Below are 55,062 nucleotides of genomic sequence, written 5' to 3' on the forward strand. Positions count from 1 at the left end.
ACGGGTGCTTACGCTGGGCTGGGGGTGTGGACATTGGTGCTTGCGCCGATCGTGCTGTTTGGAACGCGCGCGATCGGCATGACCTGGGCCGCCGGGTCCCTGATGTGGCCCAGCTTCGATTTTCGCGGCGCCGGCGACATGGCGCGATTCGGCGGGCTGATCGCGACGGGCCAATTCTTCTGGTTCGTGCAGAGCCAGTCGGACGTGTTCATCGCGGGGCGGAGTTTCGACCCGCACTGGCTGGGCATCTATACTACCAGCCTGTTCCTCACCCAGATCCTGGTCCAGAAGTTCATCCCGGCGCTGAACGAGGTCGCCTTCTCCGCCTATGCGCGGATGCAGGATGATGCAGCGGGCAGCGCGACCGCCTTTGCGCGGTCGGTGCGACTCATCATGGTCGTCGCCATGCCCTTCTATCTCGGACTCGCCGTCACCGCCGATCCGCTGGTCCATGTCGCACTCGGCGAGAAATGGATCGAGGCCGCGCCGATCGTCCAGCTGCTCGCGCTCGCCATGCCGCTGATGACACTGCAGGTGTTGTTCGCCCCGGCGACCGATGCGCGCGGCCGCCCCGGCCTGGGCGCACAGATCGCCGCGATCGGCGCGCTGCTGCTCCCGGTCGCATTTCTGATCGGGGTCAAATGGGGGGTGACCGGCCTCGCCTGGTCATGGATCGCGGTGTGGCCGGTGTTCCTGCTGTTCACCGCATCGCGCAGTTTGCCCGCCATCGGCTTGGGGTGGGGCGCGTGGTTCGGCGCGATCCTCCCGCCGATCTCGGCTGCGGTCGGAATGGCACTGGTTGTCGCGCTGATCGACCGGCTGCTCCCGCCGCTCGCACCCCTGCCCCATCTGCTGCTGCTCACCGGAGCCGGGGCAGTGATCTATGGCGCATGGCTATGGCTCTTCGCGCGCGCGACGGTCGAGGATGCGATCGCGATGATTCGCAGATAGCTTGGACAGCTACGCTGACACGGTGCCGGCACCGCAATCCCAAACGGCATCACGCCGTCTGGATATAGGCCCGCATCTGCTCTGCCTCGGCCTCGATCTTCTCGATCCGGTATTTGACCAGATCGCCGATCGATACGAAGCCGAGCAGCGCACCGCCCTCCACCACCGGAAGATGCCGGATTCGCCGGGCAGTCATCAGCGAGAGGGCACCCAGCACCGATTCGTCGCGCGTCACTGTGATCGCCGGGGCCGTCATCACCATCCGCACCGACGTATCCAGCGCCGCCGGCCCATCGCGCTTCAGACAGTGAATCACATCGCGTTCGGAAAAGATGCCGGCCACCACACCGCCTTCGACAACCGGCACCGCGCCGATGCGCTTTTCGGCGAGCAGGGCAACCGCCTCACGCACGGTCGCGTCGCCGCCGATGGTTGTGACATCCCGCCCCTTGGTGCCGAGGATTGCTGCGATAGTCATCGCCAGTCTCCTTCATCTCGTTAGGCGGTTGAGACTCCCACGTTTCGTCCCCAAATGAAAGGGTATGGAACCGAACCTCGACAATCCCGATTATGCCCGCCTCGCCTGGCACCGCTACCGCCGCATTTTCGGCTTTGTCGCGGTGCTGTCGCTGACCTCCGCGATCGTCGCGGTGGTCGCACTCTATATCGCCATTGGGGAGTTCCAGCTGCACGCGTCGATCGCGATGGCGATCGGGGTGGGGCTGTCGATCCTGCTCGGCGGGGCGCTGATGGGGCTGGTGTTCCTCAGCTCCGGCACCGGCCATGACGAACGCTCGCGCGACGCGACGGAGCGTAAGCGGGACTAACGCCGCTGCGGCGGGGGCAGCTGGACCTTATAGGTGAGGGTCCGCGATCCATTCGCGGGCACTGTCACCGCCCACAGATTGCGGCCATCCTTCTTGCCCAGCTTCACGCTCGACCCGCGCATCAATGGCGGGTCGATGTCGAATTCGCCTTCGAACTGCACCGGGAAAGGGTTGGCGTTGCGCACGATCAGCTCGAACGCATAAAGCCGCGGCTTGGGCTGTTGCTGCTTTAGCTCAAGCGTAACACTGGCGGTCGCGGGGAATTTGACCTCGACCTCCTCACCCACCGCTTTGTCGTCGGTGCTCGATTCGTCGATCAACAGCGACCGCTCGCCCTGCCGCTCGAACAGCGCGACCGGCCCCGCGGGAAGCGGCAGGCCCAGCCCGTCGCTCTCCTTGTTCTGCGCCCGCAGCATGATTTGCGGCTGCTCGGCACCGCCGAATCCGATGTCGGACGCGTAGACGATGCGCACCGGCACCGCGTCCTTGGCCAGCATCGCCACCTGCTTCTGCGCCTTGCCCGCGACGGTCGTGCGGTCGGGGATGCGATAGGCCTTGAGGTCCCCCAGATTTTCCTGAACCGCCATTCGCACCCGCGCGCCCGTCACGACGATTTCCTCACGCGCCATCGGCGCGGCCATCGCCACGGGCGGCGGTGGTGGCGCAGGGGGTGGGGGCGGTGGGGGCGGCGGGATTCCGCCTCCTCCTTCAGGCAGATAGCATTGGAACTCGAAGCTCTCGACCGTCTCGAACGGATTGCGCGTGCGCCCGGTCGTGCGGTTGATCTTGCCCGCCACGACCATCGTCTCGGCATCGACAAAGCTGGTCATGTCGGTACTTGCCAGCGTCACCCAGGCGAAGAGGTCCGCCGTGCGCAACCCGGCGGCCGTGCCCCCACCGTCGCGCAACGTCGCAACATAGTTGGCCTGCCAGTCAAACCCCCAAGCGAGGTAGGACAACGTGATTGTCGCGGTCCCACCCTGCGGCGAGTCGGTCTCGACCGACAACGTCGGCTTGGCCGACAACCCCTCGGGCACGCCGTCATAGGCGATGGCATCCTCGGTCGGTCCGCAGTTCAGCACCTCGATCCCGCGCTCGGTCTCGACGATCGCCGCGCCGGCCGGGCCGGAGCGGATGATCGCCCGCTCCTGGACGGTCTTGCCATCGCGGGTCCGGCGCAGCATCACCGGCCGGGCAAAGCCGCGGCGATAGAGGCTGGCGGCCGAGAGCAGATCGCCGTCGAGATTTTTCTCACGCACCCCGGCGGGCAGGCCGGTGACGATCGCGCTTTCGGGCAAGATGCCGGACGCCACTCCCTCAAACCGGATTACCGCGCGCCCGGCAGGGATCGTCACGGTCCGCGTCTCGGTAATCAGCGCATAGCCGCCAAGCCAGCCCAGATCGATCTTCACATCAGCGCCGCGATTCGGCGCGCGATAGATGGTGACGCCGACCGCATCGGGTCCGGCGGAAGTCTGCACGCTCTGCGCCCACGCCCCGCCTGTCCCGGCAAGCGCGGTCGCGATCAACAGCAGAGCGGGCAGCCGCACCGGCCGCGACTCAATAACGCGTTTCGAAGGTCGCGGTCAGCGTCGCCTCGCCATTGGCGGGCACGCTCACCTTCCACAGCGCCTCATCGGCGTTGATCCGTTCGCTCACCTGCGTCTCGTTCAGGATTTTCGTATCTTTCCACCAGCTGTCGAGTCCGCCCTGCGACAGTTCGACAACGACCGCATCAGGCCGCGCGTTGGTCAGCGTATAGACCATCGTCGTGCGCCACTTGTTCGACCCGGCACGCTCGCGCGTCTGGACCACCGACTTGACCTTCACGTCGAACGCCTCGCCGGTCTTGATCGCCAGCCGTGATCCCATCGGGGTGTGCGGGATCGCATTCTCGCCGATGAACTGCGGCGCACCGCGCGCGTCGCGCATATAGATGCGCACCGTTCCGGCGGGCAGCGCGTCGCCCAGCCCGCCTTCCTTCGAGGACGAGAAGCGCAGCACCGTGTCGACGCTGCGCGCCTGATCCTGCCGCCCGAGCCAAGGGTTGCGATAGGCATAGGCCTTTGCCGCCGGCGCACCCGCGACATCGAGGAAGCTGACCTGCTTTTGCTGGCGCTGGGCGATCGTGGTGCGGCCCGGGATCGGATAGACATAGAAGTCGCCGATCCGCTCACGGCCCGCAGTCTCGGTGCCCGGCACCATCACCGACCCCATGCCGCGCCCGCCGCCGCCGACTGCACCGGCGACCAGCAGCGTGTTGGCATTGCTATAGGTGACGCCGCTATTGTTGGTCAGCGTCAGCCAGCCCTGAACGTCGATCTTGCCCGCCTTTTCATCGAACAGCGCGACATAGTCGGACTTCCAGCCCATCCCATAGGTCAGGTAGCTGAGCGTCACTGGCCGCGCGCCCGCCGCATCGGCGTCGAGTGTCACCGACAGCGTCGGCCGCGCGCGCAAGCTGGGGGGCAGCGACGGGAAGATCACCCGGTCGTCCTTGCCCAGCACCTCGATCCGCCCGCCGATCTCGACCACGGTGCCGTCATTATAGGCGAGCACCTTGGCCGGCAGGCTCTGCCCGCCGCGCACCACGGTGACGGTCTGGCCGACCGCCTTTTCCATCAGCGCTTCGGGGGTCAGCAGGTCGAAGTCGAAATTCTGCTCGACGATCGTCGCGCCGGGCGCACCGATCGTCACCGTCTCCGGTCGGATCTGCGCCGACACATCGGGGAAATCCTGCTTCGACTTGCCCGCAGGCAGGCGCAGCTCGCGCTTGTCCTGCACCAGCGCCAGATTGTTGTTGTAGATGGTGACCGCGACGTCACCTTGCGCGGTTTGCGCAAAGGCGGGCATCGCCAGCATCGTTCCGGAAAGTGCGGCTCCGGCCGCAAGCGCCAACGTGATCCGCCGCATCGCATCCCCTTTCGATCTGGTTGCGGCACCATCGTCAACGGGCGCGGGATGTCAACGGTCAAGGCCGGTGAAAACGAAAAGGCCGATCCGTAAGTCACGGACCGGCCTTTGTTTTTCGTCGAAGCGAACCGCGCTTATTCGGCTGCGGCCGGTTCGCCCTCGTCCTTCTTCACGCGGCGGCGGCGCGGCTTGACCTCGACCACCTCGCCCTCGACGCCCAGCGCGGGGGGAAGCACTGCGGCGATTTCGGCACCATGGCCCGAATCGCTGCTCGCTTCGTCACGGCGCGGACGCCCACGGCGCGCGCGGCGACCATCCTCGGCCGGTGCTTCGTCCTCGTTCGCAGCGACCGGCGCCGCTTCGCCCTCAACGCCACGCGGCTGACGCTCACGGCGCGCATCGCGGTCACGGTTGCGGCCGTCGCGGTCGCGTCCGTCACGATCACGCGGTGCGTTATCGCGGGGGGCCTGATCGCGGGGCGCATGCTCACGCGGAGCCTGATCGCGGTCGCGGCTGGGGCGGCGGTCGTTCCGCTCCCCGCGCTCGGCACGCTCATTGCGGGCCGGACGATCGGACTGCTCGTCGCCCTCGTCGGCAAAGTCGCCGTCCTGGCCGCGATTGCCGTCCTCGCCGTCGAACTCGTCCTCGTCGCCGTCGAACTCGTCGCGCTGGCGGCGCTGTTGCGGATTCTGATCCTCGAAGCGCGAGCGCGTCTCGGCCAGTACGCGGAAATAATGATCGGCAAACTGAAGGTAATATTCGGTATTCACCCGGTCGCCCGCCATTTGCGCGTCGCGAGCCAGGTTCTTGTATTTCTCAAGCAGCTGCGCGGCATTGCCGCGTGCGCGATTGTCGATGCGGTTGCCCGAATTGGGGTTGTTGCCGCCGCCCTGCTGGCGCTGGCCACCACGGCCGCGACGGCGACCGTTGTTCGCCTGACGATTGTTGATCAACGTCTGTGTGTCCTGTCCTTACTCAATCCGCCATCGGTCAAACAGCGATCCCGGATGCGTGTTACACCGCACGCCGTCACGGTCCATCGGACCGAAACGGCTCCCGCATGGCTGCCGGACAATCAGCAGCGCGCATGCCTTGATTTGGGTCGGCTAACCTTTTCAACGATTTAGGTTGCTGGTGCCTGCCCCGGGCTCATCCTTAGCCCGCGCGGCAATAATCTCCAAGCCTTATATTGGTGCGACGCACCGATAGTTCAACTTCGCGGCATTTTTGCCGCGATCGCGCGCGGGCGCCCACCCAGATCGTGGTGAAGCACCGGATCGAGCCCCGCACCACGCATCAGCGCCGACACGGCTTCGCCCTGCGTCCAGCCGATCTCCAGCACCGCGATGCCGCCCGGCGCGAGCAACCGGGGCAGGTCGGGAATGATGCGGCGGTAATCGTCGAGGCCGTCGGCTCCGGCGTACAGCGCAGCGGGCGGCTCATGGTCGCGCACCTCCGGACCGAGCTCCTCGGCGATGCCGATATAGGGCGGGTTACACAGGATCAGGTCGAACTGGCCGGCGAGGCCGGTCGCCCAGTCGCCAGGTTTGAATACCGCCCTGTCGGCCATCTCCAGCGTCGCGGCATTGCGCCGGGCATAGGCCAGCGCTGCTTCTGAGGCATCCACGCCAAGGCCATGCGCTTGCGGCCACTCCGCCAGCGCCGCCAGCAACAACGTCCCCGGCCCGGTCCCCAGGTCCAGCACACGAAGCGGCGTATCGCGATCCGGGAAATGCGCCACCGCCGCCTCGATCAGCGTCTCGCTGTCGGCACGCGGCACCAGCACGCCGGGACCGACGCCGATCTCGACGCTCCAGAACCCCCGCGATCCCATGATGTACGCGACCGGCTCGTGGTTCGTGCGGCGCGCGACCAACGCGTCGAAGCTGGCCGGAGCGGGGTCGCCCAGATGCTTCAGCAGCAAATCCTGATGCGAAACCCCCAGGGCATGCGCCATCAGCAACTCGGCATCGAGCCGCGGGGTCGCCGATGCAATGCGCGCAGCCGCATCGGCAATCGCCACGCGGACAGTCTCCGCGCTCACCTCACCACCCTCGTCACCCCGGACTTGTTCCAGGGTCCACCGAACGTCGAGGCGCGAAGCAAGGGGCTCGAACGTCGGAAGCGCGGCACCGTGGACCCCGGCACAAGGCCGGGGTGACGGGTTTTGAAAAGCCGCTCATTTATAGCCATGGCCATAGGCCCAAAACAGCACCTTCCCGGCACGCTCATCGACATCAGCATATCGCGCTCTGATCGCGCGCGTTGCCGCCTCCGATGCCTGATCCAGCGAATGCCGCCGCCAATCGGGCTTTATCGCATCTAGCTCGGCCAACACACAAAGCATCGGCACTTCGATCTCCTGCGCCCGCACCAGCCCAAGCGCCGCGACGACCGCATCCCAGTGATTTCCGGGCCAGGGATGCACGCGATACCCAAGATACGCCTCAAGCGCGACGCTCAGGTCGGGCCGTGCCTCATTCACGAATCCAGCGCCGCCAGCCGCTCCGCCTCATCCTCGGACACCAGCGCGCCGATCAGTTCGTCCATCTCGCCCTCGAGAATCTCGGGCAGGCGGTGCAGCGTCAAATTGATCCGATGGTCGGTCACCCGCCCCTGCGGGAAGTTGTACGTGCGAATCCGCTCCGACCGGTCGCCCGATCCGACCATCGACTTGCGCGCGCCCGATCGCTCGCTCGCCAGCCGCTCGCGCTCCAGCTCGTACAGCCGCGTGCGCAGCACCTGCATCGCCTTGTCGCGGTTCTTGTGCTGGCTGCGCTGGTCCTGCTGGATGACGACAAGGCCCGTCGGAACATGCGTCAACCGCACCGCCGAATCGGTCGTGTTGACGTGCTGCCCGCCCGCGCCGCTCGCGCGATAGATATCGATGCGCAGATCCTCGTTGCGGATTTCGACATCGACCTCTTCGGCTTCGGGCAGCACCGCGACGGTCGCGGCGCTGGTGTGGATGCGCCCGCCGCTCTCGGTCACCGGCACGCGCTGGACGCGGTGCACGCCGCTTTCGAACTTCAGCTTGGCGAACACGCCCTTGCCCGCGACGCTGGCGACGACTTCCTTGTAACCCCCGGCTTCGGACGTGCTGGCGGAGATCAGCTCGACCTTCCACCCCTGCCGCTCGGCATAGCGGGTGTACATGCGCAGCAGGTCGCCAGCGAACAGCCCCGCTTCGTCCCCGCCGGTCCCGGCGCGGATTTCCAGCATCGCCGCGCGCTCGTCCGCCGCGTCGCGCGGCAACAGCGCCAGCGCGAGGGCGTGGTCGGCCTGCGCCAGCGCCGCCTCGTTCGCGCGCAATTCCTCGCCCGCCATCGCGCGCAGCTCGGCATCGGCGTCGCGCGTCATCGCCGCCAGGCTCACCGCCTCGGCGCGCAGCCGCCGCACCTCACCCGCCGCCGCCGCGACCGGCTCCAGCTCGGCATATTCCTTGGACACCGCGACGAATCGGTCCGACGGCAGGTCGCCGGTCGCCATCATCGCCGACAGCTCATCCCGCCGCGCCTCGATCTGCGCGATCCGCTCGGGGGAGATGCGGGTCATGGGGTGCGACCGATGCCGTCAAGACCGCCTGCCAAAACGCGCAGATAATCCCACCCCGTCTTACCCTCGGCGGCTTTGAGGTCACTCAGCTTACGTTTCACCTGTGTCCCGGTGCGAAGGCTGCGCACGACGAGTTCTTCAGCGGCCAGTTCATCCTCACCCACGATGACGGCGAAACGCGTTCCAGCCGCGTCAGCGCGCTGCATCCGCTTCTTGAGATTGCCCCGAAACGCCATGTCGCAAATCTGGCCGCCACGCCGGAAGCGCGCCACCAACGCGGTGCAAAGCTGTTCGGCGTCGGCTCCGACGGGAATGACCGTGATGAGTGGAGTCTGAACTCCCGGCTCCGCCAGCAACATCCCCAACCGCTCGATCCCGGCGGCCCAGCCCACGCCCGGCGTCTCCGGCCCGCCCAGATTACCGATCAGTCCGTCATAGCGCCCGCCGGCCAGCACCGTGCCCTGCGCACCCAGTCGGTCGGTGACAAACTCGAACGCGGTGTGCCGGTAATAGTCGAGCCCGCGCACCAGCCGCGCATTGCGCGTCCACGCGACGCCCGCCGCGTCCAGCCCGCTGGTCACCGCGTCGAAAAACGCCCGCGCTTCATCGGTCAGATAGGCATCGATATCCGGCGCCGAATCCGCAATCGGCCGGTCGCGCGGGTCTTTCGAATCGAGAATCCGCATCGGATTCTTCTCGAGCCGAGTCAGGCTGTCCTCGCTCAACTCGCCACGATGCGCCTCGAAATGCGCGACCAGCGCCGCGCGCCACGCCTCACGCGTTTCCGCATCGCCTAGCGTGTTGAGCTGCAGCGTCACGCCCTCGGCGATTCCCAGCTCCTTGAGCAGCTGGTCGGCCATCGTCAGCAGCTCGACATCGGCCTGCGGTTCCGCAGCGCCGATGATCTCGGCGTCGATCTGGTGGAACTGGCGATACCGCCCCTTTTGCGGGCGTTCGTAGCGGAACACCGGGCCATGCGTGGTCAGCTTGAGCGGCGCATATTGCTGCCACCCCTCGGTAATGTACGCGCGGCAGATTCCCGCAGTGAACTCCGGCCGCAGCGTCAGCAGCTCGTCGCCACGATCGGGGAAGGTGTACATTTCCTTCGACACCACATCCGACGTCTCGCCCATCGAGCGCGCGAACACCGCGGTGGATTCGAACACCGGCACCTGCACCTGTTGGAAGCAATAGAGCCGCCGCACATGTTCGAACGCCTCGACCACACGGGCGAAGCGGCGCTGTTCGTCGCCAAAGATGTCCTGCGTGCCACGCACGCGGCGGGGGGTTTCGATCCGTGCCATTTGGGGCGGCTATCTATTGGCAGCGCGGGCGGAACGCCAGAGGCGGTTTCGCGGCCCCCGCCAATCCACTATAGGCCCGCGCCATGACCTCCACCCCCAAGACCTATCACGTCAAATCCTTCGGCTGTCAGATGAACGTCTATGACGGCGAGCGCATGGCCGAGCTGATGGCGGCGCAAGGCATGACCGCCGCTGCGGATGCCGACAGCGCCGATCTGGTCGTCCTCAACACCTGTCACATCCGCGAAAAGGCGACCGAGAAAGTCTATTCGGACATCGGCCGGTTGCGGAAAAACGCCCGCCTTGCCGACCGCGCCAATCCGATGATCGCCGTCGCCGGCTGCGTCGCGCAGGCCGAGGGGGAGGAGATTGCGAACCGCGCCAAGGTCGACATCGTCGTCGGGCCACAGGCTTACCACAACCTGCCCGACCTCGTCGCCCAGGCATCGGCGCAGGGCCGCGCGATCGACACCGACATGCCCGCCATCGCCAAGTTCGGCGCGCTCCCCGCCCGCCGCAAGACCGGCCCGACCGCGTTCCTGACAGTGCAGGAAGGGTGCGACAAATTCTGCACCTATTGCGTCGTCCCCTACACGCGCGGTGCCGAGGTCAGCCGGCCGTTCGCCGCGATCGTCGACGAAGCCAAATCGCTGGTCGACGCTGGCGCGCGCGAGATCACCCTGCTCGGCCAGAACGTCAATGCGTGGGACGATGCCGAGGGCACCGGCCTGCACGGCCTGCACGGCCTGATCGCCGCGCTCGACAAGATCGATGGGCTGGCGCGCATCCGCTATACCACCAGCCATCCCAACGACATGAAGGAAGGCCTGATCCGCGCGCATGCGGAGGTCGAAAAGCTGATGCCCTTCCTCCATTTGCCGGTGCAGGCAGGCAATGACCGCATTCTGAAAGCGATGAACCGCAGCCACAGCCGCGATTCGTACTTGGCGATCCTCGACCGCGTCCGCGCCGCCCGGCCGGACATCGCGCTGTCGGGCGACTTCATCGTCGGCTTCCCCGGCGAGACCGAACAGGAGTTCCGCGATACGCTCAGCCTCGTCGACGCGGTCGGCTATGCCCAGTGTTTCAGCTTCAAATATAGCCCCCGCCCCGGCACCCCGGCGGCGGATATGGACGGCGCGATTCCCGAAGACGTGATGGACGACCGCCTCCAGCGCCTGCAGGCCGCGCTCAACCGCGATCAGGCCGCGTTCAACGCCGCCAGCGTCGGCAAGACCTGCGACGTCCTCATCGAACGCGCCGGCCGCCACCCCGGCCAGCTGCTCGGCAAATCACCCTGGCTGCAATCGGTCCATTTGATGACCGACGCGGCGATCGGCGACCTGGTGCAGGTGCGGATCGACAGCGCCGGCCCGAACTCGCTGGCGGGGGTGGCGGTCTGACCCTTATCGTCACCCCGGCCTTGTGCCGGGGTCCACCGGGAGGTGAGGCGCGGAGCAAGAGGCTCGATCGCCGGAAGCGCGGCACCGTGGACCCCGGCACAAGGCCGGGGTGACAAGCTCTTAGCCGCCCCATCTGGACAGCCCCGGCCCACTCCGCCACGTTCCGCCGATGAACCTGACCTCGACCGCGCGCCTGTTCGCGCTCGCCACCCCGTTCCTCCTCGCCACCACCGCACTGGCACAGCAGGCCAAGGACCCCGGCCCGAACGCGCCGGTCTCCTATGAGCTCAGCTTCGACAATGCCGCGCAGCGCGAGGCGCGGATCGCGGTCACCTATCGCGATCTCAAGCCCGGCGCGGTCGAGTTCCGCATGGCCCGCTCCTCCCCCGGCCGCTACGCAATCCATGAATTCGCCAAGAACGTCTATTCGGTCTCGGCCAAGGACAGCGCGGGCCGCGACCTCAGGATCGACCGCAGCGACCCGTACAGCTGGCGCGTCAGCGGGCATGACGGCACCGTCACCTTTGCCTACACGCTGTACGGCGACCGCGGCGACGGCACCTATAGCCAGATCGACCAGACCCACGCGCACCTCAACATGCCCGCAACGCTGATCTGGGCGGCGGGCTATGACGAACGGTCGATCCGCGTCACCTTCCGCCCCGCCGACCCCAAATGGAAGATCGCGACCCAGCTCGCGCCGGTCAGCGGCAGCGCCACGACCTTCTGGGCGCCGCATCTTCAATATCTGCTCGACAGCCCGACCGAGCTGTCCGACCATCATTTGCGCGAATGGACGATCACTTCGGGCGGCAAGACCCAGACGATCCGCCTCGCCGTGCACAGCGCCGACACGCCGGAAACGGTCGACGCCTATGCGGAAAAGGCCAAGAAGGTGGTGGCCGAACAGATTCGCATCTTCGGCAACGCGCCCGACTTCGATTTCGGCACCTACACTTTCATCGCCGATTATGTGCCGCAGATCAGCGGCGACGGGATGGAGCATCGCAACTCGACGATCATCAGCCAGCCGCGCACGCTGGCCGCAGGCAAGTTCGCCCAGCTCGGCACGCTGAGCCACGAATTCATCCACGCCTGGAATGTCGAGCGGCTGCGTCCGGCCGAGTTGGAACCGTTCGACTTCACCCAGGCCGATCCGACACCGTCCTTGTGGTTCGCCGAGGGCTTCACGCAATATTACGGCCCGCTGGCGATCCGCCGCGCGGGTGAAATGCCGCTCGACGCCTATCTCGCCAGCCTAGGCGGGACGCTCGACTTCATCGTCAACAACTCGGCGCGCCGCTACGGCTCGCCACAGGAGATGAGCCTGCGCGCGCCGTTCGTCGATGCCGCCGCGTCGATCGACCCGGTGAATGAGCGGATTTTCGCGTCTTATTATCCCTATGGAGCAGTCGTCGCGCTCGCACTCGACCTGACGCTGCGCCAGCGCTTCGGCAGCGATCTCGACGCCTATATGCGCCATCTCTGGAAACGGCATGGTCAGGCGCAGCAGGGCTTCGCGCCGGTCAAACCCTATACCCCCGCCGATCTGGAGGCGGGCCTTGCCGAACTGACCCGCGATCCGGCCTTCGCGAAGCAGTTCTTCGACGCTTATGTCCGCGGCAGCGACCTGCCCGATTTCGCGCCGTTGCTGGCCCAGGCCGGGCTGGTGCTGCGCCCGGCGGATGCGAGCCGCGCATGGATCGGGGCGACCAATGTCAACGGCGGCGGCGACACGCCCGTCAGCCTCGGCGAAATCCCGGTCCCCGGCAGTCCACTTTACGCCGCCGGCCTGACGCGCGGCGACACCATCACCGCGCTCGACGGCAAGGGAATCGCCACCCCCGCCGACTTCCGCACCGCGCTCGCCGCGCTCAAACCGGGCCAGCCCGCCGCGATCACCTTTGCCACCCGCGCCGGTCCGGCCAGCGCGACGATCACGCCGGTCGCCGACCCGAAGCTGGCGATCGTCACGCTGGAAAAGGCCGGCGGGGAGCCGACAGAGGCGCAGCGGGCCTTTCGCCGCGCCTGGCTCGGCACGGACTGAACGCGCCACTGTTGCCCGGCTGCGTCACCCCCTGCCAATCGGCATCGGGGACGGATTTCCGCTGTCCTACGCGGCTCGGCTCTGCCATCCTCGCTCCACGATATGCGAAACGGAACCTCCGCGCTGCACACCGGTTCGGCCCATCATGGCCCGCTGTCGTCCTTACACGCGCATTTTCGTCAGCTTTGTCGGACCAGAACTGCGCAGCATCGTGACATTTTAGCCCGCGAAAGGACCGCATGAGCCGCAAGCCAGTCCCCGCCCAGCATGGTCAGCGTGCCCGCGTCGAGGTCAATTTCGACCGCCCGCAGCTGCTCCCGCAATTGTTCGGCGAATATGACAGCAACATCCTCGCGCTGGAGGAGCGGCTTGGCGTCTATATCCACGCCCGTGGCCAGCGGGTGGTGATCGAGGGCAGCGCCGAGGCCGTCGCGCATGCCCGCGAAGTGCTGATCGAATTGCACAGCCGTGTGATTCGCGGCGAGGCGATCGACCCCGGCCTGATCGATGCGGTCATCGCCATGGCGACCGAACCGATGCTGACCGGCATCGTCCGCGCGGAAAATGACGAGGGCGCGGCGCCGCCGATCATGATCCGGACGCGCAACAAGACGATTGTCCCGCGCTCGCTGACCCAGACCAGCTATATGCGCGCCTTGGTGTCCAACGACATCATCTTCGCGCTCGGCCCGGCAGGAACCGGCAAGACCTATCTGGCGGTGGCGCAGGCGGTGGCGCAGCTCATTACCGGATCGGTCAAGCGCCTGATCCTCTCCCGCCCCGCAGTCGAGGCGGGCGAACGGCTCGGCTTCCTGCCCGGCGACATGAAGGACAAGGTCGATCCGTATCTGCGCCCGCTCTATGACGCGCTCTATGATTGCCTGCCGGCTGAGCAGGTCGAGCGGCGCATCGCGAGCGGCGAGATCGAGATCGCCCCGATCGCCTTTATGCGCGGCCGCACCCTGGCCGACGCCTTCGTCATCCTCGACGAGGCGCAGAATACCACGCCGATGCAGATGAAGATGTTCCTCACCCGTTTCGGCCAGAACAGCCGCATGGTGGTGTGCGGTGACCCCAAGCAGACCGACCTGCCCGGCGGCCCGTCGGCGAGCGGCCTTAACGACGCGGTCAACAAACTGGAGGGGATCGAGGGCATGGCGTTCGTCCGTTTCGGCATCGGCGACGTGGTGCGTCACCCGATCGTCGGCCGCATCGTCGATGCGTATGAGAACGAGCATGCTTGAAGTCGCCGTCCAGACCGAACCCGGCTGGCCAGACCACGACTGGGACGCGATCGGCGCGAAGGCTGCCGCCGCCGCGGTCGCGCAGACCCCCTATGGCTATCTCGCCACCAGCGACGCGGTGATCGAGGTCGCGGTGCGCCTGACCGACGACGCCGAGGTGCATCAGCTGAACGCGCAATACCGGCAAAAGGACAAGCCGACCAACGTCCTGTCCTTTCCGATGATCGAGCCGGATCTGATCGAATCGCTGACCCAGAATAGCGACGATGGCGAGGTGCTCCTGGGCGACATCATCCTCGCCCATGGTGTCTGCGCGCGCGAGGCGGAGGAAAAGGGCTTCACGGTCGAGCAACATGCAACGCACCTGATTGTCCACGGGGTGCTGCATTTGCTAGGCTACGACCATCAGGGGGATTCCGAAGCCGAGGCGATGGAGTCGATGGAGCGCGCCGCGCTTGCAACCTTGGGGATCCCTGACCCCTATCTGATATGCGAGGATTGAACTCTAAGATGACGGACGGCCCCAGTAGCAACGGGAACGGCGACAGTAGTGGCGAAGGCGGAATATGGCGCGGCCTTCGCTCTTTGCTCTTCGGCGAAGAGCAGAATGAAACCCTGCGCGAACGCATCGAAGACGCGATCGACGCAGCCGAAGAGGGCACGGACCGCAAGTCGGCCAAGGGTGACCTCTCCCCGCTGGAGCGCAAGATGCTCCGCAACCTCCTTCATTTCGGCGAGCGCGACGCGGGCGATGTCGGCGTGCCGCGCGCCGATATCATCGCCGTCGACGAAGCGACCAGCTTTGCCGAACTGGTCCAGATCTTTGCCGAAGCAGGGCACAGCCGCCTGCCGGTCTATCGCGAGAAGCTCGACCGCGTCATCGGGATGATTCACATCAAGGATGTGTTTGCCGTCCTTGCCGCCGGGGCTGGGCCGCCTGCAAAGATCACCGATCTGATGCGCCAGCCGCTCTATGTCCCGCAATCGATGGGCACGCTCGACCTGCTCGCCCAGATGCAGGCGAGCCGCACCCACTTGGCAATCGTGCTCGACGAATATTCGGGGACCGAGGGGCTGATCACGATCGAGGATCTGGTCGAGGAAATCGTCGGCGAGATCGACGACGAGCATGACGACGCGCCGGAGGCGCTATGGGTCCCGCTCGACAATGGTGGCTGGGATGCCGACGCCCGCGCCGAGCTGGAGGATGTCGCCGCGGCGATCGACCCGCGGTTGGGCGAGGTTGAGGAGGATATCGAAACGCTTGGCGGCCTCGCCTTCATCCTGGCCGGCCATGTGCCCGAAGCGGGCGAGTGCCTGAAACATCCGAGCGGCTGGACGCTCGAAGTGCTGGAGGCCGACGCCACCCGCGTCCGCCGCCTGCGCCTGCATCCGCCCGAAGAATTCGTCGAACCCGAGGACTGACCATTGCGCCGCAAACTCCTGATCGCCACCGCCGCTGTCGTCGCCCTTGGCGGCGGCACCTACTGGTTCCTGTCGCGCCCGGATGTCGCGCAGTTCAGCGTTGCGGACACGAGCGGGGTGCGGCCCAAATTGGTCGCACCGCGCGAACAGACGATCCCGACCGTGAAGATCGCAGATGCGGTGGGCTGGCCCGCCGGCGCCAAGCCGGTCGCGGCCAAGGGGCTGGCGGTCAACGCCTTTGCCACCGGCCTTGATCACCCGCGCTGGCTCTACCGCCTGCCCAATGGCGACGTGCTGGTCGCCGAAAGCAACTCGCCGCCGCGTGAGGAGGGCGGCATCACCAACTGGGTGATGAAGAAGCTGATGAACCGCGCCGGTGCCGGCAGCGCGTCTGCCAACCGGATCACCCTGCTTCGCGACACCAATGGCGATGGCGTCGTGGAAGCGCGCTCGGTTCTGCTCAGCGCCGATAACGGCCTCGATTCGCCCTTCGGCATGGTGCTGGTCGGCGAGACGCTGTACGTCGCCAACCATAATGCCCTGATCCGCTTCCCGTTCAAACCGGGCGAGACCAAGATCACCGGCAAGGGCGAGAAGGTCGTCGACCTGCCCGGCGGCGGCAACCACTGGACCCGCGACGTGATCGCGGGGCCGGAGGGCAAGCTGCTGGTCAGCGTCGGCTCCGCATCGAACATCGCCGAAAAGGGTCTCGACGTCGAAAAGAACCGCGCGACGATCCTTGAGGTCGATCCGCAGGCAAAGCGTTTCCGCATCTTTGCCGCAGGGCTGCGCAACCCGATCGGCCTTGCGCTGCATCCGGAAACGGGGCGGCTGTGGACCGTAGTCAACGAACGCGACATGCTCGGCTCCGACGGCCCGCCCGACTATCTGACCCAGGTGACGCTCGGCCAATTCTTTGGCTGGCCGTGGAATTACTGGGGCGGTTACGTCGACAAGCGGGTCCAGCCCGAGCGGCCCGACCTGCGCGAATACAGCGCGCGACCGAGCTATTCGATGGGGCCGCATACCGCGCCGCTCGGCCTGACCTTCGCCACCGATGTGAAGCTCGGCAGCACGTTCGCCAAGGGCGCGTTCGTCGGCCTGCACGGGTCGTGGAACCGCGTGCCCGCCTCGGGCTACAAGGTCGTGTTCGTGCCGTTTGGCGAGCGCGGTCTCCCGGTGCCCGATGCCAAGCCGGTCGATGTCCTCACCGGCTTCCTCGACGCCAAGGGCAAGGCACAGGGGCGTCCTGTCGGCGTGACGGCGGACCGCACCGGTGCGCTGCTGGTCGCGGACGATGTCGGCAACGTGATCTGGCGGGTCAGCGCTCCGGCTCAGTAATCGGCGGCGGCGTAGGACAGGTCGGAGGCGGCGTAGGACAGGTCGGAATAGCCGGCCTCCTCGCCCCAGCCGGTGCCAGCCTCAGCCACAGCCTCGCTCGCGCGCACTTCGGCCTGATAATCCGGCACGCCGCCCGACGGCGCGAGCGGAAGCATGCCGGTGACGGTGTAGTGCGCTGCGACCGTACCGGCACAGCTGCCCAACCCGCCAGTGGCGAGCAGGGCGATGGCGATCATCGGCCATGGGCGGGGCGATCGGTTCATCGCAGGTCTCCTCGCCCGGAAAAATCCATAGCGCCGAAACGGGTTCCCTATTTCAACAACTTGGGCGCTTCGTGCAGCAGCTTCTCGCGAATCTTGCCCGCGAACAGCGCTAGCATCGGCGGCAGATCGACCTCGGCATGGACATGCGCTTCATGGATCTCCAGCCGACTGGCGACGCTCTGGCCCAACGCGGTGACGGTGAAGTGCAACGTGTCGCCTTCCCACCGCTCGTCCACCGTGCCGCCGCCGGGGAACATCGACCCGATCTTCCCCACCCCGCCCGCAATCCGCGCCCGCGCCGCGTCGCGACCAAGCTTGTGGGGGATATCGACGATCACGGGTTCGGGCATAATTGTTCCTTTGTTGGTTGTTTCAGCACAGCTGAAACGATCGCGGCGCCGGCTCCCCCACCCGGCCACCCAACGACAGTGTATTCTATGGGTGGCCGGGTGGGGGAGCGGGCCGGCGCCGTTTCAGCGAAGCTGAAAACAGCACAGTGTACTGGGCGTATAATACGCACGATGCTTGTATCTGTCACGGTCAGGCCCGATAGCTGCCGACGATGTTCGCTCTGCCCCGCCCCCGCCTGATCGCGCTGCTGACCGGCGCCGTCTCCGCCACCGCCTTTGCCCCGCTCGACTGGTGGGTGGTCGGGCTGGTCTGCTTCGCCCTCCTGCTGCGGCTGACGCATGAGGCCCCGACGCTGAAGCAGGCGCTGTTGCGCGGCTGGCTGTTCGGGCTTGGCCATTTCACCGTCGGCAACAACTGGATCCAGCACGCCTTTACCTATCAGGACAAGATGCCCGCCGAACTTGGCTATGTCGCGGTGGTTCTGCTTTCGCTCTATCTCGCCATCTACCCGGCGCTGGCGATGGGCCTTGCCTGGCGATTCGGGCAGCGGCGCAAGCTCGATTTGTCCTTCGTGCTGGTCGCAGGCGCGGCGTGGATCGTCGCTGAATATCTGCGCAGCGTGCTGTTCACCGGCTATCCGTGGAACCCGCTCGGGGTGATCTGGCTGCCGCTGCCCGGCGTCGCACAGGTGACGAGCTGGATCGGCACCTATGCGCTGTCCGGTCTGACGATCCTCGTCGCCGGCGCTCTGCTGCTCGCCAGCCAGCGATATTGGCGCTTCCCCGCCGCAGTCACGGTCACCATCGCGCTTCTGGCACTGAACGGGATCGAGATTCAGCAAACCCGCGCGCCCAATGAACCCGTCCGTCCCATCGTCCGTGTGCTCCAACCCAATGTCGGGCAGGAAACCGTCCTCGACGGAACCTATGCGCAAAAGGCGCTGAGCGAGCTGATCCGCCTGTCCAACGACACGGCGACGATCCTGCCCGGCGGCCCGGTACCGCGTCTGATCGTCTGGCCCGAGGGTACGGTCGATTACTGGCTGGAGGAAGGCTATCCCGCCGCCTGGTACGCCAGAAACGATCCGCGCACCGTCCGTGCGATGATCGCGCAGACTTTAGGACCAAAGGATATCGCGCTGGTCGGCGGCAACGCGCTGTTGTTCAAGGGTGACGACAAGCTCGACGCCGCGACCAATTCGGTGTTCGCGATCGACGCCAGCGGGACGGTCCTTGGCCGTTACGACAAGGCGCATCTGGTCCCCTATGGCGAGTATCTGCCGATGCGCACCATCCTCGAGCCGCTCGGCCTGTCGCGCCTTGTGGCGGGCGAGATCGACTTCGAACCGGGCCCCGGCCCGAAGACGATGACCGTCCCCGGCTTTGGCGATGTCGGCATGCAGATCTGTTACGAGATCATCTTCTCAGGGCAGACGGTCGACCCAGCCAAGCGTCCTGCGCTCCTGTTCAACCCGTCGAACGACGCCTGGTTCGGTGCCTGGGGGCCGCCCCAGCATCTGGCGCAGGCACGGATGCGCGCGATCGAGGAAGGGCTTCCGATCCTGCGCGCCACGCCCACCGGCATCTCCGCGATCATCGACGCGCGCGGGCGGATCGTGGCGGCGGCGGGCATGGGCGAAGCCAAGGCGATCGAGGCTCCGATGCCATCGGCGCTGCCGCCAACATTGTTCGCCCGGCTCGGCAATCTCGCGGCTGCACTCGTTGCGGCACTGTTGCTTGCCATCGCCATTGCCTTCCGCCGCTTCGCCCGCTAGGGCGGCGCGATATAAGGAAAGCTTTATATCTCTCCTTACCCCCAGCCGGGCATGGCAACGGCCCGGCCTTTTTTTGAGGAAAACCATGCGTTCCAGCTATCTTTTCACGTCCGAATCGGTTTCCGAAGGCCATCCGGACAAGGTTTCGGACCAGATTTCCGACGCGATCGTCGATCTGTTCCTGTCCAAGGATCCCGAAGCGCGCATCGCGTGCGAAACGCTGACCACCACCCAGCTGGTCGTGCTTGCCGGTGAGATCCGCGGCAAGGGCATCATGGACGAAGCCGGCAACTGGGCACCCGGCGTCAAGGAAGAGGTCGAGAAGACCGTCCGCGATACCGTCAAGCGCATCGGTTACGAGCAGGACGGTTTCCACTGGGAGACACTGCGCTTCGAGAACAACCTGCACCCGCAGTCGGCGCATATCGCGCAGGGCGTGGACGCCAGCGGCAACAAGGACGAAGGCGCGGGCGACCAGGGGATCATGTTCGGCTATGCCGCGAACGATACCCCGGACCTGATGCCGGCGACCCTCGATTACAGCCACAAGATCCTCGAGCGCATGGCCGCCGACCGCCATTCGGGCGCGGCGCCGTTCCTGGAGCCGGACGCCAAGAGCCAGGTCACGCTGCGCTACGAGGGCAGCAAGGCCGTCGCCGCGACTGCGATTGTCGTTTCGACCCAGCATGCCAAGGGCTATGACGCGGGCGAGAAGGAAGCCGAGCTCAAGGCCTATGTGAAGTCGGTCGTTGCCGACGTGATCCCGGCCGAGCTGCTCAGCGACGCGACCGAATATCACATCAACCCGACCGGCAGCTTCGAGATCGGCGGCCCGGACGGCGACGCCGGCCTGACCGGCCGCAAGATTATCGTCGACACCTATGGCGGCGCGGCTCCGCACGGTGGTGGCGCGTTCAGCGGCAAGGACCCGACCAAGGTCGATCGTTCGGCGGCGTACATCACCCGCTACCTCGCCAAGAACATCGTCGCAGCCGGCCTCGCCCAGCGCTGCACGATCCAGCTCGCTTATGCGATCGGGGTCAGCAAGCCGCTGTCGCTCTATGTCGATACGCACGGCACCGGCACCATCGGTGATGACAAGATCGAACAGGCGATCCAGGGCATCGAGAAGCTGGGCGGCCTGACCCCGCGCGGCATCCGCACGCATCTTGGCCTCAACAAGCCGATCTATGCGCGCACCGCCGCTTATGGCCATTTCGGCCGCAAGCCGGATGGCGACTTCTTCCCGTGGGAGCGCACCGACCTGGTCGAGGATCTCAAGGCCGCGCTGGCCTGATCCGATTCCCGTAACGGCATGAAGGGGCGGCGATCTGCGGATCGCCGCCCTTTTTGATTCGACGATCCAGAGAACGCTGTCAGTTCAAGCTTTTGCTTGTTCGGGTGCGCCGCTAACCTCGCGCGCAGGAGGCTGCCAATGACCCGATCCTTACTGCCCGCGCTCGCCTTGCTCGTTGCGGCCTCGCCGGCTGTTGCCCAGACCCAAGCGGGCGAGCAGGCCGCAATCGACCAGGCGATGCGCCGCGCCAATCTGATGTATTGGTATGATCAGGCTGCGTGGCATGGCACCGACGCCATGCTCGCGAATGCCAAGGAGGTTGCGGGCAGGATCGGCGGATGGATTGTCGATGGCCCGCCCGAGGAACCGCTGCTGATTTTCTATAGCAAGGGCACCGACCCGGCCCCGGTATATATCGCGCGGTTTCGGAATGGACGGCTTGTCGAGGGTCGCGCCGCGCGCGATGACGAGCGCAGCCTGATCACGCCTGCGCGCAACCGCCTGATTCATGCGGTCGCGGTGGCGCGCGATGCCTTGCAACGGGCGAACGTCACCCGCTGTAGCGATGAGCAGTTCAATTCGATTGTTCTTCCCCCCGAAGTCGAGGGCGGGCCGGTGCGCGTCTACTTCCTGACGCCCCAGACCGCGACCAATATGATCCCGTTCGGCGGACATTATCTGATCGAGGTCGATTCGGCGGGAGGCAGCGCTCCGGTCCGCAAATTCACCAACAGTTGCATCTCCGTCGCGACGCAGCAGCCCGATGGGGCAAAATCGCTCGGGTTGGTCATCACCCATCTGCTCGACCCGGTCCCGACGGAAATTCATGGCTTTTCAGCGATGGCAGCGCGCATGCCGGTTTTCGTGGGCACACGCGACAAGCGGATCTGGCGCGTCGTGCCCGCAGCGACGGGGCCAAGCGTACGCTTGGTCCAGGAGAATTGAGCCCGCGATGAAGACGCTCGCGGACCCGTCTCGCATCTTAACAGATGAACTGACGGCGATCCGCGCCGCATTTCAGGTGCCAGAGGGGTTTCCGCCCGCTGTGCAGGCTGCGGCGGAGCGCGCGGCGACCCGCATGCCGACCGATCACGCTGACTGGACCGACCGCCCGTTCGTGACCCTCGACCCCACCGGATCGACCGACCTCGACCAGGCCTTTGCGATCGACACCGCTGGCAATGCGTTCGTCCTTCACTATGCGATCGCCGACATCGGATGGTTCGTCGATCCCGATGGCCCGATCGCCACCGAAGCGTGGCGGCGGGGTGAAACGCTCTATTTGCCCGACGGCAAGGCCAGTCTCTATCCGCCGGTCCTGTCACAAGGTGCGGCAAGCCTGTTGCCCGATGGTCGGCGCCCCGCGATCATCTTCAGCATCCGGATCGATGCGGAGGGCGCGGTGGCGCTCGACGCGGTGACCCGCGCGGTGATCCACAGCCGCGCCAAGCTTGCCTATGCCAGCGTGACCGATGCGGATCTGCCGCCCGGCTTCGCCGCGCTGACCGACCGGCTGATCCGCGCGGAGGCGGCGCGCGGGGCGGCTCGGATCGATCCGCCGGAGCAAGAGGTGGCGCATGATGCCACGGGCCGCCTGACGCTGACCTTCCGCACCCGCCACGCCAGCGAGGATCGCAACGCCGCACTCTCACTTGCCTGCAACATCGCGGTGGCGCGATTGTTGATGGCGAACGGCACCGGGCTGTTCCGGGTGATGGACGAGCCGGACGATCGCGCCCTCGCGCGGCTCCGGCTGACCGCGCGCGCGCTCGGGATCGACTGGCCGGGCAGCGCGACGCTCACTCAGGTCGAACGCACTCTCGACCCGGCGGACCCGCGCCATGCCACGCTGATGCTGGCGATCCGCCGCGCGGGGAATGGCGCCAGCTATCGTGCCTTTACCGTGGGGGAGACGCCGTGGCACGCAGCGGTTGCGGCCCCCTATGCCCACGCCACCGCGCCGCTGCGCCGCCTGGCCGACCGCTATGTCGTCGAGGCGGCGCTGGCGGTGGCAAATGGCCGAACGGTGCCGGCGCACGTCGCGGCCGCCTTTCCGCAGCTGCCCAAGGTCATGGCGCGCGCCGACAGCCGTGCCGGACAGATCGACCGTGCCGTAATCGGCATGGCCGAGGCGGCGCTGCTGTCCGGCCGCGAAGGGGAATGTTTCGAGGCAGTCGTGACCGGGGTCGAGGCGCGTGGCGCGGACGTGCAGCTATGCACCCTTCCGGTCACCGCTCGGCTCGATCCCGCAGGCCTAACCCCTGGAGACCGAGTCGCCGTTAAGCTTACCGACACCGATGTTGCACGCCGCAGCATCGCATTTGCGCTGATGCCCTAGTCACGGTTCCGGGCTCGCCGCCGGAATCGGCGCGCTACGCAAAAATCCCTAGTGCGGTTAACCATCCGCCGCCCGCCCGTTCTAAAAAGAGCGTGTGGAGACGCTGATGCAGACTGTGACGACCTTTGCCCCGGCCCCGGTCGAGCCGGATTTCAACCTGACCATGGCGTTCCAGCCCGTCTGGGACGCGCGGCTGGGCGAAGTCTATGCCTATGAGGCGCTGGTGCGCGGACCCAAGGGCGAAACCGCCCGCGCGGTGATCGATGCGATCCAGCCGGCCGATCGCTACGCGTTCGACCAGCAATGCCGCGTCGCCGCGATCAAGCAGGCGGTAGCGGCGGGCATTCTCAAGGTCCCCGCGCTGCTGTCGATCAACTTCTTCCCTGATGTAATCACCGATCCCTTTGCCGACAGCGAGCGGACGATGCGCGTCGCCAAGGAAACCGGCCTGCCGCCCGAACGGTTGATGTTCGAATTTGCCGAACATGATCGGCTCGACGGGTGCCGCATGGCCGAGACGATCGAGGCGCACCGCAAGATGCACATGCAGACCGCATTCGACGATTTCGGATCGGGCGATGTCGGGCTGGCGCTGCTCTCGCGCTTTACGCCCGATGCGATCAAGCTCGATCCCGTCCTGATCCGCGGCCTGTCGACCAGCTGGTCGCGGCGGTTGCTGGTCGAAAAGATGATCGAGATGGCGCGGCTGCGCGCCGTGCGGTTGATTGCCGAGGGCGTCGAAACCCGCGCCGACTATGACAAACTGCTGGCGCTCGGCGTGCGCTACTTCCAGGGCTATTACATCGCACGGCCGCAGATCGGCGTGCTGGAACAACCGAAATTGCGTCCCGCCTCCTGAGGCAGGTTACCGCGTCAGCGACGCTGAAACCTTGCCCCGCCGCACAGGCTGCGCCAAGGGGCTCGCGATGAACGATCCGAGCACGATCCGCCGCCTCTATGGCCGCGCCAAGGGACACAAGCTGCGCGCCGGTCAGCAGGCGCTGGTCGATGAAGGACTGCCCCAGGTTGCCGTCCCCGCCGAAGGGCCGATCGACGCGGTGCGGCTGTTTGGCGACGATCGCCCGCTGGAGGTCGAGATCGGCTTTGGCGCGGGCGAGCATCTCGCGGGACAGGCGGCGATGCGACCCGATCACGGCTTTATCGGCTGCGAACCGTTCCTCAACGGGGTGGTCGGCGCGCTCGGCCATATCCGCGATGGCGGGCTGAGCAATGTCCGGCTGCACATGGGCGATGCGCTCGACGTGATCGAGCGACTGCCCGATTCCAGCCTCGACCGCGTCTATCTGCTCCATCCCGATCCGTGGCGAAAGGCGCGCCATGCCAAGCGCCGCATGGTCAATCACGGCCCGCTCGACCTGATCGCGTCGAAGCTCAAGCCCGGCGCGGAGTTCCGCCTGGGCACCGACGATCCGACCTATTGCCGCTGGTCGATGATGGTGATGAACCAGCGCCGCGATTTCGCGTGGCAGGCGCAGGAGGCGAAGGATTTTCTGACGCGCCCCGCCGACTGGCCCGAGACGCGCTATGAACGCAAGGCGCGGCGGCAGGGACATGAGGTCTGGTACTTCCGCTACCTTCGCGTCTGACGCCGGATACGGCTGCGCTGATCGCGCCCGCTTGACCCGCGACGCCCTCTCGTGGCAGTGCGCGCGCTCGCCCGGCATGTTCGGGCGGCGCCCCTGACGGCGGCCACGCGGCCAGAGCGGGCGGGTATAGCACAATGGTAGTGCAGCAGCCTTCCAAGCTGAATACGCGGGTTCGATTCCCGCTACCCGCTCCACCGCCGCACACGGTTCCGTAATTATCCCGATTTACCCCGATGCTGCGGTGCGGTAGCCCGCAAGGTGATTCGGGGGGATCGGTATTATGATGTATTCCGGGGACTTGATGCCGTCCTATGGCTGGGCGCTTGCGCTCGCTAGCGTCATCCTGGCGCTAATCCTGCTCATCTGGCGGACCAAGCTGCGCAAGCAGCGGCGGAGTCGGCAGCGGGTGCGCAGACTCGCACGGCAGCGGGCATGGGACTGGCTGATGATGCGCAAGAATGTGCGGGCGCTCACCTATCAGCCGGATGAGGATCAGGCCTGACCGCATTTGGACGCTGACCGAGCCCCGCTATCGCAGCGACCCCGCCTGGTCCGGGGAGGTGGTGGAAGGGACTGGATTCGAACCAGTGTACGCTCACGCGGGCAGATTTACAGTCTGCTGCCTTTAACCACTCGGCCACCCTTCCATGCGGCACGCCGAAGCGAGTGCGCGCCAATGCCGAAGCAGCGCGGCGCTGTCAACGTCTTGCACAGCCGAATTGTGCCGCCTAGCGTCGCGCGATGAACAAGGCACCACGGCGCGGGCATCGCCCATCCGGCAATATGGGCAGCAACAACCGCCCCCGTTTCTGGGGCCGTCACGCCGTGACTGCGGCCCTGGCCAATCCCGAGCGGCGCGTGCGCAAGATATGGGGGACGCGCGAGGCGCTGGGCGCGCTTGAGCTGCCCCCGATCTTGCCGATAACCTATGCCGATGTCGCCGATCTTGCGCGGATGGTCCCTTCGGACGCGCCGCATCAGGGCATCGTGATCGAGGTCGATCCGCTGGAAGAAATCTGGCTAGGCGACCTGCTGGAGCAGGGTGCGGACGATCGCCGCCCCTTGCTGGTGCTCGACCATGTCACCGACCCGCATAATGTCGGCGCGATCCTGCGTTCGGCCGCGGCCTTCGACGCGCTCGGCATCATCACCCAGGATCGCCATGCCCCGCCGGAATCGGGTTCGTTGGCGCGTGCAGCCTCGGGCGCGCTCGAGTTGGTGCCATGGGTGCGGGTCGTAAACCTCGCCCGCGCGCTCGACGAGATTGGCGAGGCGGGTTTCTGGCGCATCGGCCTCGCTGGCGAGGCCAGGGGGACGCTGGGCGAAGTGATGGGCGACACGCGCCCCGCATTGGTGCTGGGCGCCGAGGGTGAGGGGATGCGCCACAATACCGCGGCGCATTGCGACGAGCTGGCGCGCCTGCCGATCTCGCCCCGCGTCGAGAGCCTCAACGTATCCAATGCCGCGGCGATCGCGCTATACGCAGCCATCTCGCGCTGACCCGGACGGGCGCGCCAAGGGGGGAATGACGCATGTTCGACCGGTTCAAGGGCGTTGCGCTGGCGATTCTGGCTCCGGTGTTGCTGGTCGGCTGTGCGTTCAGCCCGGGCAAGTTCGTGTCCACCCTCACCGTCCTCGCCGATCGCAGCTTCACCTTCAGCTATCAGGGTGAAGTGATCGCGGTCGATATCGCGAGCGAGATGGCAAAGGGGATGGGCGACGCGTTCAAGGGATTGGGCGACGACGACGACAAGAAGAAGAAGACCACCACCGCCTGGCTTCGCGATACCGCCTGGCAGGACGAGGAAAGTTCCGACAAGGATGGGGAAAGCCCCACCGACGATGCCGAGGAGACGGCCGAGAAGGAAGCCAAGTTCAAGGCAATCGCCGAAGCGCTGACCAAGGAGGCGGGCTATCGCTCGGTCACCTACAAGGGCGACGGCGTGTTCATGATCGACTACCAGATCAGCGGTAAGCTGACCCACAATTTCCTGTGGCCGTTCAATGTCGATGCCGAGGTGATCTTCCCCTTCGTCGTCGTCGAACTGCGCGGGCCGGACACGGTGCGCGTCAAGGCCCCCGCCTTTGGCGACAGCGATTCGCCGGGCAAGGGCAAGTCGGACTCCGCCAATGCCAAGCTCGACGGCACGTTCACCCTCATCACCGATGGCGAGCTGGTCAGCCAGAACAACGAGGACGGCGCGAAGACCGAGGGCAATCGCCGTACCATCACCTGGAAGGCGACCCCGCTGAGCAAGGACGCGCCGATGGCAGTGGTGAAGGTCGCGCCGAAATCCTGATCGGATCGCGGCGCGACCGCCTCAATCCTCGGCGGCGATGGTGACCTTCAGCCCGTCCAGTGCGGACGTGAACTGGATCTGGCACGACAGGCGCGAGGTGTCGGTGCGGTCGGACGAGCTGTCGAGCAGGTCGTTCTCATCCTCGCTCATGGCTGGAAGTTTGGCCGCAAATTCCGGATCGACATGAATGTGGCATGTCGCGCACGAGCAGCAACCGCCGCAGAGCGCGAGTAGTTCGTCGAACCCGTTGTCCCGGATCACTTCCATGACGCTCAGGCCCACTTCGCCTTCGACATCGCGTTCTTCTCCTGCGCGCGTGACGACGATAAGCTTGGGCATGATCTTCTCCTCCGTGTTTTGCGCCCATGCCGGGGATCGGCGCGGCTTTCAAGGATTCGAAATATGGGACTGACCGCAGACCAGCTGCGCGAATCGCTCGATGCGATCGCTGCGCGCGAACCTTTGATGGCAGCGGCAGTCGCGCGGGTTGGCTATCCCGCGCCGCGTATTCGCGAGCCGGGCTATGAGACGCTGTTGCGCACGATCGTCGGGCAGCAGGTCAGCGTCGCGGCGGCGGCGTCGATCTGGACCAAGCTGGCGGCAGGGGTCGGCGACCTGACCCAGCCCGACATCGTCGCCGCCGCGCCTGACGACGCACTGCGCGCCGCCGGGCTGTCGCGGCAAAAGGCAAGCTATGCCAAAAGCCTGGCCGAGGAGGTGTCAAGCGGGCGGCTCGACCTGACCGCCCTGCCCGCCGATGACGAGGACGCGATTGCGCAACTGGTGCGGGTCAAGGGCATCGGGCGCTGGTCGGCGGAAATCTATCTGCTGTTCGCCGAAGGGCGGCGCGACATCTGGCCCGCCGGCGACCTGGCAGTGCAGATCGAGGTCGGCCGCATCATGGGCCATGAAGAGCGTCCGTCGGAAAAGCTGACCCGCGAGATCGCCGAAGCCTGGCGCCCGCATCGCGGCGCCGCTGCGATCCTGGCGTGGCATCACTACAAAGCCGATATGGTGGCGATCTAGACGAGCTTCCCGCCCTCGACCTGCAGGGCACGGGGGCAGCGGGACAGGGTTTCCATGCGATGTGCGACGACCAGGATCGTCGGGCGCGGCTCCAGTGCAGCGAGTCGGTCGAGCACCGCTGCCTCGCTCGCGGGATCGAGCGCGGCGGTCGCCTCGTCCAGCACCAGCAGGCGCGGACGGCGCAGGATCGCGCGCGCAATCGCCAGCCGCTGGCGCTCGCCTCCGGACAAGAGCGCGCCGCGTTCACCGATGATCGTATCGAGGCCACGGGGCATGGCGGCGACACGGTCGGCCGCGCCGGCGATGGTCAGCGCTTCCATCAGCATCGTGTCATCAATTGCCGTGTCGCCCCAGTCGAGATTGCGGCGGACGCTATCGTGAAACAGGAAGGCGTCCTGCGGGACATAGCCGATCGCCGCGCCCCAGCCGCTGGGCGGAAGCACCGCGCCGCCTACGGTCACTTGCCCCGATTGCGGGGCGAGCAGGCCGGAGATCAGATCGATCAGCGTCGTCTTGCCGCCCCCTGAGGGGCCGGCGATGCCGACCAGTTCGCCCTCGCCGATCTCCAGCGACACATCGGCCAGTCCTGCGCCGGACGGATGACGATAGCTGACGGAATCGAGGATAATGGGTCCCGAGGGCAAGGCAACCGCGCCGCTGCGCGCAGACTGTGCGTCGCCGAGTTCGGCCAGCGCCGCCTGCACCGCGCCATAGCTTGCGCCCAAATGCAGCAACTGCTGCGCCGACTGCTGCAACTGCATCGCCAGCGGGGCCATGCGCGAGAAGATCAGCGTGAGCACGACCAACGTGGTCGGTGGCACCTGCAACAGCACGCCGCCGGTCAGCACGCCGGCCGCGGCAAAGGCGGTGCCGATGCCGAACCAAGTCCGCGCCGTGGACTGGGCGACCATGAAGCCGCGCTGCTCACCCGCCGCCGCGCGCTGGGCCGAATCGAACTCCGATGCGAAGCCGAGACTGGCGTCCTGCGCCGCCGACGCCTTAAGCCCGCTCAGGAACGAGGTGGAGCTGCCCATCAGCGCGCGGTTCTTGTCGACCATGCGCGCGCCAAGTGCGGCGCTGTTGCCGCTGCGGCGGTTGACGAGCAGGGCGAGCAAGCCGAGTCCGCCGAGCGCAGCGATCGCGAACAGGGGTGCGAGCGCGAGCGCCACGACAAGCTGGATGACCAGCATCGTGACCGCCACGAGCGATATCGAGATAAAATGCGCCGCAACCCCGATGCGACCGATATCGCTCGTCAGCAAGCTGGTGATCCGGGCATGCTCGACGCCACTCAGCCGTTCCCATGGCGCCGATGCCAGCGTGTTGACCAGCTTGCTGCGCAGATCGAGCGTGTATGCGGTCTGGACGTCGAACAACGTCATATCGCGCTTGCGCAGCACCAGCGCCCGCACCACCATCACCGCCACGAACACCGCGACCATCGCCGCGAGCCGTGAGTTGGGATCGCTTCCCAGCCAGCTGGGAAGCCAGACAAGCGCATCACCAGGAGCCACGATCAGCCCGATCAGGGGAACCAGCAACGCAAGGCCCAGCCCCTCCAGCACTGCACCCGCGGCGACCCACGCGACGGCAACGGCTCCGCTGCCCCCCGCTTGACGGACCAGGCTGGCAGCAAAGGCGACCGCCTGCCGTCCGGCGGAGGCAGCGGTGGGCGGTGCGGAAACGCTCATACGGGTGCTTGTGCCGCGCTTTGCGCAAAGGGCAACCGACTTTGCGCGGCGCGGGCTAGAAACCGGCGCTGCACTGCGCCAATAGGGAGCACGCCAACCGGAGACGAAGACCCATGAAGACCCGCGCCGCTGTCGCATTCGAGGCCAAGAAGCCGCTCGAGATCGTCGAGCTGGATCTGGAAGGGCCGAAAGCCGGCGAAGTGCTGGTCGAGATCATGGCGACCGGCATCTGCCATACCGACGCCTATACTCTCGACGGCTTCGACAGCGAGGGCATCTTCCCGAGCGTGCTGGGGCATGAAGGTGCGGGGATCGTCCGCGAAGTCGGTGCAGGCGTGACCAGCGTGACGCCGGGCGACCATGTCATCCCGCTCTACACCCCCGAATGCCGCCAGTGTAAGTCGTGCCTCTCGGGCAAGACCAACCTGTGCACCGCGATCCGCGCGACGCAGGGCAAGGGGCTGATGCCCGACGGCACTACGCGCTTTTCCTACAAGGGGCAGCCGATCTATCATTATATGGGCTGCTCGACCTTCTCGAACTTCACCGTGCTGCCCGAGATCGCGGTCGCCAAGATCCGTGAGGATGCGCCGTTCCAGACCAGCTGCTATATCGGCTGTGGCGTCACCACCGGGGTCGGCGCGGTGATCAACACCGCCAAGGTGCAAGTCGGCGACAATGTCGGGGTGTTCGGGCTGGGCGGCATCGGCCTCAACGTGATTCAGGGCGCGCGGCTCGCTGGCGCGAACCAGATCATCGGCGTCGATATCAATCCCGACCGTGAGGAATGGGGCCGCCGCTTTGGCATGACCGACTTCCTCAATTCGCGCGGGATGAGCCGTGAAGATGTTGTTGCGGCGATCGTGGCGATGACCGATGGCGGCGCGGACTATACGTTCGACGCGACCGGCAACACCGACGTGATGCGCATCGCGCTCGAGGCCTGCCATCGCGGATGGGGTACCAGCATCATCATCGGCGTGGCCGAGGCGGGGAAGGAAATCGCCACGCGCCCGTTCCAGCTGGTCACCGGTCGCAACTGGCGCGGCACCGCGTTCGGCGGAGCAAAGGGCCGCACCGATGTGCCCAAGATCGTCGACATGTACATGACCGGCAAGATCGAGATCGACCCGATGATCACCCATGTCATGGGGCTGGAGGACATCAACAAGGGGTTCGACCTGATGCATGCGGGCGAGAGCATCCGCAGCGTCGTGGTGTTCTGAAATCATAACTGGGGAGAGGAAGCCATGTTCAGCCACATCATGCTCGGCGCCAATGATATCGAAGCGTCCAAGGCATTTTATGACGCCACGCTGGGCGCATTGGGGGCGCGGGCCGGGAGCGTCGATCCCAAGGGTCGCGCTTTCTACATGCACAATGGCGGCATCTTCATGCTGAGCAAACCGCTCGACGGCCAGCCCGCCTGCCATGCCAATGGCGGCACGGTCGGCTTTGCCGCGACCAGCCCGGAGATGGTCGACGCCTGGCACGCCGCGGGCCTTGCCCATGGCGGCAGCGCGATCGAAGACCCGCCCGGCATTCGCGAAAATGCGTTCGGTGCGCTCTACCTCGCCTATCTTCGCGATCCGGCGGGGAACAAGGTGTGCGCGATGTACCGCGTGCCCAAGGCGGGCTGACGGCGCATGGGGATGGAGACGGTTTCCACCAATCGCGCGCATGGCGGAACGCAGGGCGTCTATCGCCACGCATCGACCGCGACCGGCACGCCGATGACCTTTTCGGTCTTCATCCCCGACCATGCGGAGGGCGCGAAGCTGCCGGTCCTCTGGTACCTTTCCGGCCTCACCTGCACCCATGCCAATGTTACCGAAAAGGGCGAGTATCGCGCGGCCTGTGCCGAACATGGCGTGATCTTCATCGCCCCCGATACCTCGCCGCGCGGCGACGATGTGCCCGATGACGACGCCTATGATTTCGGCAAGGGCGCGGGTTTCTATGTCGATGCGACGGAAGAACCCTGGGCCGCGAATTTCCGCATGCGGTCTTATATCGAGGACGAACTGCCCGGACTGATCCTGCGGGAGTTTCCGATGGCGGACTTGGGCCGTCAGGGGATTACCGGGCATTCGATGGGCGGGCATGGGGCGCTGACCATTGCGCTGCGCAACCCGGATCGCTTCCGCTCGGTCAGCGCGTTCGCGCCGATCGTCGCGCCGTCGCAATGCCCATGGGGCGAGAAGGCGCTGGGCGGTTATCTGGGACAGGATCGGGCGGCGTGGCGGTTGCACGACGCAGTGGCGCTGATTGAGGACGGGGCGCGACTGCCCGAATTGCTGGTCGATCAGGGGGATGCCGACGCCTTCCTGACCGAGCAGTTGAAGCCCGAACTGCTGGCGACGGCATGCCGGGACGCCGGCATCGACCTCACGCTGCGGATGCAGCCCGGGTATGACCATAGCTATTACTTCATCTCCAGTTTCATGGCCGACCATGTCGCCTGGCATGCCGAGCGGCTGACGCGGTGACCCAGCGGTTCGACGCGGTCGTCATCGGGGCGGGGCATAATGGGCTGACCTGTGCCTTCTACCTCGCCCGCGCTGGGCTGAAAGTCTGCGTGGTCGAGCGGCGCGACGTCGTCGGCGGGGCGGCGGTGACCGAGGAGCTTCACCCCGGTTTCCGCAACTCGGCGGCGAGCTACACCGTCAGCCTGCTGCAGCCCAAGGTCATCGCCGACATGAAGCTGGTCGAGCGCGGCTATCGGGTGATCGAGCGGCCGGTGTCGAACTTCTTTCCGCTGGACGGCGATTATCTGAAGCTGGGTGGCGGGGCGGAGCGGACTCGGGCCGAATTTGCGCGCTTCTCCGCCAAGGATGCGGCGGCGCTGGATGGTTATGAGGCGGCGCTGGAGCGGGTCGCGGACCTGTTGCGGAGCATGGCGCTGAAGACGCCGCCCAACGCCGGGGGCGGGGTTGCGGCGCTGCTGGCGGCAGCGGCACAGGGCCGGCAGGTCGCTGCATTGCCGATTGAGGCACAGCGGGATGCGCTGGCCCTGTTCGTTCAGTCGGCGCGCGAATTTCTCGACCAGTGGTTCGAGAATGAGCACGTCAAAGCGGCGTTTGCCTTCGATGCGGTGGTCGGCAACTATGCCGGGCCGTCGGCTCCGGGGTCGGCCTATGTCCTGCTGCACCATGTGTTCGGCGAGGTGAACGGGAAGAAGGGGGCATGGGGCCATCCGGTCGGGGGGATGGGCAGCATCACCCGGATGATGGCCGAGGCAGCAACCCAGGCCGGGGCGGTGATCCGGCTGGAGGAACCGGTCGACCGGGTGCTGACCGACAAGGGCCGCGCGGTCGGGGTGCGGCTGAGCAGCGGCGAGGAGATTGCGGCGAAGACCGTCGTCGCCAATGTCGGCCCTGCCCTGCTGTTCCGTCACCTGGTCGATCCTTCCGATTTGCCGCAGGATTTCCGGCGGCGGATCAGTGGTTTCAAGACCGGATCGGGCAGTTTCCGGATGAACGTCGCCCTCTCCGAACTTCCCGACTTCACGGTCCTTCCCGGCAAGGATGCCGAACATCATCGCAGCGGCATCATCATCGCGCCGACCATGGACTATATGGACAAGGCGCATGAGGACGCGGTCCGCTATGGCTGGTCCAACGCGCCGGTGGTGGAGATGACCATTCCCTCCACCGTCGATACGACGCTCGCCCCGCCGGGCTGTCATGTCGCCAGCCTGTTCTGCCAGCACTTCGCCCCCACTTTGCCCAATGGCCGCAGCTGGGACGATGAGCGGGAAGCGGCGGCGGACGACATTATCGACACGGTGGCGCAGCACGCCCCCAATTTCCGCGACTCGATCATCGCCACCCAGATCCACTCCCCCACCGACCTCGAACGCAAATTCGGGCTGGTCGATGGCGACATCTTTCACGGTCGCATGTCGCTCGACCAGCTATGGGCGGCGCGGCCGGTGCTGGGGCATGGCGATTATCGCAGCCCGATCAGCGGCCTGTATCTATGCGGCGCGGGCACCCATCCCGGCGGCGGGGTGACCGGTGCGCCGGGGCATAATGCGGCGCGGGAAATCCTGAAGGATCGCAGCGTGTTAGGCAGGCTGCTGCGGAAGTAAGTCCCTCAGTCGAACACCGCCTCATACCGTACCGCGCCGGTCAGCGGCTCACGGCTGCGCGGCACCAGGAACAGGCACATGCGGCCGAAGCTGGGGTGCGAGAGCCAGTAGAGCCCCTGCGGCAACGCGGTGCCGGCGGGGCCGCGCAGATACATGGAATAGGGCATGCGCCAGGCGGGCGAGGTGGCGCGGGGGCGCTCGGCCCGCACCTCTTCCAGCGTCAGTTCATGCGCCGGGCCGACGATGCCGCCGACCAGGAACACGTCGCCGATCGCGGCACAGGCATCGATCGAACTGGGGAGCGACAGGAGCGGACGGGTCCCGGGCATCAGAAATGGCGTCCCGCATCGGCGGGGCGTGAAAAGGCGGCGCAGGCCATGACCTGAAGGCTCCAAAGAGTGTGGAACGCCGGATTCACCCCTCCGGATACGCACGAGATTATGCGTAAAGTGGGTAGGCGGACAAGACGGGAGTTTTGCGGATCGGCAGATTAACCATGCAGTCCGTCGCATCCTCTGCTCCGGTCGCGGGCGAGTGGCAGACGGGCTGTCCGACGAAGCTGACGATCCGGGGCATGGTGTGGGGCGAATCGCCGGGCAAGCGACCGTGAGGCGACCGGCTGACACCTGCGACGCGACAGTGGCGCGACACGCACGCGACACCGGGGCGACGCGGGCGCGACGCGGTGTGGCGGCGAGGCGACGGGTTGGAGTCATGGACGCGACGCCGAAGCATCAGGCGCGCGACGGGTCGAGTCGCCGGGCGGCTTGCGCGGCGCCAACGGATCGGGCGCGAAGGGATCGGCGAGCCGCGCGGCGTGGAGCCGCAGCGCATGCGCCCAGTGCTGGTCGAATGGCGTGCCGGCCAGCCGGTTGCGCAGCGCATGCACGCTGGACCGCGACATCCCCGCCGCCCGCGCCGCCCGCGCGACGCTGCCCGTTTCTACTAGCGCGGTGAGGAAGGTGCGTTGCTTGGCTGGGGTCCAGTGGCTGCGCACTGGCGCGGCGGGCGTGGGTTGGTCGGGCATCGGATCGACTCCGGTTGGTTGGAGTCGATTCAGTTGACCTATTTGGTTCGTGTAGGAAAGGGGTCTTGGGAGCGCTGTCTCCCCTCCCCTTCGTCACCCCCGACTTGTTCCGGGGTCCACTGTGAGCGAGGCGCGGAGGGCGCGGCTCCGGCGGTGGTGGTGCGTCTGGTGCTCAGCATGTGGCTGGGACTGCCGCAGATGTGAGCACAGGGAGCGCGCCACTAGCGGTCGGGGCGTGACGAGGAGTGGACCCCGGCACAAGGCCGGGGTGAGGCTAGCTAACGCGAGTTGTACGGAAGTTGTGGAGCACAACGCGGAGCGGCTTGCGAGGCCGCACATTGCCATTGTGAGCTACATTCGTACACACTTGTTCCGACGATAACGGGCCAAGCACGTGCTCGCCGACAAGTCTCCAGATTTTTCACAACTCACAACAGAATTTGCTTGTGAGCCCCCGCCACCCCGCGTATACCGCGAATCGAAGGAGATGTTTTGTGACCAGCATCCCAAGTGCTGATGAGTTGGAGGCCGAGCTTGCAGCGCTTGACGATAAGCGCCGTGTTACTGCTGCGCTGCTTGCCGCTGTGCGCGAATATGAATCTACCTTAGGTCTTCAGTCCGGCGCACGGACAGCTGCTCGCAAGCGCACATCTGGCAGCCCGACTTCTGCAATGGAAATCACTGAACAGGTTGCGCTCGATCTTATGGAGGCTTCAAATAAGCCCGTAGCGACAGCACAGATTGTCGATGAAATGCGCAAGCGTGGGCTGAAGGTGCCGGACGCAAACGCTGCCAACGTTATTTCGGCACGCTTGTCGAACAACTCAAAATTTAAGGGTCGGCGCGGGCAAGGATATTGGTTTTCAGATCGTCCGTGGCCGAACGAGGAGCACGAAGATTTGCTCGGATCGACTGACGAGAATTAATAACGAGATAGACGCGTAGCTCAACTGGATAGAGCATTCCGCGGGAGTGGCTGGGCGGCCGCTTCCTACTTACGCCGGAAAGGATGCAGGTTCAACTCCTGCCGCGTCTCCCAACAACCAAGGGGTGGCATATGCCGCCCCTTGGAATAGTTGTGAGTCTCACTCCGCCGCCACGGTCCCATCAAACAACCCGCCCTCAGCGGCATCCTCGTTCGCTGCCGGACCGGCCTTCGCCTTCTGGCGCTTGTCGAACGAATCCCATACTTCGTTCCAGTTGCCGCGCGTCGCGCCCTTTGAATATTCGGTCGCGCGGGTTTCGAAGAAGTTGGCGTGCTCTACGCCATTCAACAACGGCGTGAGCCACGGCAGGGGGTGTTCGTCGATCATGTAGATCGGCTTCAGGCCCAGCTGGTTCAGGCGCCAGTCGGCGATGTAGCGGATATACTTCTTGATTTCCTTGGGCGTCATGCCGGGGACCGGGCCCTGTTCGAACGCCAGGTCGATGAACGCATCCTCCAGCCGCACGGTCGTCTGGCAGACGTCCATGATGTCGTCCTTCACCGCCTTGGTCAGGCAGTCGCGTTCCTTGCAGAAGGCGTGGAACAGGCGGGTGATGCCTTCGCAGTGCAGCGATTCATCGCGCACCGACCAGCTGACGATCTGGCCCATGCCCTTCATCTTGTTGAAGCGCGGGAAGTTCATCAGCATCGCGAACGAGGCGAACAGCTGAAGCCCCTCGGTAAACCCGCCGAACATGGCGAGGGTCTTGGCGATATCCTCGTCATTATCGACGCCGAACTGCTGAAGGTAATCGTGCTTGTCCTTCATCTCGGCATATTCGAGGAACATGCCGTACTCGCTTTCGGGCATGCCGATCGTGTCGAGCAGGTGGCTGTAGGCCGCGATGTGCACCGTTTCCATGTTGGAGAAGGCGGCGAGCATCATCTTGATCTCGGTCGGCTTGAACACACGGCCGTATTTTTCGTGGTAGCAATCCTGCACCTCGACATCCGCCTGGGTGAAGAAGCGGAAGATTTGGGTCAGCAGATTGCGTTCGTGGTCGGTGAGCTTTTGCGCCCAGTCGCGGCAATCTTCACCCAGCGGCACCTCTTCGGGCAGCCAGTGGATCTGCTGCTGCCGCTTCCAGAAGTCATAGGCCCAGGGATATTCGAAGGGCTTGTAGGTCTTGCGGGCTTCGAGAAGAGGCATGGGGTTACTCCGGGAAGAACTGAAAGAGGGTGACGACCAGAACTGTCACCATGATTGCGATGAGCAGGAGCGCGAACCAGCGCGGAAACGGCCCGCGCTGCGGCGAAAGCAGCGAGCTTACGCCAAGCGAAAGAAAGAGGGCGGCTGTGGCGAGGCGCATCCATCGACTATCGTCTAAGACGCCCGCAAACCACGCGATCGAAATTCCCGCTGCGATGACGGCCACCGCCCTGAGCACGCTGCGGGCCAGGCGCGTCTCGGACGTATAGGGAGGCGCTTCGGCACTCATACCCCACCCACCATGCTGGCCACCAGCGCGAAGCCGGTGAGGAACAGGCAGAGCGCAACCAGCATCGTGCCGGCGATGCGCAGGGCATAAACGCCCTCAGGCGAGGCGGCGCGGCGGCGCAGCAGGGTGAGGCCCGCTACGCCCGACGCGATGCCGATCCCGGCCTGAATGGCGAGCGCGCGGGTCACTGGTCGATCACCGTCCCGCCGCGATCCTTCACCACGACGCGCTCCTTGATGATCACCTTTTTCCCGCGATTGGCGCCGACGCCGAACACGCAGATGCCGAGGAAATAGCCGAAATCATACCAGCCGCCATTGTTGGGCACGGCATAGACCGCGACGTCGGGGACGAAGAGCGAGAGCACCCAGGCGACCGGGAAGATGAAGCCGTGCCACAGGCCGAGCAGGAAGCCGGGCGCCGTGGGCTCGACCGCGGTGCCGACCTGTTGCGCGCAGGCGGCGAGCAGGGGGAGGAGGGCGAGCGCGGCGAACCGCGGTAAGTGGCGAATTGCGTTCATGTCCGCTCCAACATCCGTTCCTCAATCGTCGGCAGGTCATAGCCGCGCTTGAGATCGATCAGGGTCGCGCCATAGAGCAGCCCTTCACGCCAGCGCGGCAACAGAGCACGCAGCGTGCGCCAGGTGAAATTGTGCGACACGGGCAGCAATTCATATTCGAACAGGCCGAGGATCTGCACAAAGCGCCGCATCGCCCGCGTCGCGTCGCGGGTGGCGTGATAATGGACGCGCTTGGAAATGCCGGCATGGCCGAACATGTTCATCGTCATCGATTGCAACAGGATGATCGCCGGAAATTCGATGCGAATCTTGAAATCCGCGAAGGATTCCGGCTCGACCTGACGCACCTGCCCCTTGTTCGCCAGATCGACGGCGAAGCCGGTTTGGGTGTCCCCCGCCCGGGCAACGATCAACACTTCATGCCCCCGCAGCGGGCGGAGCAGCACGGACGGCGTCTTGGCGGCGATGTCGGCGAAATAGGTCTGCATCCGCTTGAGCGAAATGCGGACCTTGGCCTCCTTTGCCGCCTGACGGTCGAGCGTCGGGCGGACGCGCTGCTGATAGGCGGCAAGATGTTCGTCCCGCCGGGTGAACCAGTCCTGTTCGGCGATGGCGAAACCGGCCGCCTCGCTCCAGCTATCGCCGGGCACCATGATCTTGAGTTCGGTGTCGAGCCCGCGCTCCGCCGCAAAGGCGCGAAAGAACCGATCGGCATCGACCGGCGTCTGAACCAGCGGATTGAGATGATAGACATCGTCGTGCAGCAGGCAATTATTGCTCGCGAACGGGATGACATAGCGCGCGCGCGTCTTTTCCACGAACAGGGAGAAAGCGCGCAGATAATGTTCGTTATCGTCGACAAGCGTATCGGGTTCGCCGATCACATGGGTACAGGCGCGCGCGTTGGCGGAGCTGTGGCTGCGGAAACAGAAGTCGATCTGCGGATAATCGTTCAGAATCTGCCGCAACGGCGTGCCGGCGAGCTTCGCATCATTGGCATTGAGCAGGACCGTATCGCCCGCCTCGATCACCACCGCGCTGTCGGTGAGGAAGGGCGAAAAATGATAGGAGCGGATCGCCAGCTTTTCACCCAGCTGGACGCGTTCGCCGTGCCGCATCTCGCGCACATTGGTCATGCCGATATCGGCAAGGTCGCGCCGCATCCGGTCATAGCGATCATAGGGGACCAGCACCAACGTGTCCGCCGGGAAGCGGCGTAGCGAGGGTGCCTGGAAATGATCCCAGTGGAGATGGGTCAGATAGATGAAATCAGGCCGGAGCGACTCCACCAGCGCCGCGGGCACAGGCGGATAATTCCACCAGGACCGCCAATAGCAACTGCCCACCAGCCAGGGGTCGCAGAGCAATTCCTGACCGCCCGCGACCACCCGCAACCCGGCGTGCGAGAGGGTCTGAAACCCGACGTCCGCCGCAACGTCACCGACGCGAAATTGCCGCACGGAAGATAAATCACTGTTCACAGCCACACGCCCCCTGTTGCCGCCAGAATCTCACTGGCAGGCAAGGCATTCGTCGTAATCGGTCGATTCGCCAAGGTTGAACTGCGGCGCGTCGATCGTGTTGTCGGCCTCCACCCCGCCGGCGAACCCGGCGCGCTGCACGGATTTCGAGCGGAGATAATAGAGCGACTTGATGCCGAGCTCCCATGCGCGGAAGTGGAGCATCAGCAGGTCCCATTTCTCGACATCGGCCGGGATGAACAGGTTCAGCGACTGGGCCTGGTCGATATAGGGCGCGCGATCGCCGGCGAGTTCGAGCAGCCAGCGCTGATCGATCTCGAAGCTGGTCTTGTAGCAGTCCTTTTCCTCCTGCGTGAGGAAGTCGAGATGCTGGACGGAACCGCCGCGCTCGAGGATCGAGTTCCAGATATTGTCGCTGTTCTTCGATTTTTCGATCAGCAGTTTTTCGAGATACGGGTTCTTGACCGAGAAGCTGCCCGACAGCGTCTTGTGCGTGTAGATGTTGGCCGGGATCGGTTCGATGCAGGCCGAGGTGCCGCCGCAGATGATGCTGATCGACGCGGTCGGCGCGATCGCCATCTTGCAGCTGAAACGCTCCATCACGCCCATATCGGCGGCGTCGGGGCACGGGCCACGCTCGACCGCGAGCTGCATCGAGGCTTCGTCCACCTGCGCCTTGATGTGCTTGAAGATCTTGCTGTTCCAGGTCTTGGCCATCGCGCCTTCGAACGGCAGGCCGCGCGCCTGAAGGAAGCTGTGGAAGCCCATCACGCCAAGGCCGACGCTGCGTTCGCGGGCAGCCGAATAGGCGGCCTTTTCCATGCCCGGCTCGGCGCGGTCGATATAGTCCTGAAGGACATTGTCGAGGAAGCGCATGACGTCCTCGATGAACCCCTTTTCGTTCTTCCACTCGTCCCAGGTTTCGAGGTTGAGCGAGGAGAGGCAGCAGACCGCGGTGCGCTCGTTGCCGAGGTGATCCTTGCCGGTCGGCAGGGTGATTTCCGAGCAGAGGTTCGAGGTCGAGACCTTGAGGCCCAGGTCGCGGTGATGCTTGGGCATGTTGTTGTTCACGTGATCGGCGAACACGATGTACGGCTCACCGGTCGCAAGGCGGGTTTCGACCAGCTTCTGGAACAAGGCGCGGGCGTTGACCGTGGCGCGGACGCTGCCGTCCTTGGGCGATTTGAGATCCCAGTCTTCGCCAGCGCGGACCGCTTCCATGAAGGCGTCGGGGATGAGGACGCCGTGGTGGAGGTTCAGCGCCTTGCGGTTGAAGTCGCCCGAGGGTTTGCGGATTTCGAGGAACTCCTCGATCTCCGGGTGGCTGATGTCGAGATAGCAGGCGGCCGAACCGCGACGCAGGCTGCCCTGGCTGATCGCGAGGGTCAGCGAATCCATCACGCGGACGAACGGGATGATGCCGCTGGTCTTGCCGTTCAGGCCGACCGGTTCGCCGATGCCGCGGACATTGCCCCAATAGGTGCCGATGCCGCCGCCGCGCGAGGCGAGCCAGACATTCTCGTTCCAGGTGTCGACGATGCCGTTGAGGCTGTCGGGCACCGAGTTGAGGAAGCAGCTGATCGGCAGACCGCGACCGGTGCCGCCGTTCGACAGCACGGGGGTGGCGGGCATGAACCACAGGCGCGAGATATAGTCGTAGATGCGCTGGGCGTGCGCGGCATCGTCGGCGTATGCGGACGCGACGCGGACAAACAGGTCCTGGAAATTCTCGCCGGGCAGCAGATAGCGGTCGCGCAACGTGTCCTTGCCGAATTCGGTCAGGAGTGCGTCGCGCGAATGATCGACCTCGACCGGGTAGATGCGCGGGGCGACCGACTTGGTGTCGATCTTCTTCTTTGCCTTGGCCGGCTTCTCAGCGGGAGCCGCCTTGGGCTCGACGAGCGTTTCTGCGGTATCTGTCACGGTTTCACTCACGCTCGTTTCCTGGCTTTCTCTGAAGTCCATCGGTCGTCCCCTGCACGTCCATTCGTCACGACTCGGGGACGGTACTGATCCTAGCACCTTAACATCCGGCGCGGTGAGAACAAAACATGTCCGTCCGGCCGTATCAAGCGACGGAGAGTCACCCCGCGATATAGGATCGCGAGCGATGCTCCACCAGTGCTTGGGTCTGTCCCCCTGTGTGACCACTAGAGATTGTGCCAATCCGGCAGCAGAGGCAATACCGTAAATGACAGTTAAGGGACTCGGTTCGTCGCTGATATGACTCGGTTCATGGCACGCCGACCACCGCCGAGAGGCCGCGACGCGCGGACCTTCCTTGCCTTTTCAGAATGCAAGAGAACGACGTGCGAACGCAGGTTTTTTTTCGCGGGGGAAGTCATCCACAGCTTTCTGACTCCGGGACGCCACCAGATACAGTGATCCCCGCCCGGCACGCCGGACGGGGATGCACAAGGAACCGGATTCGCGGTCAGAAGCGACCGGTCAGTTCGATCCCGTAGAAGCGCGGCTCGGCCGGGATGAAGGTCGGGATGCCGAACGCGCCGCCGGTATTGCCGGCGTCGAGCAGATAATCCTCGTTCGACAGGTTGCGACCGAACAGCGCCAGCTCATAGCGATCATCGGCGAACGACACGCCGGCGCGCGCGTTGAACAGGGTCACGCCCGGCTGGCTGATCAGCGGATTGTTCGGGATCTCAAAGAAGATCTGCGAACGATAGGTGACGGTCGGCGTCGCGAAGACGCGCACGCCGCCGATTTCGGTGTTGAGCGTGAAGCCGCCCGCCGCCTGTACCTCAGGCTGGAGACGGAAGCGTGCACCGGAGAAGGCGGGTGCGACCGAATTGCCCTTTTCGATCTTCGCATCGATGTACGAACCGTTGGCGAACACGGTCAGCCACGGCGTTGCGCGGACGCTGACTTCGGCTTCGACACCGAAGTTACTGGCCTTGCCCGCGCTCTGGGTGACGGTCGTGCCGTTCGACTGGACCACGCTGACCTGGAAGCCGTCATATTTCTGGTAATAGACGCCGAGCGAGCCCGACACCGGACCGACGCGACCCTTGAGACCGGCTTCGTAGTTCCAGACCTTTTCCTCATCGACGATGCTGAGGTTCTCGGCCGGGCCGGCGGGGGTGGCGCGCGCCGACAGCTGGACCACCGGCGAGCGGCGTCCCTTTGACACGGTGGCGAAGACGTTGATGTCGTCGGTCGCGCGGAACAGGATGTTGAAGCGCGGCAGCACGGCGGTGAAGCTGTCCTCGGCATAAAGCGTGCGACCTGCGGTATCGACCTGGCCCGGGATCAGCGACGCGCCGCCGCTGAGCACCGAACGCGGCACGCGCGCGAAATAGCCCGAGCGGCGAGTTTCGGTCAGCCAGCGCACGCCGGCGGTCAGCTCAAGCGCCTCGAACGGGATCCAGGTGCCGTCAGCGAACAGCGAATAGCTGCTGTTGCGGCCCTGATTTTCGAACACCGAGCTGTAGGGAATGCTGGTGGCCAGCCCGCCGGTGGCGATCGACGTCGCCTGTGCCGCCGTGACGACGCCCGCCGCGTTGACGCAGCCGAGGCCGGGGATGATGTTCGCCGCGCACTGCAGGAAAATGCCTTCTTCCGACGAGAAGGGGACGTTCTGGAAATTGTCTTCGGCGAAAACGTTGAAGCCGAACGAACCGCGGAAACGGTCGCTGGTATAGGCGAAGCGGCTTTCCTGGCTCGCCTGCCAACCCTTGGCGTATTCGGCGAACTCGAGATACCAGGCGGCCGAACCGTCGGCATCGAACACCTCGAGGCTGTCGAATTCGCGATAGCCATTGACCAGCGTCAGCGACCAGCGATCGGTGATGTCCCAGGCAAGCGTGAGGTTGGCGTCATAGACTTCGCGGTTGAGGCCAAGCTTGTCCATGCCCAGCGCCGTCGCCGAGACAGGCGAGCCGCCGAGATGCGCGACGCCGAACGGGTTGCCGGGGCCCGCCGTGGTCGGGAGTGCGCGCGAGATGAACGGGGTGCCGCTGTTACGCTGCTGGTCATAGGTGAGGATCAGGTCGGCGCGGAACGCGTCGCTCGGGCTCCAGCGCAGCGAGCCGCGCACGCCGAGCTGATCCTGGGCATAGAGATCGTCCTGATTGGCGGCGAGGTTTTCGACATAGCCGTCGCGCTTCTTCACTTCGAACGCGATGCGGCCGCCAAACACGTCGTTGCCGGCATTGACGAACCCGGCGACGCGCCACGCGTCGAAATTGCCGTAGCTGGCGGACAGCTCACCCGAAAAGCCGGGCTCTGGACGCGCCGAGATGATGCTGATCGCGCCAATCGTCGAGGCGGTGCCGAACAGGGTCGCCTGCGGCCCCTTGATCACCTCGATCCGCTCGAGATCGTAGATCGCCTGATACGAGCCGCGCGAGCGCGAGATGTCGACGCCGTTATAATAAAGCGAGACGCGCGGCCCCTGCTGCGCCGAGCCTGAGTCCGAGGTGATGCCGCGGATCACGATGCCGGGGTTGTTCGCGCTCTGCTCCTGCACGTTGAGGCCGGGGACATAGTTGGACAGCTCGTCCAGATCCTGCACGCCCAGCTCGCGCATCCGCGCGCCGCTGTTCGCGCTGATCGTGATCGGCACGTCGACCGCGCGCTGCTCGCTCTTCTGCGCGGTGACGATGATGTCGCCATCATAGGTCTCGGCCGCCGGAGCTGCCGGCGTTTCCTGCGCGAGCGCGGTGCCGGACACAGTGGTGAGCAGCGCCGCGAATGCGACGCCGGAAAGGCGCAATGCCATGATCGGATTCCCCTGAGTGATGTTGGTCTTTGGTGACCGCCCCCTGCGCCCGATCTGTTGCAGTGCAACGTGATTTCGATGACGAAGCGGGGAGAATTTGGTTACGGTTTGGGGACGGCGGAGCGCGGGTCGTTACGCGGGCACCCCACTAACGCTAGGACGATTGGATGTCGGCCTGTGCAATGTCGTATTGATCGGCTCGCGAACGGCTCGAATCAGGATGCTGGCAGAACTTCCACACGATTGTGCCAAAGCCCATGTCCGCGGAGCAGTATGACCCCAGAGGTATCAGGCGCGGTGAACGTCCTGCTGGCACCGATCAGTCCGTATTTACCCCGGACGGTATTTTCCGCACCATCGACGATCCAGCCCCCCAGTTGTGGCAAGCCACTTTTTATCATGACGCTCGATTCCCGGCGTGCGCGAAGCTCCGCCACATGCTCCGCCGACATCTCGGCGCGCCGAAGCGTGAGCCGCGCACAGCCATGAAATGCTTCGTCGATATGCTGCCTCAGCCGAGCGCCCTGATTGGCCGTCAGTATTGCGAAACGCGCCTGCTTCGACGGCGGCCCTCCTTGAAACTCGATCGACGCCTCAGACGCACTCGAGTAGCGCAAATTCGATTGCTCCCAGCCGGTCGCCGCGTCCGTCCCGCCAATCTGCAACTGACACGCGACAAATATGCGCGAGTTCGGCGGGTCGATTGAATACTCATACGTCAGTACTGCCTGACCGACACGCAAATCAGAGCTCGTGGATCGATCCGTCGCCAGCTTAGCATCGGACGCCCGCAACCATGACGTTCGCGCAAAAGCCGCACGCGTGGACGCCATCGCCAGCGCGTCGATATCAAATCCCGCAAGCGGGCCATCGAACGGAAGCCCCTGCTTTCGGAGGCTTTCGCGCTCACGCCGCTCAAGCGCACCCGCAATCAATCCCCCAATAGGCCCATAGATGTTCGCCACCGGGTTGGAGTTCAGTGACGACATATACTGAACCCGCATCCCACGTTGCGGAATCACAACGAGCAGGTCCAACGGCTCGGCGGTCTCGCGCACTTCGGCGGGCAGGTTGTCGTAGAACTTTGCAGCAGCGGCATTGGGCAGCATGAGCGCCGCAAAGGCCAGCACAGTTACAAGCGCACCAGATACGCCACCCAACATGCTGCAGCCCCCAACTCAATCGGCTCCCCCGAGCCGCGCACATGCCTTTGAGCCATGCCATATCGTTGATGTCAAACCGACTGTGCTCGGTCAGCAATCCGAAAGCATCGCGATGCAATCCTTCCGACTGAAGGGGAATGCCATGCGCCTGTTGCTGATCGCCGTCACGATGCTCGCCACCCCCGCCACCGCGCAGATTCGCGATCCTGCCGCGAGCAATGTCGGCTGGCCCGCGCCGCGAGCGGCGCTGCCGGGGGTGGCGCGCGACCTGAAGCAGGTGGACCGGTCGATCCGCGATGCGCGCGATGCCGACAAGCTGTCGCGCAAGGAGGCGCGGGAGTTGCGCCGCGAGAGCCGACGCATCGCTGCACTGGAGGAACGCTATGCCCGCGACGGGCTGAGCGAAACGGAGCGTGCAGGGTTGCTGGCGCGGATCGAGGCGTTGCGAAGCATTGCGAGCGCGCGGCGCAAGCCGTGATCAGCACCACCCCATACGGCGGCCGCGATAGGGGCGGGCCAGGCCCTCGGCGATCAGCGTGTCGCCGACGCCGCGACCATCCACTTCGACGCGGCGCAGCTTGCGGCCATAGCGGTCGGTGTCGCGGTCGATCGGGTGGAGCGTGATCGCGCCGCTGTTGAGCAGCGCCTGAAGCCGCTGCGTCGCCGCCGCGCCGAGCCGTGCTTCCTGCGGGCAGCGCGCGGGGTGGGTTTCGGGCGTGTCGATATCGGCGATGCGGATCTTGTCCCCCGCCATGCGGAAGGTATCGCCATCGACCACGCAGTTGGTGCCGCCGCCGCTATGGCAAAAGCCGAAGCTGGTGCGGGTCGCGGCGGCGGGCGCGGGTTCCGCTACTGGCAGCATCGTCCAGGCAAGCCCGCCGACGATCCCTGCGAGCAGCATCCCCGCCAGTTCGTTGCGCCCGAAACCGGTGCGCCGATGTCGACGACGGTGCAGGTCCAGCGGGTGTTTCATCGTCTCGCGTCCATCGGGCGCGAGGGTAGGCGGCGCGGCTCACCAATTCCTTAAGCGACGCGTCCGCTACGGCGGAGAGTCCCGCCGAAATGGAGGGAGGCTACGCGCCCTCGGCCGCGGCTTCCGCTTCGCTCTTGCGCAGCCGTTCGATGCGCTCGGGCCGCTGCGGGATCGGGGTGGCGGGGTCGAGATGGATGAAGGTCGCGCCGGTGGGGGCGAGCGCGGCGGCGACGCGGTCCTTCCATGCGGCGGGGATCGCGACATAGATGCGGGCGCCTGCTGCCGCTCCGGGCTTGATCGCGCGCGCGGCCTTTTCCAGTTCGAGCAGGAAATGTTCAGGCGGCGCGAGCGTGGCGAGCGATAGCCCCGAGGCGAGAACCGCCTGACCTTTAAGCTCGTCGCGGAGCCATTTCGCGGACTGCTTATAGCCCGTTGTGCGCGCATCCTGCAGGACGGCGGTCGCAGGGTATCCCTCCTCCCAATTTGGATCGATGCGGAAAAATGCCTCGCGCAGATAGTCGTGCCATTCGCCCTCGGTCGCCACAGTTGGACCCATCAGCGGAGCGAGGAATGCGGCACGACGCGCTGCTTCAGCCGCATCCCGCGCGTTCGCCACCTCCCCTGCCTTGCGCAGCGCGGAATCCCATGCCGCCCCGGATGGCGGGATCGCCGCACCGGAGACGAGGTCCAGCTCGATTTCAACATAGGCCTGCTCGCGCGCGAAGGGGCGTTCATCGTCGTCCGGAACAACGATGGCCAGGATCAGCCGGGCGCCGTCGGGCGACAGGCGATGTTCGCCACCCCAATGCAGCGAACTGACCGAGCGCGGCAGCGCACGGATATAAGCCTGCGGGAGCAAATCCTTGAGCCCAAGCGAACGGATGCGCTGACCGTCCGGGCCATAGATCACCACCACATTGGGGCCAAAGCCCACCGAATGCCAATTGTCGAAGGTCACAATGTGGCGGCCATCATTTGCGACCAGCGCGCGGACGGGGGCGACCTCGTTCACCAGTGCCGCCGCCCAGACTTGCGACCATTTGCCGCCCGCTTCGCGGCGTTCGAGCGCCGCGCGGGCAGTGGTCGCGGTCTCGCCCTGCGCCTGTCCGGCGGGCTCCTTGCCCGCGACCTTGTCCTCGAAATAGCTGAGCTGGTCCTCCAACATGCGCGGCGTCACCGTCAGGCGATAGCTGCCATTGGCTGACTCATAGTGTCTGACGCTTGGGGGAAGCCAGCTGTCGGCGCGGGCCGCAGATGCGCCGAGGATCGTGAACATGGCGAACAGCGCGACTAGCCACCGGGTCATCGGTCATTCTCCTTCAGGCGTTCGCCAGCCCGAGCTGCCACAGGATGAAGGCGTTTTCGTCCGCCGCCTCGCGGAGGCTTTCCCAACGGCCTGACTTGCCGCCATGCCCTGCGCCCATGTTGGTCTTGAGCACGAGGACGTTGCTGTCGGTCTTGGTCGCGCGCAGCTTGGCCGCCCATTTGGCGGGTTCCCAATAGGTGACGCGGGGGTCGTTGAGGCCGCCGGAGATGAACAAGGGCGGGTAACCCTGTGGCTTGACGTTGTCATAGGGCGAGTAGCTGCGGATCAGGTCGAACGCCGCCTTGTCGGTGATCGGGTTGCCCCATTCGGGCCATTCGCCCGGCGTCAGCGGGAGACTGTCGTCGAGCATCGTGTTGAGCACGTCGACGAACGGGACATCGGCGACGACCACGGCCCAGAGGTCAGGGTCGGAGTTGACGACGGCACCCATCAGCTCGCCGCCGGCGCTGCGCCCGGCGATCGCGATGCCGCCCTTGTGGGTGTAGCCGCGATCGATCAGCCCTTTCGCCACATCGACGAAGTCGTTGAAGGTGTTGGTGCGCTTCTCGAGCTTGCCGTCCAGATACCATTGCTGGCCGAGATCGTCGCCGCCGCGGATATGCGCGATGGCGAAGGCGACGCCGCGGTCGAGGAACGACATGCGCGCGGTCGAGAAGCCCGGCGGGATGGCATAGCCGTACGCGCCATAGGCGTAGAGATAGACTTTCCCGGTGCCGTCGCGCGGGAAGTCTTTGGGATAGACGATCGAGCAGGGAATGTCGGTGCCGTCGCGCGCGCCGATGTGCAGCCGTTCGGTCGCGTATTTCGATGCGTCATAGCCCGAGGGGATGATCTGCACCTTGAGCGTTTCCAGCGTGCCGGTCGCGACGTCGTAATCATAGACGGTGCCGGGCGTGACCATCGATTCATAGCCGATGCGCAGCTTCGCCATTGCAAATTCGGGGTTGTCGCCGAGGCTGGCGACATAGCTTGCCTCGGGGAAGGCGATGCGCTTGCCGGGCCCGCCGGAATAGTGGTGGATCTCAATCTGATCGAGGCCGGCTTCGCGCCCCTCGACCACGAAATAGTCGGCGAAGGTGGTGACGCCGGTCATGTAGAAGGTTTCGGACGGCGCGATCCGCTCGTGCCATTCGCCAGGCGCGTCGAGGCTGGCGGTGACGAGCCGCCAGTTGGTGTGGGTGTCGTTGGTGTGGATGAAGAGCGTGCCGTCATGCTCCTCGACATCATATTCGCGGCCGGTCTGGCGCGGGGCAATGAGGATCGGTGGGCCAAGCGGATTATCGGCCGGGAGCAGGCGGATTTCGCTGGTGACGTGGTCGCCGGTCGAGATCACCAGCCACTTGCGCGACTGCGTCTCGCCCACGCCGACGCGGTAGCCCTCGTCATCCTCGTGATAGAGTTCGATGTCCGCCTCGACCGGATCGCCGAGCTTGTGCCAGCGGGCATTGTCGGTGCGCCACTGGTCGTTGGCGACGCCGTAGAGAAAGCCCTTTGAGTCCGAGGTCCAGACGAGGTCGGACAGGACGCCGGGGATCATGTCGGGGAGCAGTTCGCCGGTGGTGAGATCCTTGACCCGCACCTCGAACCGTTCCGAGCCATTGTCGTCAAAGGCGTAGGCGAGATAGCGGTCGTCGGGGCTGACCGAGAAGCCGCCGAGGACGAAATATTCCTTGCCGTCGGCCAGTTTCGGCTCGTCGAGGATCAGCTCGGCGTCACCGCCCGCGACGGGCTTGCGCCACCAGCGGCGATATTCGCCGCCGGTCTCGTGATCGGTCCAGTAGAGATAGGCGCCGTCCTTTTGCGGGACCGTGGCGTCGTCCTCCTTGATCCGCCCGCGCATCTCCTGAAACAACGTTTCGGCGAGCGGCTTCAGCGGCTCCATCACCGATTCGAAATAGGTGTTTTCGGCCTCGAGATAGGCGAGGACGTCCTTGTCTTTGACCTCGGGATAGCCCGGGTCGCGCAGCCAGTTCCACGGATCATCGATCGTCACGCCATGGCGTTCGGTGGTGAAGGGGCGGGTAGCGGCGACGGGGGGCTGGGTATGGCTCATCGCGCCCGTCTAGCGCAGCGGGGGATTGGCGCAAACGGTTGCCGTGAACGGAAGCGGCGCTAGGGTTGCAGCAAGTTCGAGTGCCGAACCGCCTTTATCCTCCCCCCGCAAGGGGGAGGTGTCAGCGCAAGCTGACGGAGGGGGGGGGAAGCACGACGGTGGAGAGGGCACAGCCGTCCTCCCCCTCCGTCGCCACCTCCCCCCGGCGGGGGAGGATAGAAGAAGTGGACTGCGCGATGGGAGTGGATCGGATGGGCAAGGCGATGCTGTTGGCGGCTGCGGGCGGTGCGCTGGCATGGGGCGGTGCGGCGGAGGCTCAGCGCTACGAAGCGACGATCACCCGGACCCAGCATGGCGTGCCGCATATCGTCGCAAAGGACTGGCGCGGGGCGGGCTATGGCGTGGGCTATGCCTATGCGCAGGATAATCTGTGCATGATCGCGGAGGAGTTCGCGACGGTGGCGGGCGAGCGCTCGCTGCATTTCGGGGCGAAGGGCAGCGCGACGCTCGGCTTCCAGAGCGTCGACAATCTGTCGTCGGACCTGTTCTTTCGCTCAGCGATCGACCTGCCCGCCCTGCGGCGCGGGGCGAGCGCGCAGGGGGCGGCGGCGCTGGCGCTGACTGCGGGCTGGGTCGCGGGCTATAATCGCTATTTGAAGGATCTGGGGCCGGACAAGGTGCCCGCCGAGTGTCGCGGCAAGGCGTGGGTGCGGTCGATCACGGCGGACGACATGCTGCGGCTGAACGAGAAGCAGATGCTGCTCGCCAGCTCGCTCAACTTTGCCCCGGCCATCGCCAATGCGGTGCCGCCGGGGGGCGAGCCGGCGGCGAAGGTGAGCATGGTGCTCCCCGATCCGGCGAAGTTCGAGGTGGCCAGCAATGGGTGGGCGTTCGGCGGCGATGTCACCGCCAATGGCAAGGGGATGGTGATCGGCAACCCGCATTTCCCCTGGGCCGGCCCGAGCCGCTTCTGGCAGATGCATGTCACGATCCCGGGCAAGATGGACACGGCGGGGGTCGGGATTGCGGGGTCGCCCTTCCCTACGTTGGGCTTCAACAGGGACATCGCCTGGACGCATACGGTGACGGCGGCGCGGCACTTTACGCTGTACCAGCTGACGCTCGATCCCAATGACCCGACCGCCTATCTGGTCGACGGCAAATCGGAAAAGATGGTCGCCAAGCAGATCAGCGTGCCGATGCCCGATGGCGCGGCACCGGTGACGCGGACGCTGTATTCGACCCGTTTCGGCCCGGTGATCGTGATCCCACAGGCGATGGCGACGTGGAGCAAGACGACCGCCTTCACGATGCGCGACGCCAATGCGGGGAACCAGCGCGGAATCGGTACCTGGGTGCGGATCGCGACGGCGAAGAGCGTCGGCGAGGTGCGCGCTGCGGTGAGCGAGACGCTGGGTATTCCCTGGGTCAACACCATCGTCGCCGACCGGCACGGCGACGCGCTGCACGCCGATGTGACCGCCGTGCCGAACGTGTCGGCCGAGAAGGCCAAGGCGTGCGCGACGCCGCTGTCCCCGGTAGTGGCCCGCACCGCAATCCTGCTCGACGGGTCCACGGCCGCCTGTGCGTGGGATGTGGTTGCAGGCGTTGCGGTGCCGGGACTGATGCCCGCCGGCGATCAGGCGGTGCAGCAACGGCGCGATTATGTGGCCAACATGAATGACAGCTATTGGCTGAGCAATGCCGACCATCCGCACCGCGTGCTCTCGCCAATGCTGGGCGAGGCGGAGAAGCAGGTTTCCCTGCGCACCCGTTCGGGCTTTATCGAGACCCGCGCGCTGATCGCGGGCGGCAAGGTCGATCACGAACGCGCCAAGGCGATGACCTTTGCCAACAAGAGCCATGCCGGCGAACTGGCGTTGAAGCCGCTGCTCGCTTTGTGTGCGGGCAAGGCCGAGGTGGCAGAGGCGTGCGCGGCGCTGGGCAAATGGGACGGGCGGTTCGAGCTCGACAGCAGGGGGGCGTGGTTGTTCGACCGGTTCTGGGCAAAGGTCGCGCGTCTGCCCGGCATCTGGGCGGTGCCGTTCGACGCGAAGGATCCGATCTACACGCCGCGCGATCTGGTCACCAGCGGTGAGGTGGGCGACAAGCTGATCGCGGCGCTAAAGGCCGCGGCGGCGGAAGTGACCAAGGCGGGGATCGCGCTCGATGCGCGCTGGGGCGATGTCGCCTTTGCCCGGCGGATCACCGACCGCATCCCGATCCATGGCGGCGACGGCGCGCTGGGCGTGCTCAACGTGCAGATGATGGTGCCGGCCCCGGGCGGAGTCACGCCGCGTCACGGGTCGAGCTATGTTCAGGTGGTCGGGTTCGACGACGCGGGACCGGTTGCCGACACGATCCTGTCCTACTCGCAGTCGCCCGACCCGCAATCGCCCTGGTATGGCGATCAGACGCGGATGTATTCTGCCAAGCAGTGGGTGCGGTTTCCGTTCTCCCCGGCGCAGATCGCGGCGGCGAAGGTTGGAGAGGCGGTGCGAATCGCGGAGTGACCGCGGCGCGTCACTCCGGCGTCACCACGCCGCCTATGCCGAGCCGCTTGCCGCGGGTGATGATCACCTTGTCGCCGAGCTTGGCCTGCGCGAACACCAGCTTGGCGAATGCGGTGGGCACGCCGATGCAGCCATGCGTGGCGCGCCCCTCCTCGACCTCTGACCCGTGGATCGCGACGCCGTCCCAGGTTAGGCGCATCATATACGGCATCGGTGCGCCGTAGAGGTTCGAGATGTGGTGGACCTTTTTCTGCTTGATCGTGTGCACGCCGAGCGGGGTCGGCTTTTCGTCCATGCCGTAGAGGATCGCGGTCGCGCCGATCTCGTACCCGTCGCGGAATACCGACATGGTCTGTGCCTCGAGATCGACGGTGATCACCAGCGCGCCGTCGGCGGGGACGCCGTCTGTGTTCCAGTAATAGGTGCCGAAGCTGATCGGGCCGGGGATGTCGAGGATGCGCTTGACCGTCATCGCCTCCAGCGCGGGCGCGGCGGGCGGGAGGGCGGCGGCGGGCAGTGCCGGGGCCGGAGCGATGGCCGGTGCGACAAGCGGCTTCGGTGCCGGAGCAGCCTTGACCGGAGCGGCGCTGCGGGCCGGTTCGGGCGCGGGGATCAGCGCAGCCGCCGCCATCGCACCGACGCCGAGCGCCGCCACGATTGCCGTCCGCACCATCCATCCGCCTGCGCGCATCAATCTCCTCCAGTTCATCAACGCCAGATCGTGCATTGGCGTGCGCCTGACCACCCCCCGATTTGGCCGCGTGTCGGGATGGGACAGGGAGGCGTGGCGTTAACCTGACCCTCTCACCCCCTTTTCAACCCGCCCCGCTTGCGCCACCAGAGCGGCTTAACGGCGCGGCGTTGGATCCCCATATGGAGGGCAACGCCGCGCCCAAGCAGTTCGAGGACCGTTGCCATGTCGACCTATGCCGCCCGCCTTCAGGCCCTGCGCGACCAGCTCAACCGCGATCAACTCGATGGGTTCGTCGTGCCGCTGACCGACGAGCATATGAGCGAATATGTCGGCGGCTATGCGCAGCGGCTGGCGTGGCTGACCGGGTTTCAGGGGAGCGCGGGGAGCGCTGTGGTGCTTCCCGCAGCCGCCGCAATCTTCACCGACGGGCGCTATACGATTCAGGTGCGCCAGCAGGTCGACGGGGCGCATTGGGAGTATGTGCCTGTCCCGCAGGTCAGCATCGCCGACTGGCTGCGCGACCATGCGCCGCAGGGCGGGCGGATCGGCTATGATCCCTGGCTGCACACGCGCGGCTGGGTCGAAGAGGCGCGCAAGGCGCTGGCCGAGAAGGGTGCCGAGCTGGTGGCGGTGAGCCGAAATCCGATCGACGCGGTATGGGACGACCAGCCGGCGCCGTCCGACGCGAAGCTTACGGTGCAGGGCGAGGACGCGGCGGGGCGGACCAGCGCGAGCAAGCGCGCCGAGATCGCCGACTGGCTGGCCGAACGCAAGGCGGATGCCGTGGTGCTGTCCGCGCTCGATTCGATCGCCTGGGTGTTCAACGTGCGCGGGGCGGATGTCAGCCGCACGCCGGTTGCACTCGCCTATGCCATCGTCAACGCCGACGGCACGGCCGATCTGTTTGTGGCACGGGACAAGGTGGGTGACGATGTCGCCCAGCATCTGGGCAATGCGGTGCGCTTGCATGACCGCGCGGCCTTTGCGCCGGCGCTGGAGCGGTTTGCGGGCAAGCGGGTTGCTGCCGATCCGGCGGGTTCGGTCGCGGCGATCTTCGATGCTCTGGATAGCGGCGGCGCGACGATCCTGGCGACGCGCGATCCGGTGGTGCTGGCCAAAGCGATCAAGAACGACGCCGAGATTTCTGGGCACAAGGCGGCGCAGGCGCGCGACGGCGCGGCGCTGGCCCGCTTCCTCAAATGGGCCGAGGCGGAGATGCCCAAGGGCGGGGTGACCGAGATGTCGGCGGCTGACCGGTTGCAGGCGTTCCGCGAAGAGACGGGGGTGCTCAAGGACCTGTCCTTCGACACCATTTCCGCGACCGGCCCGAACGGTGCGATCCCGCACTACAAGGTGACCGACGAGTCGAGCCTGCCAATTGAGCACGGGCAGCTCTACCTGGTCGACTCGGGCGGGCAATATGCGGATGGCACCACCGATGTGACCCGCGTGATCCCGGTGGGCGAGCCGACGCAGGAGATGCGCGACCGCTTCACCCGCGTGCTCAAGGGACATATCGCAATCGCCACCGCGGTGTTCCCGGCGGGGACGACCGGTGGGCAGATCGATGCGTTCGCGCGCCGCCCGCTCTGGGAAGTCGGTTGCGACTATGGCCATGGCACGGGCCATGGCGTTGGCGCGTATCTGTCGGTGCATGAAGGGCCGCAGCGCATTGCCGCGCCCAACTATCCCGGTGGCGGCCCGGCCGAGCCGTTGCGCGCGGGCATGTTCCTGTCGAACGAGCCGGGTTACTATAAGGCGGGCGAATTCGGCATCCGCATCGAGAATCTGGTGCTGGTGATCGAGAAAGACATTCCCGGCGCCGAATCGGTGATGCTGGGGTTCGAGACGCTGACCTTTTGCCCGATCGAGCGCAGCCTGATCGAACCGGGCCTGCTGACCGAGGACGAGCGTCGCTGGCTCGACGCCTATCATGCGCGCGTGCTGGAGATCCTCGGCCCGCAGCTGTCGCCCGAGGAGCGGGCGTGGCTCGACGCCAAGTGCCGGCCTATCGCTGCGCGTTAGGATCGGGGGTTGGCGGGGCGGGCTGCTCCGCCGCCGCCCGCGCCTGCGCCTTGCGCTTGCGCAGATTTTCGCGAAGCGCGGCGGCGAGGCGGGCCTTTTTGTCGGCGTCGGTCATCGCGCGGCGATAAACCGGGGCGGTGCGCCTTGACAATGGGCCGCTCCCGCGCGAAAGGGCCGCCTCCCAGCGCGGAACGGACCTTCCGCCCGCGCCGAGTGCTGCCGTAGCTCAGTGGTAGAGCGCATCCTTGGTAAGGCTGAGGTCGTGAGTTCAATCCTCACCGGCAGCACCATTTTCCCCAATTCCGTCTGAAGGTAACGGGGCCGCGTCTGCGGTCCGCGTGGAACCGCTTTGCCCTCCAGTCATTGATGCGCCG

General features: G+C 65.8%; 53 protein-coding genes and 4 tRNA genes (1 of these 57 only partly in view). 29 read left to right on the forward strand and 28 right to left on the reverse strand.

Annotated features, from left to right (window positions below; genetic code table 11):
• Positions 1-951 carry the 3' portion of a lipopolysaccharide biosynthesis protein gene (locus ACRYLO_RS13855; protein ID WP_482660694.1) on the forward strand. It extends 519 nt beyond the left edge of the window, so the window shows 951 of its 1,470 coding nt (coding positions 520-1,470); its start codon lies beyond the left edge, outside the window; the stop codon is at positions 949-951.
• A gap of 49 nt (positions 952-1,000) precedes the next feature.
• On the opposite strand, the gene ACRYLO_RS13860 is transcribed toward ACRYLO_RS13855, so the two are convergent.
• Positions 1,001-1,429 (reverse strand): CBS domain-containing protein, encoded by a 429-nt coding sequence (locus ACRYLO_RS13860; protein ID WP_294018280.1) that lies wholly within the window; start codon positions 1,427-1,429, stop codon positions 1,001-1,003.
• A gap of 64 nt (positions 1,430-1,493) precedes the next feature.
• Here ACRYLO_RS13860 and ACRYLO_RS13865 point away from each other — a divergent pair, with 64 nt between their 5' ends.
• On the forward strand, positions 1,494-1,778 hold the full coding sequence (locus ACRYLO_RS13865; RefSeq protein ID WP_482660695.1) for a hypothetical protein: 285 nt from the start codon (positions 1,494-1,496) through the stop codon (positions 1,776-1,778).
• On the opposite strand, the gene ACRYLO_RS13870 is transcribed toward ACRYLO_RS13865, so the two are convergent.
• The 7 genes from ACRYLO_RS13870 to hisS form a co-directional block, all read right to left on the reverse strand.
• A complete protein-coding gene (locus ACRYLO_RS13870) occupies positions 1,775-3,307 on the reverse strand; it encodes a DUF4139 domain-containing protein (RefSeq protein WP_482660696.1) in 1,533 nt (510 codons plus the stop codon). The two genes, ACRYLO_RS13865 and ACRYLO_RS13870, sit on opposite strands and share 4 nt — an antisense overlap.
• 31 nt (positions 3,308-3,338) lie before the next feature.
• Complete coding sequence (locus ACRYLO_RS13875) at positions 3,339-4,691, reverse strand: DUF4139 domain-containing protein (RefSeq protein ID WP_482660697.1); 1,353 nt, start codon at positions 4,689-4,691, stop codon at positions 3,339-3,341.
• Positions 4,692-4,825: 134 nt separating this feature from the next.
• On the reverse strand, positions 4,826-5,644 hold the full coding sequence (locus ACRYLO_RS13880) for a DUF4167 domain-containing protein (RefSeq protein ID WP_482660698.1): 819 nt from the start codon (positions 5,642-5,644) through the stop codon (positions 4,826-4,828).
• A 257-nt stretch (positions 5,645-5,901) separates the two neighbouring features.
• Positions 5,902-6,735: a peptide chain release factor N(5)-glutamine methyltransferase gene (prmC, locus tag ACRYLO_RS13885; RefSeq protein ID WP_482660699.1), complete on the reverse strand. Its 834-nt coding sequence runs from the start codon at positions 6,733-6,735 to the stop codon at positions 5,902-5,904.
• A 135-nt stretch (positions 6,736-6,870) separates the two neighbouring features.
• A complete protein-coding gene (locus ACRYLO_RS13890; RefSeq protein ID WP_482660700.1) occupies positions 6,871-7,176 on the reverse strand; it encodes a hypothetical protein in 306 nt (101 codons plus the stop codon).
• A complete protein-coding gene (gene prfA, locus ACRYLO_RS13895) occupies positions 7,173-8,246 on the reverse strand; it encodes a peptide chain release factor 1 (RefSeq protein WP_482660701.1) in 1,074 nt (357 codons plus the stop codon). The genes ACRYLO_RS13890 and prfA overlap by 4 nt, the downstream gene beginning before the upstream one ends.
• Positions 8,243-9,550 (reverse strand): histidine--tRNA ligase, encoded by a 1,308-nt coding sequence (gene hisS / locus ACRYLO_RS13900; RefSeq protein ID WP_482660702.1) that lies wholly within the window; start codon positions 9,548-9,550, stop codon positions 8,243-8,245. Before hisS ends, prfA begins: the two co-directional genes overlap by 4 nt.
• 83 nt (positions 9,551-9,633) lie before the next feature.
• Between hisS and miaB the strand changes: the two genes are divergently transcribed.
• The 6 genes from miaB to ACRYLO_RS13930 all read left to right on the forward strand — a co-directional run bounded on the left by miaB (position 9,634) and on the right by ACRYLO_RS13930 (position 17,010).
• Positions 9,634-10,953: a tRNA (N6-isopentenyl adenosine(37)-C2)-methylthiotransferase MiaB gene (gene miaB, locus ACRYLO_RS13905; protein ID WP_482660703.1), complete on the forward strand. Its 1,320-nt coding sequence runs from the start codon at positions 9,634-9,636 to the stop codon at positions 10,951-10,953.
• Positions 10,954-11,122: 169 nt separating this feature from the next.
• Complete coding sequence (locus ACRYLO_RS13910; protein ID WP_482660704.1) at positions 11,123-13,000, forward strand: M61 family metallopeptidase; 1,878 nt, start codon at positions 11,123-11,125, stop codon at positions 12,998-13,000.
• A gap of 239 nt (positions 13,001-13,239) precedes the next feature.
• On the forward strand, positions 13,240-14,244 hold the full coding sequence (locus tag ACRYLO_RS13915) for a PhoH family protein (RefSeq protein ID WP_482660705.1): 1,005 nt from the start codon (positions 13,240-13,242) through the stop codon (positions 14,242-14,244).
• Positions 14,237-14,746, forward strand: a complete 510-nt coding sequence (ybeY, locus tag ACRYLO_RS13920; protein ID WP_482660706.1) for an rRNA maturation RNase YbeY — start codon at positions 14,237-14,239, stop codon at positions 14,744-14,746. Before ACRYLO_RS13915 ends, ybeY begins: the two co-directional genes overlap by 8 nt.
• Positions 14,747-14,754: 8 nt before the next feature.
• A complete protein-coding gene (locus ACRYLO_RS13925; RefSeq protein ID WP_482660707.1) occupies positions 14,755-15,669 on the forward strand; it encodes a hemolysin family protein in 915 nt (304 codons plus the stop codon).
• Between the two features lie 3 nt (positions 15,670-15,672).
• Positions 15,673-17,010, forward strand: coding sequence for a PQQ-dependent sugar dehydrogenase (locus ACRYLO_RS13930; RefSeq protein ID WP_482660708.1), 1,338 nt, complete (start codon positions 15,673-15,675; stop codon positions 17,008-17,010).
• Here ACRYLO_RS13930 and ACRYLO_RS13935 read toward each other — a convergent pair.
• Together ACRYLO_RS13935 and ACRYLO_RS13940 are read right to left on the reverse strand one after the other, a co-directional pair.
• Entirely contained in the window at positions 17,004-17,273 is a 270-nt protein-coding gene (locus ACRYLO_RS13935) for a hypothetical protein (RefSeq protein ID WP_482660709.1), read from the reverse strand. The genes ACRYLO_RS13930 and ACRYLO_RS13935 overlap by 7 nt on opposite strands.
• A 47-nt stretch (positions 17,274-17,320) precedes the next feature.
• On the reverse strand, positions 17,321-17,623 hold the full coding sequence (locus ACRYLO_RS13940) for a polyhydroxyalkanoic acid system family protein (protein WP_482660710.1): 303 nt from the start codon (positions 17,621-17,623) through the stop codon (positions 17,321-17,323).
• A gap of 212 nt (positions 17,624-17,835) precedes the next feature.
• Here ACRYLO_RS13940 and lnt point away from each other — a divergent pair, with 212 nt between their 5' ends.
• The 8 genes from lnt to ACRYLO_RS13980 all read left to right on the forward strand — a co-directional run bounded on the left by lnt (position 17,836) and on the right by ACRYLO_RS13980 (position 25,142).
• Positions 17,836-19,398, forward strand: a complete 1,563-nt coding sequence (lnt, locus tag ACRYLO_RS13945) for an apolipoprotein N-acyltransferase (protein WP_482660711.1) — start codon at positions 17,836-17,838, stop codon at positions 19,396-19,398.
• A gap of 85 nt (positions 19,399-19,483) precedes the next feature.
• Complete coding sequence (gene metK / locus ACRYLO_RS13950; RefSeq protein ID WP_482660712.1) at positions 19,484-20,695, forward strand: methionine adenosyltransferase; 1,212 nt, start codon at positions 19,484-19,486, stop codon at positions 20,693-20,695.
• A gap of 138 nt (positions 20,696-20,833) precedes the next feature.
• Positions 20,834-21,640 carry a hypothetical protein gene (locus ACRYLO_RS13955; protein ID WP_482660713.1) on the forward strand — a complete coding sequence of 269 codons (807 nt, stop codon included), beginning with the start codon at positions 20,834-20,836 and terminating at the stop codon, positions 21,638-21,640.
• 7 nt (positions 21,641-21,647) lie between these two features.
• Positions 21,648-23,033 carry an RNB domain-containing ribonuclease gene (locus tag ACRYLO_RS13960; RefSeq protein ID WP_482660714.1) on the forward strand — a complete coding sequence of 462 codons (1,386 nt, stop codon included), beginning with the start codon at positions 21,648-21,650 and terminating at the stop codon, positions 23,031-23,033.
• Between the two features lie 106 nt (positions 23,034-23,139).
• A complete protein-coding gene (locus tag ACRYLO_RS13965; RefSeq protein ID WP_482660715.1) occupies positions 23,140-23,892 on the forward strand; it encodes an EAL domain-containing protein in 753 nt (250 codons plus the stop codon).
• A 67-nt stretch (positions 23,893-23,959) separates the two neighbouring features.
• A complete protein-coding gene (gene trmB / locus ACRYLO_RS13970) occupies positions 23,960-24,640 on the forward strand; it encodes a tRNA (guanine(46)-N(7))-methyltransferase TrmB (RefSeq protein WP_482660716.1) in 681 nt (226 codons plus the stop codon).
• Positions 24,641-24,760: 120 nt separating this feature from the next.
• A tRNA-Gly gene (locus ACRYLO_RS13975) sits at positions 24,761-24,834 on the forward strand.
• Positions 24,835-24,923: 89 nt separating this feature from the next.
• Positions 24,924-25,142, forward strand: a complete 219-nt coding sequence (locus ACRYLO_RS13980; protein WP_482660717.1) for a hypothetical protein — start codon at positions 24,924-24,926, stop codon at positions 25,140-25,142.
• Between the two features lie 59 nt (positions 25,143-25,201).
• Here ACRYLO_RS13980 and ACRYLO_RS13985 read toward each other — a convergent pair.
• A tRNA-Tyr gene (locus ACRYLO_RS13985) sits at positions 25,202-25,287 on the reverse strand.
• 94 nt (positions 25,288-25,381) lie between these two features.
• Here ACRYLO_RS13985 and rlmB point away from each other — a divergent pair.
• Together rlmB and ACRYLO_RS13995 are read left to right on the forward strand one after the other, a co-directional pair.
• A complete protein-coding gene (gene rlmB / locus ACRYLO_RS13990) occupies positions 25,382-26,140 on the forward strand; it encodes a 23S rRNA (guanosine(2251)-2'-O)-methyltransferase RlmB (RefSeq protein WP_482660718.1) in 759 nt (252 codons plus the stop codon).
• 32 nt (positions 26,141-26,172) lie between these two features.
• Positions 26,173-26,940 (forward strand): hypothetical protein, encoded by a 768-nt coding sequence (locus ACRYLO_RS13995; protein WP_482660719.1) that lies wholly within the window; start codon positions 26,173-26,175, stop codon positions 26,938-26,940.
• 21 nt (positions 26,941-26,961) lie between these two features.
• Here the strand turns inward: ACRYLO_RS13995 and ACRYLO_RS14000 are convergent, their stop codons facing one another.
• Positions 26,962-27,279, reverse strand: coding sequence for a 2Fe-2S iron-sulfur cluster-binding family protein (locus ACRYLO_RS14000; protein WP_482660720.1), 318 nt, complete (start codon positions 27,277-27,279; stop codon positions 26,962-26,964).
• Between the two features lie 63 nt (positions 27,280-27,342).
• On the opposite strand from ACRYLO_RS14000, the gene ACRYLO_RS14005 reads away from it, so the two are divergent.
• Positions 27,343-27,966 carry a DNA-3-methyladenine glycosylase family protein gene (locus tag ACRYLO_RS14005; protein WP_482660721.1) on the forward strand — a complete coding sequence of 208 codons (624 nt, stop codon included), beginning with the start codon at positions 27,343-27,345 and terminating at the stop codon, positions 27,964-27,966.
• Here the strand turns inward: ACRYLO_RS14005 and ACRYLO_RS14010 are convergent.
• Positions 27,963-29,657 (reverse strand): ABC transporter ATP-binding protein, encoded by a 1,695-nt coding sequence (locus tag ACRYLO_RS14010; protein WP_482660722.1) that lies wholly within the window; start codon positions 29,655-29,657, stop codon positions 27,963-27,965. The two genes, ACRYLO_RS14005 and ACRYLO_RS14010, sit on opposite strands and share 4 nt — an antisense overlap.
• A gap of 113 nt (positions 29,658-29,770) precedes the next feature.
• Between ACRYLO_RS14010 and ACRYLO_RS14015 the strand changes: the two genes are divergently transcribed.
• Genes ACRYLO_RS14015 through ACRYLO_RS14030 form a run of 4 tightly spaced genes read left to right on the forward strand, consistent with a single transcriptional unit; the run spans position 29,771 to position 33,750 of the window.
• Positions 29,771-30,883, forward strand: coding sequence for an S-(hydroxymethyl)glutathione dehydrogenase/class III alcohol dehydrogenase (locus tag ACRYLO_RS14015; RefSeq protein WP_482660723.1), 1,113 nt, complete (start codon positions 29,771-29,773; stop codon positions 30,881-30,883).
• Positions 30,884-30,907: 24 nt separating this feature from the next.
• The gene (locus ACRYLO_RS14020; RefSeq protein ID WP_482660724.1) at positions 30,908-31,297 is read left to right on the forward strand and encodes a VOC family protein; all 390 of its coding nucleotides are present in this window, start codon (positions 30,908-30,910) and stop codon (positions 31,295-31,297) included.
• Between the two features lie 6 nt (positions 31,298-31,303).
• A complete protein-coding gene (gene fghA / locus ACRYLO_RS14025) occupies positions 31,304-32,146 on the forward strand; it encodes an S-formylglutathione hydrolase (protein ID WP_482660725.1) in 843 nt (280 codons plus the stop codon).
• Positions 32,143-33,750: a phytoene desaturase family protein gene (locus ACRYLO_RS14030; protein ID WP_482660726.1), complete on the forward strand. Its 1,608-nt coding sequence runs from the start codon at positions 32,143-32,145 to the stop codon at positions 33,748-33,750. The genes fghA and ACRYLO_RS14030 overlap by 4 nt, the downstream gene beginning before the upstream one ends.
• 5 nt (positions 33,751-33,755) lie before the next feature.
• Here ACRYLO_RS14030 and ACRYLO_RS14035 read toward each other — a convergent pair whose 3' ends face one another.
• Entirely contained in the window at positions 33,756-34,079 is a 324-nt protein-coding gene (locus ACRYLO_RS14035) for a DUF6916 family protein (protein ID WP_482660727.1), read from the reverse strand.
• A gap of 383 nt (positions 34,080-34,462) precedes the next feature.
• On the reverse strand, positions 34,463-34,777 hold the full coding sequence (locus ACRYLO_RS14040; protein WP_482660728.1) for a LysR family transcriptional regulator: 315 nt from the start codon (positions 34,775-34,777) through the stop codon (positions 34,463-34,465).
• A 494-nt stretch (positions 34,778-35,271) separates the two neighbouring features.
• Between ACRYLO_RS14040 and ACRYLO_RS14045 the strand changes: the two genes are divergently transcribed.
• Together ACRYLO_RS14045 and ACRYLO_RS14050 are read left to right on the forward strand one after the other, a co-directional pair.
• On the forward strand, positions 35,272-35,703 hold the full coding sequence (locus ACRYLO_RS14045) for a hypothetical protein (protein WP_482660729.1): 432 nt from the start codon (positions 35,272-35,274) through the stop codon (positions 35,701-35,703).
• Positions 35,704-35,712: 9 nt separating this feature from the next.
• Positions 35,713-35,816 (forward strand) — tRNA-OTHER (locus ACRYLO_RS14050).
• Between the two features lie 46 nt (positions 35,817-35,862).
• Here the strand turns inward: ACRYLO_RS14050 and ACRYLO_RS14055 are convergent.
• The 8 genes from ACRYLO_RS14055 to ACRYLO_RS14090 all read right to left on the reverse strand — a co-directional run bounded on the left by ACRYLO_RS14055 (position 35,863) and on the right by ACRYLO_RS14090 (position 45,103).
• The gene (locus ACRYLO_RS14055) at positions 35,863-36,912 is read right to left on the reverse strand and encodes a ribonucleotide-diphosphate reductase subunit beta (RefSeq protein WP_482660730.1); all 1,050 of its coding nucleotides are present in this window, start codon (positions 36,910-36,912) and stop codon (positions 35,863-35,865) included.
• A 4-nt stretch (positions 36,913-36,916) separates the two neighbouring features.
• On the reverse strand, positions 36,917-37,201 hold the full coding sequence (locus ACRYLO_RS14060; protein WP_482660731.1) for a hypothetical protein: 285 nt from the start codon (positions 37,199-37,201) through the stop codon (positions 36,917-36,919).
• Positions 37,198-37,389, reverse strand: a complete 192-nt coding sequence (locus tag ACRYLO_RS14065) for a hypothetical protein (RefSeq protein ID WP_482660732.1) — start codon at positions 37,387-37,389, stop codon at positions 37,198-37,200. Before ACRYLO_RS14065 ends, ACRYLO_RS14060 begins: the two co-directional genes overlap by 4 nt.
• A complete protein-coding gene (locus ACRYLO_RS14070) occupies positions 37,386-37,721 on the reverse strand; it encodes a hypothetical protein (RefSeq protein ID WP_482660733.1) in 336 nt (111 codons plus the stop codon). Before ACRYLO_RS14070 ends, ACRYLO_RS14065 begins: the two co-directional genes overlap by 4 nt.
• A complete protein-coding gene (locus ACRYLO_RS14075; protein WP_482660734.1) occupies positions 37,718-39,181 on the reverse strand; it encodes an MBL fold metallo-hydrolase in 1,464 nt (487 codons plus the stop codon). Before ACRYLO_RS14075 ends, ACRYLO_RS14070 begins: the two co-directional genes overlap by 4 nt.
• A gap of 51 nt (positions 39,182-39,232) precedes the next feature.
• Positions 39,233-41,167: a ribonucleoside-diphosphate reductase subunit alpha gene (locus ACRYLO_RS14080; RefSeq protein WP_482660735.1), complete on the reverse strand. Its 1,935-nt coding sequence runs from the start codon at positions 41,165-41,167 to the stop codon at positions 39,233-39,235.
• Positions 41,168-41,636: 469 nt separating this feature from the next.
• Positions 41,637-43,940, reverse strand: coding sequence for a TonB-dependent receptor (locus ACRYLO_RS14085; RefSeq protein WP_482660736.1), 2,304 nt, complete (start codon positions 43,938-43,940; stop codon positions 41,637-41,639).
• 215 nt (positions 43,941-44,155) lie between these two features.
• Complete coding sequence (locus tag ACRYLO_RS14090) at positions 44,156-45,103, reverse strand: hypothetical protein (RefSeq protein WP_482660737.1); 948 nt, start codon at positions 45,101-45,103, stop codon at positions 44,156-44,158.
• A 142-nt stretch (positions 45,104-45,245) separates the two neighbouring features.
• On the opposite strand from ACRYLO_RS14090, the gene ACRYLO_RS14095 reads away from it, so the two are divergent.
• On the forward strand, positions 45,246-45,581 hold the full coding sequence (locus tag ACRYLO_RS14095) for a hypothetical protein (RefSeq protein ID WP_482660738.1): 336 nt from the start codon (positions 45,246-45,248) through the stop codon (positions 45,579-45,581).
• On the opposite strand, the gene ACRYLO_RS14100 is transcribed toward ACRYLO_RS14095, so the two are convergent.
• From ACRYLO_RS14100 to ACRYLO_RS14110, 3 genes are all read right to left on the reverse strand, one after another.
• Positions 45,582-46,076 carry a thermonuclease family protein gene (locus tag ACRYLO_RS14100; RefSeq protein ID WP_482660739.1) on the reverse strand — a complete coding sequence of 165 codons (495 nt, stop codon included), beginning with the start codon at positions 46,074-46,076 and terminating at the stop codon, positions 45,582-45,584.
• Positions 46,077-46,176: 100 nt separating this feature from the next.
• Positions 46,177-47,382: a hypothetical protein gene (locus tag ACRYLO_RS14105; RefSeq protein WP_482660740.1), complete on the reverse strand. Its 1,206-nt coding sequence runs from the start codon at positions 47,380-47,382 to the stop codon at positions 46,177-46,179.
• Positions 47,383-47,395: 13 nt separating this feature from the next.
• Positions 47,396-49,456, reverse strand: a complete 2,061-nt coding sequence (locus ACRYLO_RS14110; protein ID WP_482660741.1) for a S9 family peptidase — start codon at positions 49,454-49,456, stop codon at positions 47,396-47,398.
• Between the two features lie 224 nt (positions 49,457-49,680).
• On the opposite strand from ACRYLO_RS14110, the gene ACRYLO_RS14115 reads away from it, so the two are divergent.
• Positions 49,681-51,969, forward strand: coding sequence for a penicillin acylase family protein (locus ACRYLO_RS14115; RefSeq protein ID WP_482660742.1), 2,289 nt, complete (start codon positions 49,681-49,683; stop codon positions 51,967-51,969).
• A gap of 10 nt (positions 51,970-51,979) precedes the next feature.
• On the opposite strand, the gene ACRYLO_RS14120 is transcribed toward ACRYLO_RS14115, so the two are convergent.
• The gene (locus ACRYLO_RS14120) at positions 51,980-52,660 is read right to left on the reverse strand and encodes a L,D-transpeptidase family protein (RefSeq protein WP_482660743.1); all 681 of its coding nucleotides are present in this window, start codon (positions 52,658-52,660) and stop codon (positions 51,980-51,982) included.
• Between the two features lie 225 nt (positions 52,661-52,885).
• On the opposite strand from ACRYLO_RS14120, the gene ACRYLO_RS14125 reads away from it, so the two are divergent.
• Entirely contained in the window at positions 52,886-54,688 is a 1,803-nt protein-coding gene (locus ACRYLO_RS14125) for an aminopeptidase P family protein (RefSeq protein WP_482660744.1), read from the forward strand.
• Here the strand turns inward: ACRYLO_RS14125 and ACRYLO_RS14130 are convergent.
• Positions 54,672-54,803, reverse strand: a complete 132-nt coding sequence (locus tag ACRYLO_RS14130; RefSeq protein ID WP_482660745.1) for a hypothetical protein — start codon at positions 54,801-54,803, stop codon at positions 54,672-54,674. The genes ACRYLO_RS14125 and ACRYLO_RS14130 overlap by 17 nt on opposite strands.
• Before the next feature lie 100 nt (positions 54,804-54,903).
• Between ACRYLO_RS14130 and ACRYLO_RS14135 the strand changes: the two genes are divergently transcribed.
• A tRNA-Thr gene (locus tag ACRYLO_RS14135) sits at positions 54,904-54,978 on the forward strand.
• The last annotated feature ends 84 nt before the right edge of the window (positions 54,979-55,062 follow it).

This window comes from Sphingomonas sp. SDUR79, assembly GCF_056821745.1.

Coding starts and splice junctions, on each gene's coding strand:
- ACRYLO_RS13860 (WP_294018280.1), bottom strand. CDS start 1,429: ATGACTATCGCAGCAATCCTCGGCACCAAGGGGCGGGATGTCACAACC.
- ACRYLO_RS13865 (WP_482660695.1), top strand. CDS start 1,494: ATGGAACCGAACCTCGACAATCCCGATTATGCCCGCCTCGCCTGGCAC.
- ACRYLO_RS13875 (WP_482660697.1), bottom strand. CDS start 4,691: ATGCGGCGGATCACGTTGGCGCTTGCGGCCGGAGCCGCACTTTCCGGA.
- prfA (WP_482660701.1), bottom strand. CDS start 8,246: ATGACCCGCATCTCCCCCGAGCGGATCGCGCAGATCGAGGCGCGGCGG.
- hisS (WP_482660702.1), bottom strand. CDS start 9,550: ATGGCACGGATCGAAACCCCCCGCCGCGTGCGTGGCACGCAGGACATC.
- miaB (WP_482660703.1), top strand. CDS start 9,634: ATGACCTCCACCCCCAAGACCTATCACGTCAAATCCTTCGGCTGTCAG.
- ACRYLO_RS13910 (WP_482660704.1), top strand. CDS start 11,123: ATGAACCTGACCTCGACCGCGCGCCTGTTCGCGCTCGCCACCCCGTTC.
- ACRYLO_RS13915 (WP_482660705.1), top strand. CDS start 13,240: ATGAGCCGCAAGCCAGTCCCCGCCCAGCATGGTCAGCGTGCCCGCGTC.
- ybeY (WP_482660706.1), top strand. CDS start 14,237: ATGCTTGAAGTCGCCGTCCAGACCGAACCCGGCTGGCCAGACCACGAC.
- ACRYLO_RS13925 (WP_482660707.1), top strand. CDS start 14,755: ATGACGGACGGCCCCAGTAGCAACGGGAACGGCGACAGTAGTGGCGAA.
- ACRYLO_RS13935 (WP_482660709.1), bottom strand. CDS start 17,273: ATGAACCGATCGCCCCGCCCATGGCCGATGATCGCCATCGCCCTGCTC.
- ACRYLO_RS13940 (WP_482660710.1), bottom strand. CDS start 17,623: ATGCCCGAACCCGTGATCGTCGATATCCCCCACAAGCTTGGTCGCGAC.
- lnt (WP_482660711.1), top strand. CDS start 17,836: ATGTTCGCTCTGCCCCGCCCCCGCCTGATCGCGCTGCTGACCGGCGCC.
- metK (WP_482660712.1), top strand. CDS start 19,484: ATGCGTTCCAGCTATCTTTTCACGTCCGAATCGGTTTCCGAAGGCCAT.
- ACRYLO_RS13955 (WP_482660713.1), top strand. CDS start 20,834: ATGACCCGATCCTTACTGCCCGCGCTCGCCTTGCTCGTTGCGGCCTCG.
- ACRYLO_RS13960 (WP_482660714.1), top strand. CDS start 21,648: ATGAAGACGCTCGCGGACCCGTCTCGCATCTTAACAGATGAACTGACG.
- ACRYLO_RS13965 (WP_482660715.1), top strand. CDS start 23,140: ATGCAGACTGTGACGACCTTTGCCCCGGCCCCGGTCGAGCCGGATTTC.
- trmB (WP_482660716.1), top strand. CDS start 23,960: ATGAACGATCCGAGCACGATCCGCCGCCTCTATGGCCGCGCCAAGGGA.
- ACRYLO_RS13980 (WP_482660717.1), top strand. CDS start 24,924: ATGTATTCCGGGGACTTGATGCCGTCCTATGGCTGGGCGCTTGCGCTC.
- rlmB (WP_482660718.1), top strand. CDS start 25,382: ATGAACAAGGCACCACGGCGCGGGCATCGCCCATCCGGCAATATGGGC.
- ACRYLO_RS13995 (WP_482660719.1), top strand. CDS start 26,173: ATGTTCGACCGGTTCAAGGGCGTTGCGCTGGCGATTCTGGCTCCGGTG.
- ACRYLO_RS14000 (WP_482660720.1), bottom strand. CDS start 27,279: ATGCCCAAGCTTATCGTCGTCACGCGCGCAGGAGAAGAACGCGATGTC.
- ACRYLO_RS14005 (WP_482660721.1), top strand. CDS start 27,343: ATGGGACTGACCGCAGACCAGCTGCGCGAATCGCTCGATGCGATCGCT.
- ACRYLO_RS14010 (WP_482660722.1), bottom strand. CDS start 29,657: ATGAGCGTTTCCGCACCGCCCACCGCTGCCTCCGCCGGACGGCAGGCG.
- ACRYLO_RS14015 (WP_482660723.1), top strand. CDS start 29,771: ATGAAGACCCGCGCCGCTGTCGCATTCGAGGCCAAGAAGCCGCTCGAG.
- ACRYLO_RS14020 (WP_482660724.1), top strand. CDS start 30,908: ATGTTCAGCCACATCATGCTCGGCGCCAATGATATCGAAGCGTCCAAG.
- fghA (WP_482660725.1), top strand. CDS start 31,304: ATGGGGATGGAGACGGTTTCCACCAATCGCGCGCATGGCGGAACGCAG.
- ACRYLO_RS14035 (WP_482660727.1), bottom strand. CDS start 34,079: ATGCCCGGGACCCGTCCGCTCCTGTCGCTCCCCAGTTCGATCGATGCC.
- ACRYLO_RS14040 (WP_482660728.1), bottom strand. CDS start 34,777: ATGCCCGACCAACCCACGCCCGCCGCGCCAGTGCGCAGCCACTGGACC.
- ACRYLO_RS14055 (WP_482660730.1), bottom strand. CDS start 36,912: ATGCCTCTTCTCGAAGCCCGCAAGACCTACAAGCCCTTCGAATATCCC.
- ACRYLO_RS14060 (WP_482660731.1), bottom strand. CDS start 37,201: ATGAGTGCCGAAGCGCCTCCCTATACGTCCGAGACGCGCCTGGCCCGC.
- ACRYLO_RS14070 (WP_482660733.1), bottom strand. CDS start 37,721: ATGAACGCAATTCGCCACTTACCGCGGTTCGCCGCGCTCGCCCTCCTC.
- ACRYLO_RS14080 (WP_482660735.1), bottom strand. CDS start 41,167: ATGGACTTCAGAGAAAGCCAGGAAACGAGCGTGAGTGAAACCGTGACA.
- ACRYLO_RS14085 (WP_482660736.1), bottom strand. CDS start 43,940: ATGGCATTGCGCCTTTCCGGCGTCGCATTCGCGGCGCTGCTCACCACT.
- ACRYLO_RS14090 (WP_482660737.1), bottom strand. CDS start 45,103: ATGTTGGGTGGCGTATCTGGTGCGCTTGTAACTGTGCTGGCCTTTGCG.
- ACRYLO_RS14095 (WP_482660738.1), top strand. CDS start 45,246: ATGCGCCTGTTGCTGATCGCCGTCACGATGCTCGCCACCCCCGCCACC.
- ACRYLO_RS14100 (WP_482660739.1), bottom strand. CDS start 46,076: ATGAAACACCCGCTGGACCTGCACCGTCGTCGACATCGGCGCACCGGT.
- ACRYLO_RS14105 (WP_482660740.1), bottom strand. CDS start 47,382: ATGACCCGGTGGCTAGTCGCGCTGTTCGCCATGTTCACGATCCTCGGC.
- ACRYLO_RS14110 (WP_482660741.1), bottom strand. CDS start 49,456: ATGAGCCATACCCAGCCCCCCGTCGCCGCTACCCGCCCCTTCACCACC.
- ACRYLO_RS14120 (WP_482660743.1), bottom strand. CDS start 52,660: ATGCGCGCAGGCGGATGGATGGTGCGGACGGCAATCGTGGCGGCGCTC.
- ACRYLO_RS14125 (WP_482660744.1), top strand. CDS start 52,886: ATGTCGACCTATGCCGCCCGCCTTCAGGCCCTGCGCGACCAGCTCAAC.
- ACRYLO_RS14130 (WP_482660745.1), bottom strand. CDS start 54,803: ATGACCGACGCCGACAAAAAGGCCCGCCTCGCCGCCGCGCTTCGCGAA.